The organism is Providencia sp. PROV061 (genome assembly GCF_011045655.1).
In the GTDB taxonomy this organism is placed as follows: Bacteria; Pseudomonadota; Gammaproteobacteria; order Enterobacterales; family Enterobacteriaceae; genus Providencia; species Providencia hangzhouensis.
The window spans coordinates 4210019-4267689 of sequence record NZ_CP042861.1; the positions used below are offsets into that span (position 1 = coordinate 4210019).

Annotated in this window: 56 protein-coding genes, 1 tRNA gene and 2 pseudogenes (2 of these 59 running past the window's edge); 33 read left to right on the forward strand and 26 right to left on the reverse strand. The window is 40.1% G+C overall.

The window, feature by feature from the left end:
- The 3 genes and pseudogenes from FVA72_RS21595 to FVA72_RS19435 all read left to right on the forward strand — a co-directional run.
- A pseudogene (locus tag FVA72_RS21595) lies at positions 1–110 on the forward strand (nuclease) (its annotated part extends 34 nt beyond the left edge of the window); the annotation flags it as partial.
- Positions 111–520: 410 nt separating this feature from the next.
- Entirely contained in the window at positions 521–1402 is an 882-nt protein-coding gene (locus FVA72_RS19430) for a hypothetical protein (RefSeq protein ID WP_094961539.1), read from the forward strand.
- Positions 1395–1796 (forward strand): DUF1240 domain-containing protein, encoded by a 402-nt coding sequence (locus FVA72_RS19435; RefSeq protein ID WP_110591089.1) that lies wholly within the window; start codon positions 1395–1397, stop codon positions 1794–1796. The genes FVA72_RS19430 and FVA72_RS19435 overlap by 8 nt, the downstream gene beginning before the upstream one ends.
- 25 nt (positions 1797–1821) lie before the next feature.
- Here FVA72_RS19435 and FVA72_RS19440 read toward each other — a convergent pair whose 3' ends face one another.
- The 5 genes from FVA72_RS19440 to FVA72_RS19460 form a co-directional block, all read right to left on the reverse strand.
- Positions 1822–2301, reverse strand: a complete 480-nt coding sequence (locus FVA72_RS19440) for an Hcp family type VI secretion system effector (RefSeq protein WP_110591088.1) — start codon at positions 2299–2301, stop codon at positions 1822–1824.
- A gap of 148 nt (positions 2302–2449) precedes the next feature.
- A complete protein-coding gene (locus FVA72_RS22150; RefSeq protein ID WP_242452166.1) occupies positions 2450–2632 on the reverse strand; it encodes a hypothetical protein in 183 nt (60 codons plus the stop codon).
- Positions 2633–2916: 284 nt separating this feature from the next.
- Positions 2917–3579 carry a hypothetical protein gene (locus tag FVA72_RS19450; RefSeq protein ID WP_036894099.1) on the reverse strand — a complete coding sequence of 221 codons (663 nt, stop codon included), beginning with the start codon at positions 3577–3579 and terminating at the stop codon, positions 2917–2919.
- A 30-nt stretch (positions 3580–3609) separates the two neighbouring features.
- On the reverse strand, positions 3610–3873 hold the full coding sequence (locus tag FVA72_RS19455; protein WP_036894097.1) for a DUF1883 domain-containing protein: 264 nt from the start codon (positions 3871–3873) through the stop codon (positions 3610–3612).
- Between the two features lie 145 nt (positions 3874–4018).
- Positions 4019–4189, reverse strand: coding sequence for a hypothetical protein (locus FVA72_RS19460; RefSeq protein ID WP_165119770.1), 171 nt, complete (start codon positions 4187–4189; stop codon positions 4019–4021).
- A gap of 265 nt (positions 4190–4454) precedes the next feature.
- Here FVA72_RS19460 and FVA72_RS19465 point away from each other — a divergent pair, with 265 nt between their 5' ends.
- Positions 4455–5345: a WYL domain-containing protein gene (locus FVA72_RS19465; RefSeq protein ID WP_137019297.1), complete on the forward strand. Its 891-nt coding sequence runs from the start codon at positions 4455–4457 to the stop codon at positions 5343–5345.
- 55 nt (positions 5346–5400) lie between these two features.
- On the opposite strand, the gene FVA72_RS19470 is transcribed toward FVA72_RS19465, so the two are convergent.
- From FVA72_RS19470 to FVA72_RS19495, 6 genes are all read right to left on the reverse strand, one after another.
- Positions 5401–6228 (reverse strand): DUF932 domain-containing protein, encoded by an 828-nt coding sequence (locus FVA72_RS19470; RefSeq protein WP_137019299.1) that lies wholly within the window; start codon positions 6226–6228, stop codon positions 5401–5403.
- 60 nt (positions 6229–6288) lie between these two features.
- On the reverse strand, positions 6289–6735 hold the full coding sequence (locus FVA72_RS19475) for an antirestriction protein (RefSeq protein WP_243154725.1): 447 nt from the start codon (positions 6733–6735) through the stop codon (positions 6289–6291).
- 169 nt (positions 6736–6904) lie between these two features.
- A complete protein-coding gene (locus FVA72_RS19480; protein WP_137019301.1) occupies positions 6905–7246 on the reverse strand; it encodes a hypothetical protein in 342 nt (113 codons plus the stop codon).
- 158 nt (positions 7247–7404) lie between these two features.
- The gene (locus FVA72_RS19485) at positions 7405–7869 is read right to left on the reverse strand and encodes a hypothetical protein (RefSeq protein ID WP_137019303.1); all 465 of its coding nucleotides are present in this window, start codon (positions 7867–7869) and stop codon (positions 7405–7407) included.
- Positions 7870–8172: 303 nt separating this feature from the next.
- The gene (locus tag FVA72_RS19490) at positions 8173–9060 is read right to left on the reverse strand and encodes a GTPase family protein (RefSeq protein WP_137019305.1); all 888 of its coding nucleotides are present in this window, start codon (positions 9058–9060) and stop codon (positions 8173–8175) included.
- A gap of 131 nt (positions 9061–9191) precedes the next feature.
- A complete protein-coding gene (locus FVA72_RS19495; protein ID WP_137019307.1) occupies positions 9192–10163 on the reverse strand; it encodes a hypothetical protein in 972 nt (323 codons plus the stop codon).
- Positions 10164–10836: 673 nt separating this feature from the next.
- Here FVA72_RS19495 and FVA72_RS19500 point away from each other — a divergent pair.
- The 10 genes from FVA72_RS19500 (at position 10837) to FVA72_RS19545 (ending at position 25701) form a co-directional block, all read left to right on the forward strand.
- Positions 10837–11412 carry an inovirus-type Gp2 protein gene (locus FVA72_RS19500; protein WP_137019309.1) on the forward strand — a complete coding sequence of 192 codons (576 nt, stop codon included), beginning with the start codon at positions 10837–10839 and terminating at the stop codon, positions 11410–11412.
- A 187-nt stretch (positions 11413–11599) separates the two neighbouring features.
- Positions 11600–11836, forward strand: coding sequence for a helix-turn-helix transcriptional regulator (locus FVA72_RS19505; protein WP_137019311.1), 237 nt, complete (start codon positions 11600–11602; stop codon positions 11834–11836).
- 650 nt (positions 11837–12486) lie between these two features.
- Entirely contained in the window at positions 12487–13404 is a 918-nt protein-coding gene (locus tag FVA72_RS19510) for a restriction endonuclease (RefSeq protein ID WP_137019313.1), read from the forward strand.
- 430 nt (positions 13405–13834) lie between these two features.
- Positions 13835–14050 carry a helix-turn-helix domain-containing protein gene (locus tag FVA72_RS19515; protein ID WP_137019315.1) on the forward strand — a complete coding sequence of 72 codons (216 nt, stop codon included), beginning with the start codon at positions 13835–13837 and terminating at the stop codon, positions 14048–14050.
- A 21-nt stretch (positions 14051–14071) separates the two neighbouring features.
- Positions 14072–17593, forward strand: coding sequence for a type I restriction-modification system endonuclease (hsdR, locus tag FVA72_RS19520; RefSeq protein ID WP_137019317.1), 3522 nt, complete (start codon positions 14072–14074; stop codon positions 17591–17593).
- A gap of 36 nt (positions 17594–17629) precedes the next feature.
- Entirely contained in the window at positions 17630–19270 is a 1641-nt protein-coding gene (locus FVA72_RS19525; protein WP_137019319.1) for an N-6 DNA methylase, read from the forward strand.
- Positions 19270–20607, forward strand: a complete 1338-nt coding sequence (locus FVA72_RS19530) for a restriction endonuclease subunit S (RefSeq protein ID WP_137019321.1) — start codon at positions 19270–19272, stop codon at positions 20605–20607. The genes FVA72_RS19525 and FVA72_RS19530 overlap by 1 nt, the downstream gene beginning before the upstream one ends.
- Positions 20607–22322 carry an AAA family ATPase gene (locus FVA72_RS19535; RefSeq protein WP_137019323.1) on the forward strand — a complete coding sequence of 572 codons (1716 nt, stop codon included), beginning with the start codon at positions 20607–20609 and terminating at the stop codon, positions 22320–22322. The genes FVA72_RS19530 and FVA72_RS19535 overlap by 1 nt, the downstream gene beginning before the upstream one ends.
- Positions 22322–23446: a hypothetical protein gene (locus FVA72_RS19540; RefSeq protein WP_137019325.1), complete on the forward strand. Its 1125-nt coding sequence runs from the start codon at positions 22322–22324 to the stop codon at positions 23444–23446. Before FVA72_RS19535 ends, FVA72_RS19540 begins: the two co-directional genes overlap by 1 nt.
- 236 nt (positions 23447–23682) lie before the next feature.
- Complete coding sequence (locus tag FVA72_RS19545) at positions 23683–25701, forward strand: ATP-binding protein (RefSeq protein ID WP_137019336.1); 2019 nt, start codon at positions 23683–23685, stop codon at positions 25699–25701.
- 181 nt (positions 25702–25882) lie between these two features.
- Here the strand turns inward: FVA72_RS19545 and FVA72_RS21770 are convergent.
- From FVA72_RS21770 to FVA72_RS19555, 3 genes and pseudogenes are all read right to left on the reverse strand, one after another.
- A pseudogene (locus FVA72_RS21770) lies at positions 25883–26043 on the reverse strand (integrase); the annotation flags it as partial.
- 81 nt (positions 26044–26124) lie between these two features.
- Positions 26125–27390: a tyrosine-type recombinase/integrase gene (locus FVA72_RS19550; protein ID WP_137019339.1), complete on the reverse strand. Its 1266-nt coding sequence runs from the start codon at positions 27388–27390 to the stop codon at positions 26125–26127.
- 315 nt (positions 27391–27705) lie between these two features.
- Positions 27706–27790, reverse strand: a tRNA-Leu gene (locus tag FVA72_RS19555).
- Between the two features lie 413 nt (positions 27791–28203).
- Here FVA72_RS19555 and ampH point away from each other — a divergent pair.
- Entirely contained in the window at positions 28204–29427 is a 1224-nt protein-coding gene (gene ampH / locus FVA72_RS19560) for a D-alanyl-D-alanine-carboxypeptidase/endopeptidase AmpH (RefSeq protein WP_110591073.1), read from the forward strand.
- 203 nt (positions 29428–29630) lie between these two features.
- Positions 29631–30074 carry a hypothetical protein gene (locus FVA72_RS19565; protein WP_110591072.1) on the forward strand — a complete coding sequence of 148 codons (444 nt, stop codon included), beginning with the start codon at positions 29631–29633 and terminating at the stop codon, positions 30072–30074.
- 718 nt (positions 30075–30792) lie between these two features.
- Here the strand turns inward: FVA72_RS19565 and lptG are convergent.
- Both lptG and lptF read right to left on the reverse strand, forming a co-directional pair.
- Complete coding sequence (gene lptG / locus FVA72_RS19570) at positions 30793–31869, reverse strand: LPS export ABC transporter permease LptG (protein WP_004264322.1); 1077 nt, start codon at positions 31867–31869, stop codon at positions 30793–30795.
- The gene (gene lptF, locus FVA72_RS19575) at positions 31869–32966 is read right to left on the reverse strand and encodes an LPS export ABC transporter permease LptF (protein ID WP_036958756.1); all 1098 of its coding nucleotides are present in this window, start codon (positions 32964–32966) and stop codon (positions 31869–31871) included. The genes lptG and lptF overlap by 1 nt, the downstream gene beginning before the upstream one ends.
- A 339-nt stretch (positions 32967–33305) precedes the next feature.
- Between lptF and pepA the strand changes: the two genes are divergently transcribed.
- The 4 genes from pepA to FVA72_RS19595 all read left to right on the forward strand — a co-directional run bounded on the left by pepA (position 33306) and on the right by FVA72_RS19595 (position 39085).
- The gene (gene pepA, locus FVA72_RS19580; RefSeq protein WP_004264329.1) at positions 33306–34817 is read left to right on the forward strand and encodes a leucyl aminopeptidase; all 1512 of its coding nucleotides are present in this window, start codon (positions 33306–33308) and stop codon (positions 34815–34817) included.
- 257 nt (positions 34818–35074) lie between these two features.
- On the forward strand, positions 35075–35524 hold the full coding sequence (locus FVA72_RS19585) for a DNA polymerase III subunit chi (RefSeq protein WP_094961630.1): 450 nt from the start codon (positions 35075–35077) through the stop codon (positions 35522–35524).
- Between the two features lie 37 nt (positions 35525–35561).
- A complete protein-coding gene (locus tag FVA72_RS19590) occupies positions 35562–38432 on the forward strand; it encodes a valine--tRNA ligase (RefSeq protein WP_172974385.1) in 2871 nt (956 codons plus the stop codon).
- Positions 38433–38590: 158 nt separating this feature from the next.
- On the forward strand, positions 38591–39085 hold the full coding sequence (locus FVA72_RS19595) for a GNAT family N-acetyltransferase (protein ID WP_004264338.1): 495 nt from the start codon (positions 38591–38593) through the stop codon (positions 39083–39085).
- 68 nt (positions 39086–39153) lie between these two features.
- Here the strand turns inward: FVA72_RS19595 and rraB are convergent, their stop codons facing one another.
- On the reverse strand, positions 39154–39567 hold the full coding sequence (gene rraB / locus FVA72_RS19600; protein ID WP_004907524.1) for a ribonuclease E inhibitor RraB: 414 nt from the start codon (positions 39565–39567) through the stop codon (positions 39154–39156).
- Between the two features lie 169 nt (positions 39568–39736).
- Between rraB and argF the strand changes: the two genes are divergently transcribed.
- Positions 39737–40762, forward strand: coding sequence for an ornithine carbamoyltransferase (argF, locus tag FVA72_RS19605; protein WP_094961633.1), 1026 nt, complete (start codon positions 39737–39739; stop codon positions 40760–40762).
- A gap of 118 nt (positions 40763–40880) precedes the next feature.
- On the opposite strand, the gene FVA72_RS19610 is transcribed toward argF, so the two are convergent.
- From FVA72_RS19610 to phnW, 4 genes are all read right to left on the reverse strand, one after another.
- Positions 40881–41033 (reverse strand): hypothetical protein, encoded by a 153-nt coding sequence (locus FVA72_RS19610; RefSeq protein WP_153673787.1) that lies wholly within the window; start codon positions 41031–41033, stop codon positions 40881–40883.
- Between the two features lie 94 nt (positions 41034–41127).
- Positions 41128–41667 carry a hypothetical protein gene (locus FVA72_RS19615; protein ID WP_110591069.1) on the reverse strand — a complete coding sequence of 180 codons (540 nt, stop codon included), beginning with the start codon at positions 41665–41667 and terminating at the stop codon, positions 41128–41130.
- 151 nt (positions 41668–41818) lie between these two features.
- A complete protein-coding gene (gene phnX, locus FVA72_RS19620) occupies positions 41819–42628 on the reverse strand; it encodes a phosphonoacetaldehyde hydrolase (RefSeq protein WP_110591068.1) in 810 nt (269 codons plus the stop codon).
- Between the two features lie 9 nt (positions 42629–42637).
- The gene (gene phnW, locus FVA72_RS19625; RefSeq protein WP_110591067.1) at positions 42638–43741 is read right to left on the reverse strand and encodes a 2-aminoethylphosphonate--pyruvate transaminase; all 1104 of its coding nucleotides are present in this window, start codon (positions 43739–43741) and stop codon (positions 42638–42640) included.
- Positions 43742–43880: 139 nt separating this feature from the next.
- On the opposite strand from phnW, the gene phnR reads away from it, so the two are divergent.
- The 5 genes from phnR to phnV all read left to right on the forward strand — a co-directional run bounded on the left by phnR (position 43881) and on the right by phnV (position 48519).
- Positions 43881–44600 carry a phosphonate utilization transcriptional regulator PhnR gene (gene phnR / locus FVA72_RS19630; RefSeq protein ID WP_004905839.1) on the forward strand — a complete coding sequence of 240 codons (720 nt, stop codon included), beginning with the start codon at positions 43881–43883 and terminating at the stop codon, positions 44598–44600.
- 127 nt (positions 44601–44727) lie between these two features.
- A complete protein-coding gene (locus tag FVA72_RS19635) occupies positions 44728–45741 on the forward strand; it encodes a 2-aminoethylphosphonate ABC transporter substrate-binding protein (RefSeq protein ID WP_110591066.1) in 1014 nt (337 codons plus the stop codon).
- Between the two features lie 6 nt (positions 45742–45747).
- Positions 45748–46857, forward strand: a complete 1110-nt coding sequence (gene phnT, locus FVA72_RS19640; RefSeq protein ID WP_110591065.1) for a 2-aminoethylphosphonate ABC transport system ATP-binding subunit PhnT — start codon at positions 45748–45750, stop codon at positions 46855–46857.
- Between the two features lies 1 nt (position 46858).
- Positions 46859–47719: a 2-aminoethylphosphonate ABC transporter permease subunit gene (gene phnU, locus FVA72_RS19645; protein ID WP_004905842.1), complete on the forward strand. Its 861-nt coding sequence runs from the start codon at positions 46859–46861 to the stop codon at positions 47717–47719.
- 2 nt (positions 47720–47721) lie between these two features.
- Positions 47722–48519, forward strand: a complete 798-nt coding sequence (gene phnV / locus FVA72_RS19650) for a 2-aminoethylphosphonate ABC transport system, membrane component PhnV (protein ID WP_094961639.1) — start codon at positions 47722–47724, stop codon at positions 48517–48519.
- A gap of 61 nt (positions 48520–48580) precedes the next feature.
- Here the strand turns inward: phnV and FVA72_RS19655 are convergent, their stop codons facing one another.
- Complete coding sequence (locus tag FVA72_RS19655) at positions 48581–48937, reverse strand: hypothetical protein (protein WP_036958764.1); 357 nt, start codon at positions 48935–48937, stop codon at positions 48581–48583.
- A gap of 443 nt (positions 48938–49380) precedes the next feature.
- Between FVA72_RS19655 and pyrB the strand changes: the two genes are divergently transcribed.
- The 5 genes from pyrB (at position 49381) to nrdG (ending at position 54351) form a co-directional block, all read left to right on the forward strand.
- Positions 49381–50316: an aspartate carbamoyltransferase gene (gene pyrB, locus FVA72_RS19660; protein WP_004907510.1), complete on the forward strand. Its 936-nt coding sequence runs from the start codon at positions 49381–49383 to the stop codon at positions 50314–50316.
- 12 nt (positions 50317–50328) lie between these two features.
- Positions 50329–50793: an aspartate carbamoyltransferase regulatory subunit gene (gene pyrI / locus FVA72_RS22155; RefSeq protein WP_004905852.1), complete on the forward strand. Its 465-nt coding sequence runs from the start codon at positions 50329–50331 to the stop codon at positions 50791–50793.
- Between the two features lie 162 nt (positions 50794–50955).
- A complete protein-coding gene (gene ridA, locus FVA72_RS19670) occupies positions 50956–51342 on the forward strand; it encodes a 2-iminobutanoate/2-iminopropanoate deaminase (RefSeq protein ID WP_004907508.1) in 387 nt (128 codons plus the stop codon).
- Positions 51343–51743: 401 nt separating this feature from the next.
- Entirely contained in the window at positions 51744–53882 is a 2139-nt protein-coding gene (gene nrdD / locus FVA72_RS19675; protein ID WP_110591064.1) for an anaerobic ribonucleoside-triphosphate reductase, read from the forward strand.
- Between the two features lie 4 nt (positions 53883–53886).
- Positions 53887–54351 carry an anaerobic ribonucleoside-triphosphate reductase-activating protein gene (gene nrdG, locus FVA72_RS19680; protein WP_110591063.1) on the forward strand — a complete coding sequence of 155 codons (465 nt, stop codon included), beginning with the start codon at positions 53887–53889 and terminating at the stop codon, positions 54349–54351.
- A gap of 2 nt (positions 54352–54353) precedes the next feature.
- Here nrdG and FVA72_RS19685 read toward each other — a convergent pair whose 3' ends face one another.
- Together FVA72_RS19685 and bhsA are read right to left on the reverse strand one after the other, a co-directional pair.
- Positions 54354–54785, reverse strand: coding sequence for a YhbP family protein (locus tag FVA72_RS19685; protein WP_110592553.1), 432 nt, complete (start codon positions 54783–54785; stop codon positions 54354–54356).
- 319 nt (positions 54786–55104) lie between these two features.
- Positions 55105–55356: a multiple stress resistance protein BhsA gene (bhsA, locus tag FVA72_RS19690; protein WP_110591062.1), complete on the reverse strand. Its 252-nt coding sequence runs from the start codon at positions 55354–55356 to the stop codon at positions 55105–55107.
- A 270-nt stretch (positions 55357–55626) separates the two neighbouring features.
- Here bhsA and FVA72_RS19695 point away from each other — a divergent pair, with 270 nt between their 5' ends.
- A complete protein-coding gene (locus FVA72_RS19695) occupies positions 55627–55965 on the forward strand; it encodes a GIY-YIG nuclease family protein (RefSeq protein ID WP_004905864.1) in 339 nt (112 codons plus the stop codon).
- Here the strand turns inward: FVA72_RS19695 and FVA72_RS19700 are convergent.
- Positions 55938–56441, reverse strand: a complete 504-nt coding sequence (locus tag FVA72_RS19700; protein WP_004905865.1) for a GNAT family N-acetyltransferase — start codon at positions 56439–56441, stop codon at positions 55938–55940. The genes FVA72_RS19695 and FVA72_RS19700 overlap by 28 nt on opposite strands.
- A complete protein-coding gene (ubiT, locus tag FVA72_RS19705; RefSeq protein ID WP_004905868.1) occupies positions 56435–56959 on the reverse strand; it encodes a ubiquinone anaerobic biosynthesis accessory factor UbiT in 525 nt (174 codons plus the stop codon). The genes FVA72_RS19700 and ubiT overlap by 7 nt, the downstream gene beginning before the upstream one ends.
- A gap of 514 nt (positions 56960–57473) precedes the next feature.
- Here ubiT and ubiU point away from each other — a divergent pair.
- On the forward strand, positions 57474–57671 hold the start of the coding sequence (gene ubiU, locus FVA72_RS19710; protein WP_094961644.1) for a ubiquinone anaerobic biosynthesis protein UbiU. The gene runs 798 nt beyond the window's last position; the window shows 198 of its 996 coding nt (coding positions 1–198); its start codon is at positions 57474–57476; its stop codon lies off the right edge, out of view.

A 57671-nucleotide genomic window follows, 5' to 3' on the forward strand; every position in this document is an offset into this window, starting at 1 on the left:
ATAATCCCCAACCGCTAACGACTAGCAAACTTGCCAGCGAACAACTACTGGAAAAAATGATTTTAAACGTCCCAGCCATTCTCTCTGACCAATGGATAATTGAGAACACGTCAAAATTAGAAGTTGCTTTAAGACAGCCTCTTGTAGAACTTTCTATTCAACTCAAACAAAGTGGCTTAATTACAAGAGGGTGAAGAAGAGTAAATCTTAGGTGATAAGGATTTAGACAATTTAGGTTTTGTTAGTTTATGGGGAAACTAGGGGAATTCACATTTCCCTAATATCGTCCCTGATTTGGCGATCAAATTAACTATCCCTCTGCAATAAGCCAATGAAAAATGAAGGCAACCTATTGAATATCATAGATTATAGTCCTATTACCTCAGTAGTGTAATCAGGGCTTTTCATGTGTCAGACTGGGTTATCTATTAGGATCCATAATCTCATTTATATTTTCATTGAATACTATCAACACTTCTCATAAACTTAACCTAAGCTAAATTTTAGAAAGGGAATTAACATGGCGTATAAATATGATCCCGTATCAAAAACACTCATTGATGCGGACGCGAAATTTAGCTTCGAAGAGGTACCTAACTATGATGAGCTTTATTATCAAGCTAATCTAATAAAGATTAAAGGTATTCTTAACAATGAAAAAGACGATGATAATGTTGCTGCAGTAGCTACAATTGAAGAAGCAGATTATATTTTAAAGAATATGTCCACCCCGACGCCTTTCAAAGACCCTAAAGAGGCTTTATTTGGTATTGGTGATTTTATTTCTAATTACTCATCAAATATCTATGAGGCTCATCGTGTTACTAGAATTATCAATGAATTTAGAAATATTAATATCCAAGCAACTGAATATGTTGGCCCAAACGGTAATGTTTATATTCGCCTATCTGGGCATGCTGGAGTTAGAGCTTACTTAAATGGGACTCGGTATTTAATCAACAATCCTCGCATTCTATACATGGGTGTAGGAACCCAAGGTATGAATAACATATCCGTTGGTGCAACTCGATTCGCAATCGTTTTTTCAGCAGCTTACAGAGTAGTAGAATTAATATTCAAAAGTGAATATTCACTAGTGGATTTTTTTGTGAACATCACCATGGATATGGCAAAATTAGCTATTAGCACACAGATAAGTACTGCCATTGTAGGAGGTTTAACAACCGCAGGATTAATTACAGGAGGAAGCGTTATTGTCATATCCGTGGGGATATTTTTACTAGGAGCAGCAATCGCTTATGCTCTGTATAAATTAGATGATGAATTCCAAATTAGTGAGAGTATTATTAAAGCCTTAAAAACTCACAGGCCAAGAAAACCTGAAACACCTTATCACCCAGACCAATTTTTCTCACAGTGGGGGAGGTTCAGTCGTGGTTAAAATAAACCCATTTAAATTGTATTTAATTGCAGCGTTTCTTTTATTTTTAGCTTTATTTTGTTTCTATAACTCTATCATTTATTATAAAAATTATTTCATGATGAAAGATAGAATTTTATTTTCATTTCAAACTGGTCTACTTTGTTTTGCAGCACCTTTTATTATTTATTTTTCATACCTATCTTTTACATGTGGATATACAAAAAAACCACAAAAAATGAATAATAAATTAGCCAGTTTGTTTGCCGGAATCGGGGTAGTGGGTATCATATTTAGCTTTTTCTTTTCTGCCTATGTCAGCATTGATTTAGCATCGAAAGGCTACTACACGTGCTATAAATCATCTATTTTTGCACCAAATGAATATGTTATATCAAAAGAGATGTGTAAGTAATATTCATCTCTTTTGATACTAAAAACTACTTAACCATCTCACTATTGATACTATAGCTTGATGTATTCGCCATTAAATGACTTCTTGATATAGATTCGTATTTCATTTGAACCCGTTGATATGGCATGGATTCATTATCTTTTATTGAATCAGGAAATATGTCGGAAATCTCAATCAAGGAAACACCAGTAAGTTTGATTTCGTAGTATTTTTCAAGTTGCCCCGCTTGACTGGTGCGGTAAAACATAAATTTTGCTTCTAGCACTTCGTTACTATCCAAAGCCACCGAAAGTAAAGGAGATGATTTATCAATCGGCTTAGTAAATACGACGGGTTTATATGAAGCATTCTGCTCGCGAAAAGAACCGCTATTTAGGCCTATTACTTGAATTTCGTCTTCATGGCCTATCTGATAGCGATTACCGATTGAATCCTGAGATGAGCACCCTGCCGAAATCAAACCTTGGCTTTTACCTTTTAACACTAAATACGTCGGATATGCCATACTCTCTCCTGTAATCGTTGGCCTTTAACTATTCATTGTTCATATTACCTGAATTTAGGTTAAGTACACCAATTTAATTCACGTTTAAAGGCTGAATCAAGAATGGTAAGAGTGAAAACCTACAGCCCTTTGTAGGGCTTGGCATATGTCAGGCAGGGTTATCTAAGAGCAGAGACATTTTGTGGCTGTACGCGTTGCTGGAGGCAGGGAAAGCCATAAAATCTAGCTCTAAAGGCTCATCTACCGCGATTAAACAGCCTAAGATAAAGCTCTCCGCTATCGCCATGCGTTTGGGCTTTAAAACCTCTATTTGCTTAACGTTGAGTGGCATTGAGGGGGCACCTATAACAATCGAATTGAAGTGCCCCTTATTTGGCCCCTTTTGGGGATGGACATCAAGAGACGTTATAAGATGCCACTGGATAAAGTTGTCATTGATTTTTTTAGATATTTTTTATTTTATGGATGATTTGAGACGTTAGCATACGTCAAGATAGTGCGAAGGCCGGACTCGCTTTTAATAGCCAACACATTGTTTTTAAGCAATATAATTTTATGTGAAAATTATTGTATACTTAAATATATACTCACAGAGTATACTCATAAAAAAGCTATTTAATAGTCACTGACTTTATCTAAGCCCTTAATCCCATCAATTATATCATTAATTAATGACTCATTTGCTAATAGGTGTTTACTTCCAAACTTAACATATAGTTCATCGAATAATGATTTGAATTCATTAAGAATACATTTCGGTAATTTACTTTTCATACTTTTCATGTTTATTAGTCTAAGTATTGATTCAGAATTTATTGATAAAAGCTTTAAATATCCTGCTATTAGTTTTTTTGAAAAAACAGGAGTTTGATCTTGTGCAGATACCGAAATTATAAAAGTACGAAGGCTCCATACTAGTTTTTTGTTTGCTTCATTAAAAACAGTCAGCTCTTCATATAGATTAAGTATTTTAAAGGCAAGCATCAGGGAAGTATCCATTTCTTCCCTGTAGCTATCTTTATACTTAAACCTTGAGTATATCTTATTAAGGGTTTCTTCACCAAATATTGGTATTGACTCCTTTACCAAGTGTAAAGCAAACAAATCCCCTGAAAGCATTTTTTCATTTAGTACTTTTTCTGGGTATAAGAACAAGCTGACATTAGCATGATTAACTGATTTTATGATACTGCCCTCATAAATTCCTATCATGTCTATATCTGAATCAAACTCTCTCTCATTCCTAGCTGTACTACCAAATATCGCTAATGCTTTCATGCTTTCTTAAGAAATTTCTAGTTTTTTACTTTAATACACTCTAACGCTTGATCTCACAGACCCTGAGCGTCCCCCTAAATCAATAGCCAAATGCCAACTACCACTAAATGGAACATCTAGCCTTGTTAATGATGAAGTAACATACCCCCCATAATAACGATGTTGACGGCCAGACTTATAGCTATGGAAATTATTAGCATCCATTAATTTAACATTAGCCGCATTACCTGAAAGACTAATTTCGACAACTTGCCCTGCATTTAAAGATCTTAAATTATAATATTGATATTGCATTATATGCTCTTTTTTAAAAGGGCTGTTGACTTGCCTCTATAAAATTGAGATCATAGGCAACAGCCTATTAAGGTTACGCACTTAAACGGTCAAGAAAAAGTGCTAAAAACAAATAAAGCGGATCATTGCTACTAACAATTCCGCTCTATTTTTCCTTTCTGACACCTTTGAATGGTGTACCATCTGATTTTACATCCATAAAACGACCTGTGTTTGCATCCCGTTTAACCCATGTACCTGTCACAGGGTTCAATACCTGAGAACGTTCACGAACCATTCCAATACGACGATTATCATTTGGTGGATTTGTAGCCATTATAGACTCCTCTTGTAATCCTACTAGAAGAAAACCATTTCCTTCTTTTCAATTTAAATCTAACCTGTCAATCTTAAGATGTCAACAATATTAGAAAATAAAAAAATTAATTAACCTACCGCACAACATCCGGAATGATTATCAAAATGATAGCAATATTGAGTTTTAATGGTTGCTTTATAGGGGTTAAGGTTAAAATGATAAATGTTCTTTTAAAAAATTTATGCTAAAATTAGGTATGTTTTTATACCTATAAGGTTATCCCATGTCACTAAACTCATTTATTGATATTTTAAAAAATGACCAAGCCTTAGCTATTAGATTAGCATTTATAGATTTCAAAATTTTTTATACTGGTGCATTGTCAAGAACAGATATTACAAGTGAATTTGATATCTCTGAAATAACTGCAACTAGAATAATATCTAAATATAAAGAATTAAGAGAGAAAAATCTCTATTATGATAATAAAAGCAAAAAGTTTGAATTAAATGAATTAGAGTATCAATCTCTTGTTGATTTTAGCTCTGAAGATGCACTAAAGATGCTATCAGAAGGTTTTGATAAAAATAAGTTCGTTAGAAGTCGAAATATTATACGATATGAAAATATAGACTTCATTCAGTCTCCTTTAGAAAAAAACAAGGTAGCCATAATAACAAGAGCTATATTTAATAAAAATAAAATTAAAATTAAATATAACTCAACAACTAGTAATAATAAAGAAAATCGAATTTTATCACCTCTAGTCATTTTATTTGATGGTAGAAATTGGATATTCAGGGCTTACCATGAGGATTCTGACACGGAAATAAAATATAAAAACTTTAATTTTTCTCGTATAATCGAGGCAGAAAAAACCAATGAATCAATAGATTATAATCAAACCTTAGATTATGATGATTTGTGGAACATGAATCTCCCTATTGAGTTAGAAATTAACCCTAACCTTAAAAAACAAAAAAAAGATGAAATAAAAAGAGATTTCGGTATTAATAGTTTAGATAATAAAGTACTAATGACTTCGAGAGCAGCATTTGTCTGGATAATATTAAATCAATGGTTGGTTTGTTATGAAAAGGATATAGAGTCTGACAATCATTATAATTTCATTTTAAAAAACACAGACATGTTAAAGTCTTACAAAGCTATCTAATATAATAAAAAACAGAGGAATATATTTAGGTATATTCCTCGATAAAATATTATATTTAATTAATTGAAAAACACTCATACATCTTTTCAGTCATTATCCACAATGCCTTATTCAATTTAATACCCCCATCAATACCATTCACCGAACGAGTACGAGCGCGTTTACCTTTTGCATTTCTACCTGATAATCCTCCCTTGATTAAATTCTCCTGTAAACGTTGGTATACCGTCCAAAGGTCATCTTTCTTATCTTCCCAGCGACGAGGCTGTAATACTTGTTCCTCGGTAATGGGTTGATATTCTTCACCAAAGCGATACGTCAAAGCTGCTTGTGCCAAGGCTTGCTGTGCTGGTGGAGATAACATGAGAGATTGCATTTGTTCACGCTTTTCAGCCACTGAATCAAAGGTTTCCAATACTTCATAAGCCCCTTCAATCACCTTGCCTACCACATCGCCTTTATGTGGTACACGCACTTCACCAAAGGTATCACCGCAAACTAAACCATTTTGACACACCGCTCTAAATAATCCCGGCAACATTTGATAGCTGCTTGAGCCATCATGGCTGTTAAGTAAGATAATTTCAGGCACTTGGATTCCTGTGATTTGATCATGTCGCCTGAGCCGTAGCATGTGCTTAGTATGCTCTCGACGACTGGTATCACGTACCCGCGTCTGACAAGCAAAGAACGGATAAAAACCTTCTTTTTGAAGGCTATCGAGTAAGGTAATGGTTGGGATGTAAGTATATCGGTCACTTCTGGATTCGTGTTTTTCTTCTGAGAAAACACTCGGTACAGTACGAAATAATTCTTCTGTAGTTAACGGGCGGTCGCGACGAATGCTATTCGCCGCACCAAAGCGGGAAGCTAAACGAGTCATAATGAATTTCCTTGAATATAAATAAGATAGGTAAAACTGAAAGAATGAATTAAGAGAGAGTTAATCGATAAGATGGAAAATAGCTGAGCTTTCAGTGTGTTGAATAGCGTAGTCACGAAGTTGGTAGAAACGCTCAACTAGCAGCTCACTTTCCGTTCTAAACGACCACTGGCTATACAGCATCAAGCAAACAGCCACTCCAGCTGCCTCAGGGCTTAGAATCTCTTCATTGCCATTGTGCATATTGAACAGTGTGAGTTTTTCAGAGCCCAAATCAGGATAAATAAATGCGCCACCGTTGGGTAAAGTGCAGTACTCCCAATAGCCGCCCGTATATTCATCACAGAACTGGCCCATGATAGTGAAAATCACTACTTCAAACGTGGCGAAGCCTTTCACTGTACCAAAGTGGCTTTGCCAGAAATTTGGTCTAGCTGAAAGCGGCACGACATTAGCGAGAATAAATGAGTTTGGTTCTAGCGCAGAAGCAGAATAAGAGGAAGACATATGATTTCTCCTGTTAATAAATTAATAACGGGTAATAAAAATGATGAGTGAAAAGGACTACAAACCACCTGTTTGACTACCGATACCTAAGAAGTGTCATGACGACAGTAAACAAAAAGGCCTGCTGATAAGCAGCAGGCCTTTAGTGGTAAGAATTGACATGATCACATTAGGGATTGAAATCAAATGTCCAAACGCCTTGGTTGGTATCCACGGCGACTTCGATGACATTGCACGGTATTCCCGGGCTTTTACCCGTAAATAGACGTGTGTAGGTATTACCAAAATTCAGCCTAATGGGCTTCCAAGGACGGTATTCCGCATCCTTACAATTGCCGCGATTAACTAAGATTTTTTTGATGACCACGCTATCAACGTTTGAGGTGATATAGATTTTACTGTATGAACGCCCGGCATTACTGGGCCCTTCACTGAGTCGAATAGGAGCTTTTTCTGCATAGGCGAAACACGTCATCAGCCCCAGCGAAAGTGCAAAAATGAGTTTTTTCATAATGAGTATCCTTATGATGGAATGAGCATAAAAATCACGGATATGTCGGACTTGATCTCGAATAAGGGGGCATCCCCCACTCGATTAATGCTGTCACGGTTTTTACTATCCCGTGGCTTCAGTGAGTTAGGTCTCTTATCGTTGAGTCCAAAGGGCACTTAGAGGATAAATTGAGTCCAGCAACCGTTATTCCCGATTTCAGGGATAACGCTTGCTGCCCCCTTTAAGGTAAAGGTCACGGGCTGGCCGCCGTCAGCAGAGACGGTGACCTGTTTTTCATGACGTAAATTATCCCACGCGACTTCGACGTGACTTGAGCCGACTCGGCTTGAACTGTCACTGATTTGATATATCTCCTTTCCGTCAAATTTCATTTCCAAATACTGCCCGGAATCCATGCTAGTCTGATGACCATTCATATCGGTAAAAATAATCCTAATAGGCTTATCGCCTTTATCTTCACAAGACAGATAAAGCTGAGACTGGCCCTGCCCCAGAATGACAAACTCGGTCACGCCTTGTGTTTTGTTACTCATCCAAGTGTGTTGGTTACCAAAAGCGTGAGTAAATGTCGGTGTTAAAGCCGAAATAAAAAATGCAGAAATAATGAGTTTTGTTTTCATGATATTTTCCAATTAGCTATTTTTCCTATTCAGATATAGGACCGTAAGAACTCATTAATGCGAACAAAGAGTGAGCTCTAAATAAGAGACTGATGGTTTTCCATTCTTAATAACGTGACAAACCCTGCGACTTATCGCATTGATTTTTATAATTAAATTTAATTCATTGATACCTCTGAGAGATTGTATAGCCATCATTTCCGTATGGATAATGAAAAAAACCGATCGGTTCGATCGACAAATTCGATCATGACAACGTAAAATCATTTATCTATAGGTTAGTATTTCAGGGATGCAATTGAATTAATTGAAGAAAAATGACCAAACAGAGCGCGCTGCTTGAGCGATATGATGCGTTGTTGATTTGAGAGCATGTCGAGCGACTTGGGGAAGTGGAGCGAAATCAATCACGCGCTCAATGATATCTACGACCGTATCACCGAAAGAGCTACGTGCATGATTGATAACCGTTGTGGTCTGATAGGCATTTTGTAGATGTGGGATTAAGGGACTACGTGCCTGCTTTGGGAGACGAGTAATAATCGCCTCCACCAATTGGGGGAGATGATATCGGCCTTTAACAGATATCGGAATGATGGAATCTGCAGAGATATGCATTTGTTTGGCGATAGCATGTCGTTTCAATGTGATATGAGCTTGCTGCTGTTTTGAAGGTTGTGCGGATGCCCAGTGCCACTGCTCTACAGGCTCTATCTTATCAACTTGATTCAAAATCCAAGTAATAGCCGGTAGCTGTCCGTTATACTCCGTGAATACTGTTTGATAAAACTGTTCTTCAATAGAAAATGCGCGATCATCGGCTTTCAAAACCCAAAACACCATATCGAGTTTAGGTATCCACTTACGATAGAGTTCACGATATTCCTCATCACGCGCTTGGCTTTCTCCGACACCGGGTAAATCAACTAGCGTTAGTGTGTGCCGTCCAAAGCGTAACTTGACCTGTTGGGGCTGCCGAGTACAAGCGACAACAGCATTGACAACACAAACTTGACTGCGAAATAAGGCATTACACAGACTGGATTTCCCGACACCAGTCTTGCCCATGATACCAATCACAGGCTGATAGGTAACAAGCTGATTGAGCTCTTTTAATAAGGTTTGACGCAGTGAACGAGGGTAGCGTCGGAGATGACGACGAATAAGGGCATTGCCCGATAATTTTTTCATATTAACCTCAAAATAAATCAGCCACCCAAATGGGTGGCTGATGGTTTATTGAGATATCAAGGATGAGATATCACTAAAATGATATATATCTGAAAAAATTTTAAACTTGCTATTGAATATATCTAGAAAGACTATTCTTTTTTATCATACATATATTCTATCAACGCATTGACGACATCCTTTTTAGACATTACGTTAAATCGTTTTTTAAGTTCATCCAGCTTAGGAATATTTTCTTTTTTGATATCAAAATGCACATCAACATAGCCTTCTTTATTTTTTCTATTTTTCCAAGAAGAGAGTGCACTCGCCATTTTCATTTTTAAGTTTTCAGCAGCAAAAACACCTATATCTGATGATAAGTATAGGTAGTCAAAAAAAGCGATTAAAACTGCTTTTTTATTAACATTATATTTTTCACCTAGGCGAAATATAAATTCTGCGCTCTCATTACTCACAGCAACAACTAACGTATTCATACCTAAGCGTTGCAAGTAGTTATAACAATAATTTATTTCACCTACATCATTCATACCCATAAGCCAGCTGAAAACTGAATTTTCGTCTAAGCCCATGCACCTTTCATAATATTTTTTTAATTTTTTTTCATTCTCATGCCTTCCACTTCGCTGACTTCTTGGCTCAGTGAATTTATCAAACCAAGCAATGATAGAGTAATAAATAGAGCCAGATTGAAGATTAAGTTTGTTATTTTCTTCTATACCGATTAAATCATCAGGTCTAGTATCCTTAATTAATAAGGTTAATAATACTAAAAAACATGCTCGCTCATCACTTTTCAACCATTCAAATTCACTTTCTCGAATGCCGTGATTATGATAATTATTTAACATTCTATCAATGAATTTATTTATATCACCATCATGATATGTAAATTTATTTATCGAGTTTTCTATTTGTTTTTTTATATTACTAATATCATTGTAATTCAAATCTGAAATATAAGCTCGCCAATTTCTATAACTCTGTAAGCGATGAATATAATAAATTAATTCCCTTTTATTACTATTCAATAAGACATCATACTCAGAACGTGTCTTCTTACTGAATTCCGTTGAGTAATCATTATAATTAAAAGCCATCTCTCCTCCAGTAAATCACGCCGTGATAATGACAAGATGCTACCATTAAAACCTCATGATTTATACTTGTTTTTCACATAAAATTTCCATGATTTATTCATGACTAATTTTGATAAAAACAAGATAAATTCCAGGTACTCAATCACAAAAGATGCTTTTTATGGAAGAAAACAATTCTAATGTAGTACCTACTTGTCATCAAGGAGCGCTTAGTCAAAGTCTGAACATTCAAAGCACTCAAATCCTAGACAAGTTAACCCATGCTTTCCCTCTCCATTTTTTAGTTAAAATATTTCATTAAGGTTAATTAGTATTATTTAATAAAGAAGGTTATTTAATATTATAAAGATCATAATTGATTAATCCACTCCCCAAAATAGTATTGAGTTCAATCTGGCTATTCATTCTCAGTCATTACTATGAATAACTGTAGTTAGATTCATGAAAGGTGAGTCGAGTATCCACTCTTCCATATCAATGGGATTAAAATAAGCCAGAAGAAATATTTGAATCAGTACCTACTGATTTTTAAGTTTTCACTGATTAAATGAAATTTCTTAGCAATTCATGATTGATGATAATTTCCCGCGTAGAACCATAATGATTTATTTCATTCAAAATTTAAAACATACCGTTATCCCATGAGAAACATTAATCACTGAGGATAACCATTATGAAAAGCACAATTAATTTTAATCACAAACCAGACTATTTATTACAACATGATTTATTTAATCATCAAGATGACCTATTTGAATATTATTCAAAACTCCTTATGTTGCGTATCGACTTTGCTTATCGTAAAAACAGTGAATCATTTAAATATGCCGATATTCATCAAATCACTTCGGATATGACATTGTTAATTGAACAAGTAAAAGATATTTCTAGCATTGTAGGTTTTGCATGGGTATTAGAATATGGAGAGCAACATCGTTTGCATATTCACGCAGCATTTTACATTAATGGTCAACGTCATCAGAAGGTATGGCGTTTCTGGGAAGATATTCGCGATATATGGGAAGAAGTTACTGAAGGTGAAGGTTATGCACACCACTGTGAACCAAAACCATATTATCCAGTTCCTGGTGAGCGTGTTATTGAATATTCCGACGAGGATGGACGTAGTGGTATGAAATATATATTAAGTTATTTAGGCAAAGATAGTCAGCGTACAGAACGCCGTATTTATCAGATCAGTGATATTCCGACCGCAAGACAAATTGGACGAAAACGAAATAAAAAATAGGCAAGTGAAAAATGACATCATAATGTATTACCCCCTGACTCAGGGGGTAATTTTCATATATGGGCAAAAGTAAATCTTTCACGCTAAATCAAAAATAACGCCAGCCAGTTATTGTTTGAAGGATTCCCGTCACACCTATTATCCCTTTTCGAATCCTTCTCCTTTTCAATTATCGGAGAAACAAACAATGACTATTCAAACAACTGACATCCCACTACTGAACGACCAATTCATTGACATGAAATTTATCACTAAACTAACGGGGTTAACGGATAAGTGGTTTTATAAGCTGATCCAAGATGGTGAGTTTCCTAAGCCTATCAAACTAGGCCGTAGCTCACGTTGGTTACGGAGTGAAATTGAGCAATGGTTACAGAATCGTATTGCTGAATCTAGAGGCCCCAACCCCTACCTTGCATCTTAAGACACTAGCGCTACTAACAGTAAACTATCCACCTCCTCCAGTTAATGTCCACCATGACTCATCCACAATCCCTATACCATCCCTGATGCGATTCAGTGCGTTTTAGGTGCCGTATGCACTAAACGTACTGCCTGCACTACCCGAGGGCATTCTAATTTATAAGGTGGGTCTGCCACACTGTACAAAACACAGACAGAGTCATGGTTTACCCATTTAGAGCCTCAAACAGCAGAACACTGTCCACTGCTCATCAGCAAGCTCAAGAGCTTACGAGGCAAGGAACGGCTGAATACACACATTCAGTCAGTTTCACCAATTTTAAAGGTCATGGACTGGTTTTGTGTGCAATGTCGTGACTACTTTACAAATAACAGTCTCAACCACGCTATAACTCAACACGAATCATTGTTCTTTTGCTAATTTTCTCATATCCTCTAATTATTAAGCTCAGCAATAAGAGTCGTTATAATTAATACGCTAAAATAAACAATTTACTTTTTGTTTTAATTAATAATTTTATTTATGTCTTACAGAAAAAACATCTTATAGACGTACTAACCAGAACAAGTTGACAGGTTTTTAAACTAAAAGCTTATGATGCTTCAAATATGACAACCTTAATGTATGAATTCATAGTTAAAAGGTGATAAATGATACCTAACTACCAAACCTTTATGCGCCCGTTTTTAGAAATTGTAGGTGCTGCTGGTGGAAAAGAAGTTAAACTTCGCGATGTCATCAATCAATTATCTGATAAATTTCAACTCACTGATGCTGAACGGGAAGAACGTCTACCTAGTGGTAAACAAACTGTTTTAGATAATCGTATAGGTTGGGCTAGAACTTATTTGACTAAAGCTGGATTACTTGAAGTTACACGCCGTGCACATTTTGTCTTAACGGAAAGAGGACAATTGGCAGTTAACGACCCTAACATTATCGTAGATAATAATTACCTAAAACAGTTCGATGAGTTCATTGCATTTAAAGGTCAAGATAATGGGCGAGCAAAATTAACTCAATCTGATGATAAAAATATTGAAGAAATAACTCCAGATGAAGTTCTCCGTAAGGCTTACATACAAATCAATGACACTCTAGCATCAGAAATTCTTACTCGTACTCGTAAAGTTAGTCCTGCCTTTTTTGAACAACTACTTATTGATTTATTACTTGCTATGGGATATGGCGGCACCAATGAAGGAATGGCTCATACTCTAGGCAAAAGTGGTGATAACGGTGTTGATGGAGTCATTAGTCAAGATCCATTAGGTGTAGATCAAGTCTATATACAAGCTAAGCGTTACGCTGAAGGAAATAATGTCAGTTCAGGAGATATCCGTGATTTCTTCGGTTCCCTTAACCTCAAGAAAGCACAGAAAGGCATATTTGTCACTACATCTGACTTCACTCAATCAGCAATACAAACTGCAAAAAACTTAGGCATGCGTATCGTCCTTATCAATGGGCAAGAATTAGCGAAATTGATGCTTCGCTATAATATCGGCAGTCGTGACGAACAAATCCTGTACTTGAAACGTATCGATGAGGAATTTTTTGAAGGATAAAATGTGATGGTAAATTTTAGTAATTTTGAATTTTTAAGAAAACACCAAGAATGGCTATTCAAATTAGCATAATGTCATAACCTACTACATACCCTCTGATGCGAGAGAGTATGCAACTTGGGCAACACTTGTTTACCAACAAACTGACGTTGCTCTGTTGGTAATGATTGAAAAAAAATTTTCCGTTGGATAATTGGCAGATAAATGATGAGCTGAGGGAGTGAAAAAATAATAGATGAAATGTGTTGTTTGGGTAATAAGAAAATTTATCTATCCTCCCTCCTTGAATATTCTCTTTAGTCCAAATAATTAAAAATGAGAGTTTAAGCTAAAAAATATAATTTAAAATTACAAATTACCACGTTAATTAGCAATTTGTGATATACTTATACTCTTCCTATATTTGAACTATTCAGCAAGAGCCGCAACCATGATCCGCTGCCACCTAGCCCGCATGATGGGTGAACATAAGCTACGCATTGCAGATGTCGCCAGAGAGACGGGGCTTAGTCGCGCTACAGTAACATTACTCTATAAAGAGACTGCTCAAAAAGTGGATCTGGAAGCACTTGATAAATTGTGTCAACTATTCGACTGCCAATTGAGTGACCTGTTAGAACGAATCCCAAATGACACTGGCCAATAAGTAAAGTGGAGTTTCTGTATTATGATTTTCCCCAATCAAACCAGCAACTTTGAATTCCTTGCTGAACATGATCCATTATTTGTCGAGCTAGCCCGCTCTGCAGAACAAACATTTTCTAGTGACCCTAACACAACACTCATTAAACTTCGTCAGCTGGGAGAAGCACTAGCTCAACATATTGCAGCTTTGGCTGGAATACCTTTCGATGCACAAACTACACAAGCCGACCTACTCTATAAAATACATCGTGAGCTGAAACTAGAACCTGTTGTAAGGGAACTATTTCATACTCTGCGCATAGAAGGTAATAAGGCTACTCACCAGTTCAAGACTCAGCACCGGGAAGCTATTAATGGCTTAATCATCGCTCGCAAACTAGCTATCTGGTTTCATCAGTCTTTTGGTAAAATGGGAACCCAATTCAAACCTGGCCCGTTCCATCCCCCAATAGATCCCAGCGAACAGCTACGTAATTTACAAAATGAAATCACACGCCTCAAAAATGAATTACAACAAGCCAACATCGACCTTGGTTCAAGCCAACAGCTTAACGAGCTCATCGCTCAAGAAAAAAATGAGTATGAAGCTCTTGCTCACGCAATGGATGCAGAATCACGTGAATTAGCACAGCAAGCGGCAGATCATGAACAAGCTCTGAATCAACAACGACAAGACTATGAAACAAAAATCAAGGCACTTCTCGCTCAATTAGCAAGCCAAGATCAAAAAGTCCAGGCCTCACAACGACAACAGCTCAACCGTAATGCATATGCTGCAACTCAACATATTGTCTTAGATGAATCCTTAACTCGGATTCTTATTGACCAGCAATTAACAGAAGCTGGCTGGGAAGCTGATAGCGAAGCTCTTACCTTTCAAAAAGGTACTCGTCCTGAAAAAGGAAAAAACATTGCCATAGCCGAATGGCCAACCAATCATAAGAACGAAAAAGGTCGAGCTGACTACGTGCTATTTTCAGGTCTCACACCAATCGCAATAGTGGAAGCGAAAAAAGAAAATACTAATGTCGCAGGGAAAATCTCTCAAGCCGAACGCTACAGTAAAGGCTTTAACATAACAGCCCCTATGCAAGGCGCATGGGAACTAGCTGGAGAAACTATTGCTTGGCCAGATGAGAGTGATAGCCACTATATAGTTCCATTTGTATACTCCTGTAATGGACGTCCCTATGTACCGCAGTTAGCCGAGCAATCAGGTACATGGTTTCGAGATGTACGCGATTCCGCTAATACTAAGCGCGCATTACCAGGTTTCCATACACCAGAAGGCCTCATTGACCAGCTTAAACGTAGTAAAGATGCCGCTCAGCAAAAACTTAAGACAGAGCCATTTGGTTATCTTAAACTACGTGATTATCAACAAAAAGCCATTATCGCAGTGGAAAATACATTAGCTAAAGAAATACGTAGTGCATTATTGGCTATGGCAACCGGAACAGGTAAAACACGAACTATCATTGGCTTAATGTATCGTTTTCTAAAAACTGAACGATTCAAGCGTATTTTATTTTTAGTTGATCGCACAGCTCTTGGGCAACAAGCGATTGATGCCTTTAACGAAGCACCGTTAGAACAAAACCATACATTATCAAAAATTTATAATATTGCTGAGCTTAGTGATATGGCAACAGAAGCCGAAACTCGTATTCAGGTTGCGACAGTACAAGCCATGGTTCATCGTATTTTTATAAGCGATACTCCACCACCAGTTGATCTATTTGATTGCATCATTATCGATGAAGCTCATAGGGGTTATACTCTAGACCAAGAGATGACTGATGGTGAGCTATCCACGCGTGATACCAGCCAATATCTTTCCAGCTATCGCCGAGTACTGGAATATTTTGACGCAGTCAAAATAGCCTTAACAGCCACACCCGCAAAACATACTAGCGAGATTTTTGGTAAGCCCGTTTACACTTACTCCTACCGTGAAGCTGTCGCAGATGACTGGCTGATTGACCACGAACCTCCAATCCGCTATGAAACACTACTCACCCAGAATGGTATTACTTTTGCCAAAGGTGAAAAAGTCAGTGCAATCAATACTCAAACGGGTGAAGTACAGTGTGCGGAACTGGATGATGAACTCAATTTCGAGGTAGATGCTTTCAACCGGCGAGTGATTAACGAAAACTTTAATCGAGTTATCTGTGAGCAATTGGTTCAAGAGCTTGACCCATTTGGTGATGAGAAAACCCTCATTTTCTGTGCTACAGACCTACACGCTGACATGGTTAAGCGCTTACTGGATGATGAATTCAAAGCGCTGTACAACGGTGAATATAATCAAGCTGCGGTAGCTAAAATCACAGGTCAAAGTGATCAAGTAGACAAACTAATTCGACAATATAAAAATGAACGTTACCCAAATATTGCCATTACTGTCGACCTACTCACTACCGGAATTGACGTACCTAAAATCAGTAACTTGGTGTTTATGCGTCGCGTTAAATCACGAATTTTGTACGAGCAAATGATTGGTCGTGCTACGCGCCGCTGTGATGATATTGGGAAAACTGTATTTCGTATCTACGATCCTGTTGATATATACGCAGCTCTCGCTGACGTCAATACAATGAAACCATTAGTAAAAGATCCTAACATCACACTGGAACAATTGGTTGATGAAATTACCACCCCAGAACTATTGGAACAAGCTTTGATTGCCCCAGGAGATACGCCAGAGCAAAGCCATGCAGATGTTGTTCTTAGTCAACTCAGCCAAAAAGTCATGCGTGTTTTACGTAAAGCAGAGAAAAAAGCGGAAAATAAACCAACGTTAAGACAAAAACTGAACGAGCTACAAGATTTGTGGGGGGTAGAGCCTAAAAATCTACATAAGCACTTACAGGAGCTAGGACCTAAACAAGCAGCAATCTTCATCACTCAACACAGTGGCCTGCTAAACCAATTGGCTGAAGTTAATCATTTACTGGGTAGCGAACGCCAACCTTTGATTTCTGAACACTTTGATGAGCTTCGTGAACGAACACAAAGCTATGGTGTACACCAAAAACCTGAAGACTATTTGGATAGCTTTACTCAATTTATTAAAGAACAGCTCAACCAAAGTGCCGCTCTTTCTGTCATTATCAATAAACCTAGAGATCTTACCCGTGAGCAATTGAAGGAAGTAAAATTATTATTGGATAGTGCGGGTTATTCAGAAGCCAAATTGCAAAGTGCCGTACGTAATCAAACTAACCAAGACATTGCCGCCAGTATTATTGGTCATATCCGCCGAGCTGTCCTAAGGGAACCACTAATCCCCTTTAACCAACGAGTAGCGCAAGCAATGCAACGTATTTATCAAAGCCATAGTTGGAGCCCTGCACAGCGTAAATGGCTCGATCGTTTAGCAAAACAACTAGTACACGAAGTTATCATTGACCATGAGTTCGTGAACAATCGTTTTTCTGAGCAAGGTGGTGCTAAGCAATTTGACAAGATACTCGGTAATCAACTTAATACCGTATTAAATGAGCTCAGTGATGCCATTTGGCCACAGAAAATAGCCTAAGCTCAATAGACATAAAAATTTAATGAAGAGACAATTATGACCAACAACGACATCGTTCAAAAACTCTGGAATCTTTGTGACGTACTGCGTGACGATGGAATCAACTACAGTGATTATGTAACCGAATTGGTACTTTTACTATTTGTTAAAATGGTGCACGAAAATACAGAAGCAGGGACATTAAAAAAACATCCGTTACCAGAGGGATGCCGTTGGACCGATATCAATGCTAAGTCAGGTATTAACCTACTCAATGACTATAAAGCTATGCTATTAGCTTTATCTACAGGTAAGCGTACAGAAGCCGATCCAAACGAGCCAGGTAAAACCATTGAAGTTCAGGTTCACGAAGACCCACTAATTAGTGCTATTTATGCCGATGCACAAACACGCTTGCGTGAACCTCGTCACTTAGAGCAAATGATCAAAACTCTCGACCAAATCGACTGGTTCAGCGCGCAGAAAGACGGCCTAGGTGATTTGTATGAAGGACTTTTAGAGAAGAACGCGAGTGAAACTAAATCGGGTGCTGGCCAGTATTTTACACCTCGTGCATTGATCAACAGCATGGTGCGTTGTATCAAACCTCAAGTTGGAGAAATAATACAAGACCCAGCGGCAGGTACAGCTGGATTCTTGGTTGCGGCAGATCTCTACATGCGTGAACAAACCGATGACTATATGGATTTAAGCGCGAAAGACGCCGATTTTCAAAAAAACAAAGCCTTTGTCGGTGTCGAATTGGTCCCCAACACCCGACGTTTAGCCTTAATGAACTGCTTACTCCATAGCATGGAAGGAGATAACGAAGGCGTAGTTCACTTAGGGAATTCCTTAGGTGAGGCAGGTAAGTCATTAAAACAAGCTGATGTTATTTTAGCAAACCCACCTTTTGGTACCAGTAAAGGCGGTGAAGCATCTAATACCCGCGATGACCTCACTTATAAAACCAGCAATAAGCAATTAGCGTTTTTGCAGCACATCTATCGTAACCTTAAACCTGGTGGTCGCGCTGCAGTGGTATTGCCTGATAACGTTTTGTTTGAAGCAGGTGTGGGCACAGATGTACGCCGTGATTTAATGAATAAATGTAATTTACATACCATACTGCGCTTACCTACAGGTATATTTTACGCTCAAGGTGTTAAAACCAACGTTCTGTTTTTCACTAAAGGCTCAGCTAAAAACAAATATCAAGAAGAAAATTGCACTGAGAATGTCTGGGTCTACGATCTACGAACTAATATGCCTAGCTTTGGTAAACGTACTCCGTTTGGTAATTCGGATATTGGCTTTACATCAAAAGAATTTGGCACAGACCCACACCTAGGCGCGTTTGAAAAAGTGTTCGGTGACAACTCAGACGGTACCAGTAAACGAACTGAAGGTGAATATAGCTTCAATGCCCAAGAGATTGACGTCGATAAAGAAACTATAGCAGAAAACCAAGGTGTCGATGACCGTCTAGCCTATTCACGTTGGCGCTGTTTTAGCCGCGAGTGGATTTCCAAAACTAAAGATGATTCACTGGATATTAGCTGGCTAAAAGATAAAAACAGTGTGGATGCAGAGGACTTGCCTGAACCAAGTATATTAGCACAAAAAACGAAAGAAGAATTGGAAGCCGCACTATGTGAGCTGGAAGGGCTATTGGCTGCGTTGGGAGGAATTGAGTAATGGCAAAAATTTTTCCAAATGATTGGGTTTCCACAAAATTAGAAATAGTCGTTGAAATTCTTGATGCTATGCGAATCCCTGTCAATAACAATGAGCGTCAGTCTAGAATAGAAGGAAAACTTGCTAGTGAGCTTTTCCCATATTATGGTGCTACTGGTGAAGTAGGGAAAATTGATGGGTATCTTTTTAATGAAGAATTAGTTGCACTCGGTGAAGATGGTGTTCCATTTTTCGACCATTTAAAAACTAAAGCATATTTGCTGACAGGGAAAACCTGGGTAAATAATCACGCCCACGTTTTAAAAGGTTGGCCAAATGGCTTAAACAACAAATTACTTCTCCACTACTTAAACCAATTTGACTATCAAGGTTATGTCAATGGAGGAACCCGGCTAAAGCTTACTCAGGCTAATATGCGAACAATACCAGTTCCACTTCCCCCTCTAGCTGAACAAAAAAGTATCGTTGATAAACTCAATACCCTCTTAACCAAGGTAGAACAAACCAAAACTCGTCTCGAACGTATTTCTGAGCTTTTGAATACTTTTCGCCAATCTGTTCTATCCGCAGCAGTGAGTGGGAAATTAGTTTCAGTAGACAATCCCATTACAGTTACAGTTGGAGAAATAGCCACTGATATACGGTATGGAACCTCTAAAAAATGTGACTACAATGGCGGGCAAACCCCTGTTATAAGAATTCCAAACATTAGTGACAGAAAACTAAATACCTCAGATCTAAAGTATGCTGATTTTACAGAAAAAGAGCTGAAAACTTTAGCTCTAAAAGCTGGAGATATACTAGTAATTAGATCGAATGGAAGCCTTGATTTAGTAGCAAAACCCGCATTAGTTGAGCAAAAATATGAAGGTTTTTTATATGCTGGCTATCTAATTCGAATCCGGTGCAATGAGAACAAAATATTACCCAGTTTCCTTTTGAATATAATGAGCTCGAGAGTGGTAAGAGATGTCATAGAAATTGGTTCAAGATCTACGAGTGGTGTAAATAATATAAATTCTAAGGAACTTGCCGCACTCAAGTTTATTTTGCCTTCAATCGAAGAGCAAACCGAAATCGTTCAGTACGTTGAAAAGCTTTTTGACTTTGCTGACAGTATAGAGCAAAAAACCAATGTAGCACTGAATCGTGTGAATAACCTTACTCAATCTATTCTTGCCAAAGCATTCCGTGGCGAACTTACTGCTGACTGGCGTGCTGCTAACCCAGATTTAATTAGTGGTGAAAATAGTGCTGAATCCTTGTTAGAAAAGATTAAAGCTGAACGTAAGTCACTGAAACAAGAGAAAAAAGCACGAGAAAGGAAAAATATCTGATGCATTTATTGTCACTAGCCTTAAGAGGACAATATAAGGGATTGAAGAATCAAACTTTTAATTTTGATTCCACCGAAGGAAATATCATTGCCTTTATTGGTTTGAATGGTTCTGGCAAATCTCAGCTATTAGAATTGATTGCTGAAACCTTTGGCTATTTGGAACGTTTTTTACGAAGTGACTTTAAATGTCGTAATTGGTTCTCTAATTTATCAATTGAGCTTCGCTATAACAACCAAGTTTATGATTCGGAAACCCAAACAAATACTTACTCAATCAGTATCGAGCAAAATGGTACTGTGACTATCTATAGTAATGGTGTTTGGTTAGATCTAACGTCTTCTGAAAATGAAAATATAGAAGAACAGATTTTACCTAGCCAGATAATTGGCTATTCATCTGGTTTAAATGAAAACCTACAGCGCGCTTTCATGAAGAACTCGATTCAATATCTGGACGTGATGAATATAAAACGAGCCTGGGAGCAAAGATTACTAGTCATCAATAAAACGAAAAATGAAAAAGGTAAACACCTAACAGAAGCAGATATTGAGTTGATTGACCAACAATACAAGAACGTTTATAGCTATTACCAAGTTCGCTACCCAGCCCTGTTTCCAGCTTTACCCGAATTATCATCACCATCTGATAACATTAATATCGGCTTAAGAGCAACGGCATTACCACGCCTTAAATATTTTGATCAAGACACAACTTCATTAATGTTAGCAAGTATGGGAATGATGTCAGACGAAGAGCAGAAATCCATATGGCAAGGAAAGCAGCGTTTCAATAAGATTCATTCAGTTACGCTTCGTTATGACTTGCGTAAATTTACATATGATGCAAGTGCCCTGTTGGATATGGCAAAATTAATCAATTGTTTAAGTAAAATTCATTCTTCTTCATTTAAAGCATTACCGAGATTAGACAAAACTTCAGAGGAGTTCTTTAACCAATTTGAATTGGACTATTTAGCGGGTGAAATCATGATAGATTTTAGCTGTCATAGTGTGCAAAACATTCTTGAGAGTAGTTTCTTCACTCCGCAAATATTGTTTGAAAAACTCTATCGATTACAACTTTTAGCAGCGCAATATTGGCAAGGTGAGACCAAACATCACCTCAGACAAGATAACTTCAGTGGTACAGTAAGAAGACCACAAAAATGGAAATCACCTATTCATATTCTATCTCTTAAGCTAACGGATGGACAACAGTGTATTGAATTTGATGACTTGTCTGATGGTGAAGCACAATTAATTCAAATTTTATCTATGGCCTCGATATATAAAGATAGCAGAGCTCTATTTTTACTTGATGAACCTGAAACACACTTAAACCCATCCTGGAGAACCTATTTCCATTCATTTGTTGAAAGTGCGATAGGTGTTGATAATGAAAAAAACCAGTTATTTATTTCAACACACTCCCCCTTTATGATTTCATCATTAAAACGAAATAATGTTTATCAGTTTCGTCGAAACGATAACTGCTTAATAGACATGAGAGTAGTCCAAAATGAAACTTACGGCGCATCATTTGATGTATTGATTAAAGATTTATTTGAGCTACGCTCGCTTATATCGCAAGGTGTCATAGACGAAATTCGTAAGCAGTTAAAACAAGGTGATGAACACGCCAAGAATTGGATTGAACAACACCTTGGATTGTCACCAGAAAAAGCCTACTTAATAAGGAAGTTAAGCCAGTAATGTTATTTCGATTAGCAGACAATACTCCGCGATTTGAGGTTTTTAGGCTACTAAATGCAGAACTTCTATATTTTTTAGAGCAAGCTGTAAGCACAAATACGTTTAATAGAACATTGTTTACTACTAGTCACGTAGGACAAGCTTGCTGGGATAACGCAAAAGAAAATGATTCTAGAGCCAAGAATGATTTAACTAGAGATAAATTTGAAAAATTTTTCAATACATTAAATGAAGCAGGCCAGAGTATCAAACAGCGATTATTTGAAATAATGAGGGACAATCAGGATTTACAGACATTTTTTAATACCCCTCAAAGGCGTATACTTAATTTTTTACCTGAACCATGTTTCAAAGCCCTAAAATCGTTGAGCACTCATTTATATTGCTCAACCAAAGATTTGACTTCTATTGTTGAAGCAGCTGAAGACACGAATATCACAGCGCATTTCAATGAATACAGGCAACAAACTATTAATGGCAATATATGCAAGGCTTGTGGTATGAAAGAGTTGGCTTCATTCAGAGCTTGTGTGCCAGATGGTGATCAGTGGCGCGCAGATTACGACCATCAGTTATGCAAGTCAAAGTATCCTATTTTTGCTGTACATCCTGATAATCTCATTCCGCTATGTGATGTTTGCAATCAAGACGCTAAAAAAGCAAAAGACCTATTTGAAGATTCGAATAAAACTGGTCGTATAGCATTCTATCCATACAATGAGGAAGCTAAAGATTTTATTAGAATTCAAATCAATAACCTGTCAGATCCTGAACCTACAATTCAAGTTCAGTGGAATGTGCAAGACACAACGTTACTAAACAAGCTAAATACATGGGATGATATCTACGAAATTTGTAGCCGAGTTGAAGGAAAATTTCGCTCGCTGGAAGCTATCCTTGAAGATGAAATAACTCCAAGAGACCCCACTCATCTTACAAGGAGAATAATAGAAGAAGCCGCCCCTAAAAGTGCAGATACTCTAAAGCGCAAAGAATGGGCATTTTGGTACCAACAACTTTTTTTTGCATTACAGCAAATAGATATATCTCCATTTGTTGCAAAATTGGATTTTATTCAGCAACAAGCTGCTGATGGAGGGGAGTATATCCTTGAGCAAATTTAAGATTGCAATGTTTCTTTAAATAATTTGTGCATTTATAATTACTATACATAACAGTCCAATCAGCACCATTAATCACAGTAAAATACAGCTACAATGAGAAACAATAATCTAATTAATAATATTATATTCACTGTATTTGTTGATTAGAACAATACTAAGTCATATAAGTGGAATATTGCTCACTTACAGGTACACAAATTTTTCAGCAATAGCGATTAAAAGGGAGTGGCTAAGCAGTGAGTTTACAAACAAATTTAAAAGGCCGTTTACGAAACACTTCGCTGCCCAAAAATCACGGTTTAATGCCTGTATTCGAGGCTGTGGTAAACTCCATCCATTCAATTGAAGAGATGAATAATCTTCCTGATGGAAAGATCACTCTCCGCATTAATCGAGCCACGCAAGTTAACTTGGATTTAGATATAAAGTCTCAGCCGCCAATTATCGGATTCACCATAATTGATAATGGCTGTGGTTTTAATGAAATCAACGTTAAGTCATTTAAAACTCTAGATTCCGACCATAAAATTGACAAGGGATGCCGAGGTGTTGGTCGTCTGATGTGGTTAAAGGCATTTGATTTAGTTGAAATAGAAAGCCACTTTTTCGATATTGACAGCAAACTTAAAAAACGCATATTTCGCTTCAATGATAAATCAGGAATTCATGGTGAAAAACTTGTTGAGGCCACATCTCAACAACCAGGTACGATTATTAAACTGATTAATTTTGATGAAAACCTTCGCAAGCATGTTCCTTCAAGAGGTCTGTCTATAGCTAACCAATTATTGGAACATGTACTCTGGTACTTTGTGCGGCAAGGAAGCGCTCCTAAGATTCTTTTAGAGGATTTGGGCGAGATTTTTGACCTTGATAATTTACTCGAAGAACATATGCATGCCAGCGCATTTATCGAAACTATTACAATTCGGGACCATCCGTTTGACTTAACTCATATCAAATTCCGTGCCTCTGTTAATAAAAAACATCAGTTAGCACTCTGTGCTGCTAATCGACTTGTTAAGGAAGAATCTATACAAGGCAAACTTCCTGGTCTCTACGCAAAAATATCTGACTCTTCCGGTGAGTTCACCTATACCTGCTATGTATCTTCCGAATATCTAAATCAACATGTGCGAAGTGAACGAACTTCGTTTGATATTACTGAAGATGTTGAAGACATGCTCAATGAAGTAACTTTCAAAGATATTCGGGAAGCAATATTGGCTCGAACCAAGGAGTACCTTCAAGACGTTCTAACAAAAAATGTATCCGCAGGAAAAGTTAGAGTGGATGATTTCATCGACAACCATGCACCACGCTATCGCCCTATTGCGAATTATGTTCCAGAAGATTTACTGATCGTTGACCCTGAGAAGTCAGATAAAGAACTAGAGTTGCATTTACATGCTCAGTGGTATGAAGTAGAGCGCCAACTGGTGAGCGAAGGCCACGATATCATGCAGCCCCAGAATAAAGAACATGTAGAAGAATATAAGGAGCGACTAAGCGAGTACCTACGCAGAGCTGGGGACCTTAAAAAGTCAGATCTTGCCAATTATGTTTCTCACCGCAAGGTGATTATTGACCTTCTACAAAAATCTATTGAGCGGCTAGAAGACGGAAAATATGCCCGTGAAGATATGATCCATGAACTTATCATGCCTATGCGCAAAGATTCCGGCGAGATTTTCCTTGATTCCTGCAACCTTTGGTTAATTGACGAACGTTTGGCATTTCATAACTATTTAGCTTCGGATAAAACGCTCAACTCGATGCCTATCACTGGCAATAGTTCTACAAAGGAACCTGATTTACTCAGCATGAAAGTATTTGACAACCCACTTCTTGTTAATGACCAAAACAGCTTCCCACTTGCCTCCATTACCGTTGTCGAAATCAAACGGCCAATGCGAAATGATATGCGAGAAGGTGAAGATAAAGATCCTATTGATCAAGCACTCAGTTATTTAGAGCGTATACGTGAAGGGAAGGTAACGACAAAGAATGGCCGCCCAATTCCAGGTAATAATGACATACCTGGCTATTGTTACGTTCTTTGTGACCTCACTGAATCTATGCACCGACGCTGTCGTCGGGGCAATTTGCGGATCACATCTGATGGGATGGGCTATTTCGGTTATAACGAACCTTCCCACGCTTATATCGAAGTGATTAGTTTTGATCAATTGGTGAAAGCTGCAGGAGAGCGTAACCGTGCATTCTTTGACAAACTTGGATTACCATCTGCTTAGGGAGTCCGCTTCACTAATTTTCGATATAAATTGCATGAAATCGCGAATATAACCCATCTTACAAAGCCATCTATACGCATTTACGTACGAATGGCTATTTTAGTTACTTAAAATTCACACTAACCACATTATCCAAGCTCCCCTCCAACTCATCCATGTAATCCGCATACCGCTGCATCATTTATTTGTGTCCATCCACATACTGAACATGGTTATACATGCCACGGTTCGCGTTTTTATCGATATGTGCCAGCTGGGTTTCAACCCATGCTAAATTAAAACCTTTCTCACGATAGTCCCCATCTCGTGGCGAAGACCGTGTCCTGTTAGCCCTCCTTCATACCTAAGCAATTAAATCGCTTTCTTGGCTAACCAGCTTTTGATGAATATCTAGCAAGGTATGCAAAACTGTATCTGCAACCCTCACACTATCTCATTGCCTAATTTCGCAAAACTAAACGGCGAAATTTCCCTCTCCCTATTCGCATCCAGATAATCAGCCCACCACTGCACCATCAGCCTCCGTTCCTCAATATGTTCAGCTCTATGAATATAAGCAGCCCTCACTGAGTTGCGTTCTTGGTGGCTCATTTGCCTTTCTACTGCATCCTTCGACCATAGCCCTGACTCAATCAACGAGCTACACGCCATCGTTCTGAAGCCATGCCCACATACTTCTGTCTTAGTGTCATAGCCCATCACTCGTAATGCGTTGTTTACCGTATTTTCACTCATCGGTTTTCTAGGGTTGTGATCGCCGATAAATATCAATTCATGGTTACCGCTGAATTGATAGATCTGTTTTAAAATCTCAATGGCTTGTCGGCTTAAAGGGACTAAGTGAGGAGTACGCATTTTTGATCCACGATGGGAGTGCTTAACCCCTTCTATCGCTTCGCGTTCAGCAGGGATCGTCCACATGGCATTTTCAAAATCGATTTCATCCCAGCGAGCGAAACGAAGCTCGCTGGAACGAATGAAAACTAGCAAGGTAAGTTTGACTGCAAGTTTAGTTAAAGGTCTTCCTTTATAATCATCAATACGTTGTAAGAACTCAGGTAAGCGTTTAAGTTCTAATGCAGCTCTGTGGACTCGTTTACCTGTGGCAACAGCACCTGCCATATCTTGCGCGGGGTTATAATCAATTAAACCACTTTGTACTGCGTAACGCATAATACCAGTCACACGCTGTTGTAAACGTGCTGCAACTTCAAGACGTCCAGACATCTCTACGGCTTTAATCGGTTCGAGTAGATCACGAGTTTTCAGTTCAGCAATATTACGTTTACCAATAGCAGCAAAGATATTGTCTTCAAGGCTTTTAAGTACTCGATGACTATGACTCTCTGACCACTTCTTATTCGTTGCGTGCCAATCACAAGCTACCTTCTCAAAGGTATTAAATTCCTTTTGCTGTTCTTCCTTTAATTCTTTCTTGAGTTCACGTGGGTCTATGCCTAAAGCAACTTGCTTTCTGGCAGCATCCCTTCTTTCTCTTGCATCTGCTAAAGAGATTTCAGGGTATACGCCAAAGGCCATTAAATGTTGTTTGCCGCCAAAGCGAAAACGGAAGCGCCAATATTTAGAGCCATTGGGGTGAATATAAAGAAACAAGCCATCACTGTCTGTCAGTGTATAAGCTTTCTCTTCAGGTTTAGCTGCACGAACTTTTGTATCGGTTAATGCCATATTCTTTGTCCTCTTCACCCCAGAGTGAGTATATAAACAAGATATCTCAGATTACTGTTGATGATTTCGAGTTACACAAACAACTAAGTGTCTACGCCACAGGCTGCGCCTGCATTGCTTTAGCATTGGTAATTCGAGATATAATGAGTATACAAATATTATCGAAGCGAAGATATACTCAGATGTATACTCACTCGGAGGTTGATGTGGGTTGAGTTAAGTTGACATGCATTGACTGAAAACGCGGGGAGGCCTTGCAAACACTGGATTTCAGATACAAAAAAAGACGTCGGTTGACGTCTCTTGATGTTCTTATGGTGCCGAAGGCCGGACTCGAACCGGCACACCCGAAGGCGGTTGATTTTGAATCAACTGCGTCTACCAATTCCGCCACTCCGGCACGAAGTGATGTGTTTCTTGGAAAACGCTGCCATTATACTTGCCTTGTGCCTACTGGCAACACTTATTCGTGAAGATACGGTTTGTTCGATTAAAAAAAAAGCATATTCCTTAGATCTTATAAAATCACAAGGAAAGCTTCTTTTGTTTATATATCTATTAATGAGTATGTTAACTTCTCCCAAATTATTTTTCTTATCACGAGGCTCTGTGACTGGCGGCAGGTCATTATTTTTGTTAGTTTATCTGCAATCTAATGTCAATATTTAAGGTTTAATCATGGGTTTTGTTGGGTGGATAGCAACAGGTATCTTTATTGGCATCTTAATTGGTGTGGTAATGAAGATTTTCGCGAAGAAAAAATAATATGGCTGAAAGGCCATTTGCAAACAATCATATCGGCTGGCTTCCAACATGAAGAAATCATTTCTAAAAATTCTGTCTGTATCTGCATTATCCTTAGTGTTAATGGCATGTTCAAGTAAGACAGAAAAAGCACCAAAGTTTTTGCAAAGTAATGATATTGAATCCTCTGACTGGCAAGTTTTTGAGGGAGATAGAAGGACTTACGAGCGCGTCGCTAAGATTGTCGATTTATACGCTAATCGCATTTTTAATGAAAGCAATGCACGGGGCATGGCAATCATTGTTATCGATAATAATCAGGCGTTATCACGCTATTATGGTGAAACCGCACCTGGCAATGGTAAAAAACCCGGTCCAAATTCATTAATTCGCATTGCATCAATTACCAAATTAATGACAAGCGAAATATTAATTAAGCTCGAACAGGATAAGAAGCTGTTAATTACTGATCCGTTACAGCAGTATGCCTACCACGGCGTTAATGTGCCTGATAATGCCAGCGGGCAGCCTATTCGCTTATATCATTTAGCGAGCCATACCAGTGGATTACCTCGAGAACAACCCGGCGGAAAATGGGGCCGCCCTGTTTTTATTTGGCCAACTCAAGATAACCGTTGGACATGGCTAAAAACAGGTAAGTTAGATGCTACACCAGGCACAGAAGCTTCTTATTCCAACTTAGCATATGACTTATTGGCTGATGCGATGGTTAAAGCTTCGGGAGTCTCTTATCCCCAATTATTTAACCACTATGTGGCATCTCCCGCCAAAATGACGAATACCACTTATACCCCTAACAATGCGCAGTGCGCACGGTTAATGGAAGGAACAAAACCAAGCCCTTGCCATAACACACTCGCGGCAGCAGGAAGTGGTGGCGTGTATTCTACCCCTGCAGATATGCAAAAATGGATGCAGCAATTTTTATCGACAGACAGTAACTTAAGAAAAGTCACCGCTGCCCGTGAACAAGGCATCTATTTTCCACGTGAAAAGCTTTTGGAAATTAAAGGGATGGATGTTGCAGGGCATGCTGATGGACTCGGCCTTGGGTGGGTGTATATGAAGCCTAAAAACGGCACTCCGGGAATTTATCAAAAAACTGGCGGTGGCGGTGGGTTTAATACCTATATGGCGATGATCCCACAGCAAAATATTGGGGTATTTGTGGTGATGACCCGCAAAGATAACAGTAAATTCAGTAAATTAACAATTGGAGTTAACGAACTGGTCGCTTCACTGTCTGCTAACCATGCGTATGGGAAGCATTGAAGGAGTACCGCCGAAGCGTTACAAGCAATGGCGAGTTACACCCCAACCTTAAAACGTGGATTTACCCGCGTTATTACATTAATTGCGACAACAGCCTGAGATATTCAGGCTGTTTTTGATAATTTTCTTAGCCTTTTTTATAATCAATTTTATTAGGTTCTCGATAATATTTTAGTAATGTCACTTACTTATAAGAGTCCATAATGAGAACCAAGAACTCCTCAACAATACTGAACTATCATTCCGAACCACAACGTAAAATTAGCCCAATCGAGTTTAATAACATTCTGAATGATATTAAAAACCACTGTATTAACAGCCCAAAAGAGTTAAAAGCAAGATCGATAACTATCTCAATCCCCAAAAGCTATTCTGATGATCTTGAAATGCTAGCGATTAAAGCCTGTCGACAAGAAGAGCGGCGTATTTATCGAGAAGAATGTTCTGCTGCTTTCAAATTCAAAACACATAATGGGATGAAACGAGGCATTTTTTCTTTAGCTCAACAACTGGCTAATAAAAGCGGTGAAAATATTTTAGCGATGGATCCCCAGCCTCACGCAGCCCTCCCCAAAAGAAAATTATTTCGGCCACAACCGCCATTTATCGCCTTTATCAGCGCACTCGGTTATACACTTTTTAGCTAACAGTAAAAAACGCTGAGTTATAAACGCCAAAATAGTTAGCGAAACCATGTCGTTACCTGATAAATATAATAGCTTGGCCCTTCAAGCTATTATTTCACCCTCAATGTCGCTTTATACAATGTCTTTACCTGTGGAAAAGCTAGGATTATTTTCTCTCTCATTTCGTTAAAATAGGAATCAGATGAAAATAGCTATATTTCTGCCCCGCCAATTACTTGGCGCTAGTATGATTAGAAGGGGAAACTTTTCAAATTTTTCCTCAGAACTGCTTAAAATTAGCGGTCATGCATTAGTTCATCCTACTCCCCAGAAATCCATTCAGATAGAAAACGACCTTAACCAACAGAAATATCTTAAACTGGGAAACAATCAAAAATAGTTAGAAAAAACCGCTGAATATAAACAGTTAGTCGATAATTCTCGCCGAAAAAAACGCCACAATGCCTACTCACTTAATCAATCATACGCCGCCAACGGCGGGATATTTTCTTACGCCCAACAATTAGCTAACAAAAGCCGTTGCAATGTCATTGGTGTTAAAGGTGAGTATATCCCTGCATCAGAGGGAAACAAGCTGCAATATATTATGTTTCGCCCTCAAAACAAACTGTTAGGGATTATTAGTCACTTAGGTAATGTCCTGCTAAGTCAGCGATGCTAAAAAGAAAAAGGGCTGTGAACCCCGAAGACTCACAGCCCTTTATTTGCCTATAAACGGTTATTTTCGTTTAACTAACAATGTGATACTTACTATCAGGAATAGGACGCTTGGCAATGCTGCTGCAATAATCGGTGGCACCGAATACACTAAGCTCCAATTACCGAACCCTTGGTTAAGTACGTAAAAGAGGAATCCCCCCACAATACCTGAAATAACACGAACGCCCATAGGAACGGTACGTAACGGCCCAAAAATAAATGAAACTGCCATTAGCATCATGACTGCCGCAGAAAGTGGTGCGAGGATTTTTTTCCACATGCTCAGCTCATAAACCGCAGCCACTTGGCCACTTTCTTTTAAATACGAGACATATTGATACAGGCCGCGGATTGATAGCGAATCAGCATTCAGTGAAACTATTCCTAGTTTTTCCGGGGTTAGGTTGGTCTTCCAATCCACCGTCAATCGCTGTGAACCTGTGATTTTTTTCTCGCTACTTAGAATTGACTCATCCACTTGAGATAACACCCAAAGCTGATTTGTCGAGTCGTACTCACCATTCGCAGCAAACATCACCGACTTCAATTTACGTTGGTCATCAAAACGATAAATCGACACATCTTGAATCGATGTCGCATTATTAATCCGCTGAATATGAATAAAATCATTGGCATCTTTTGCCCACATACCTTCATCTGTCACAACTAATGAGTTACCCACGATTTTTTCTGCGCGATAATTTCTTGCCCACTGTTCTCCCGCAGGTGCGATCCACTCACCAATAAACATTGCGACAATGACCAATGGAACTGCTGTTTTCATCACCGATAATGCGATTTGTAAGCGGGTAAAACCGGAAGCTTGCATGACGACTAGCTCACTACGTGAAGCCAGTGCCCCTAACCCCATGAGTGCTCCCAACAAGGCTGCCATTGGAAAGAAGATATCAATATCTTTTGGGACAGTTAATAAAGTGAATACACCTGCGCTCAATGCCGTATAGTCGCCATCACCCACTTTGCGAAGCTGCTCGACAAATTTAATGATCCCTGCCAGTGAAACGAGCAGAAATAGCGTCACTAAAATCGAATTTAAAATGGTCCGACCGATATACCTATCTAAAACACCAAACATCAGGCAACCCCTTTACTCAATTTAAGACGCATACGTCGCATTGGGACGGTATTCCACGCATTTAGGACTATCGCTAATATCAAATACCCCACATTCACCGCCCACATAGTATACCTTGGGTCAAGGTCACCCTTATCGGCACTATTACGCAATGTACTTTGTAATAAAAAGAAAATGAGGTATAGCAGCATCGCTGGAAGCATACTTAATACCCGTCCTTGACGTGGATTAACCTCGCTTAATGGCACGACCATCAAGGCCATAACGACAACGGAGAATACAATCGTTAAACGCCAATGGAACTCCGCGTTCACTTCAGGAGTATTTTCAGACCACAGTTGTAGCATATTTTTTTGCTCGACTCGGTCACTACGCGTTTCTGCGGTTTGGTGGTCAACAATAGCTTGGTAATTAACAAAGTCAGTTATTCGAAAATCTCGCAATAACGCGGTTCCTTCATAGCGAGTACCTTCGTTTAAAACAACGACTTGTCGGCCATCGGGGTCTTCTTTCATATAACCGCTATCAGCCACTACAACTGAAGGCCGTTGTTCATTTGCAGCGCGTAGCTGTGCAAGAAATACGTTCTTGAAGTTGCTACCTTTTACATCACCAATGTACAGAACATAATTGCCGTCTTTAGTGGTTTTAAATTGCCCTTCCACCATCGCAGCTAGCCCAGGGTTCGCTTTCGCATCAGCCAATACTTGCTCTTGATATTGCGATGACCACGGCAACATCCACGTGATATTAGCCACCGCAACCATTGCGGTAATGACCGCTAGGACTAACGCGGCTTTTACTAAAACACTTTTACCTAAACCGCAGGCATGCATTACCGTGATTTCACTTTCAGTGTAAAGTTTACTGTAGGTCATCAAAAGCCCAAGGAATAGGCTCAAAGGTAAGATAAGCTGCGCCATTTCAGGCACACCTAACCCCAGTAAAGGAAGTACTAAGTTTGAGGGAATGTTGCCCTGAACCGCAGCGCCAAGAATATCTATCGACTTCTGGCTAAAAAAGATTAGCATCAATACAAAAAGTATGGCTAACTGACTTTTCAGGGTTTCCCGTACCAAATATCTAATAATGATCACGCTTATTACGCCTGTGAAAACTTGTCTTTTGGGAAGAAAATGGCTAAGTTCGTTCGATGTCTGCCATTTACTAACATATACTCTAGTTTATTGTATGGCTACAATGATATAAAAGCATTCTCTATACTGGTTGAAATATCAGAACATGCTTAATATTCGAGAAACCAGATATACTCGCCATACTTCATGGTGTATCGCAATTAACAGCATACAACGTGAGCTATTTCGCGTATAGATGGTTAGTTTAACATAAAGAGTTCATTCTCTATGAGGTAGATCATGCGAAACGCTAATTTTAGCGGGAGCATCGGCCTTTGTCTTTAAGATTCAGGAGAACGCATGGAGTTTAGTGTAAAAAGTGGTAGCCCGGAAAAACAACGCAGCGCTTGTATTGTTGTCGGAGTCTTTGAACCACGCCGTCTGTCCCCAATTGCTGAACAACTGGACAAAATCAGTGACGGATATATCAGCGCCCTGCTGCGCCGCGGCGAACTTGAGGGTAAAGTAGGGCAATCCCTGCTACTCCATCATGTACCCAACGTTCTGTCTGAACGCATTCTACTTATCGGTTGCGGTAAAGAACGCGAATTAGATGAGCGCCAATTTAAACAAATTATTCAGAAAACAATCAGCACATTGAATGAAACTGGCTCAATGGAAGCCGTCTGCTTCTTAACTGAATTACACGTTAAAGGCCGCAATAATTACTGGAAAGTGCGCCAAGCCGTCGAAACAGCCAAAGAATCACTGTATGTGTTTGATCAACTGAAAAGTAATAAAACAGAACATCGTCGTCCACTGCGTAAACTGGTTTTCAATGTGCCAACTCGCCGTGAATTGACCAGTGGTGAACGTGCTATTTCCCATGGTTTAGCGATTGCTTCAGGTGTTAAAGCGGCAAAAGATTTAAGTAATATGCCACCAAATATCTGTAACGCAGGTTATTTAGCGTCTCAAGCACGTCAATTAGCTGACATTTCAGACAGCAAACTGACCACACGAGTGATCGGCGAAGAGCAGATGAAAGAGTTAGGAATGAACGCCTATCTCGCGGTGGGTCAAGGTTCACAAAATGAATCGCTGATGTCCATCATGGAATATAAAGGCAATCCAGATCCAGACTGCAAACCTATCGTACTCGTAGGTAAAGGGTTAACCTTTGACTCTGGCGGTATTTCAATCAAACCATCCGAAGGCATGGATGAAATGAAATACGATATGTGCGGCGCGGCTTCTGTTTACGGTGTAATGCGCTTTATCACTGAATTGCAGTTGCCAATTAATGTCATTGGGGTATTAGCAGGCTGTGAAAACATGCCTGGTGGGCGTGCTTATCGTCCGGGTGATATTCTTACTACCATGTCTGGGCAAACAGTTGAAGTCCTCAATACTGATGCCGAAGGCCGTTTAGTTCTGTGTGATGCACTCACCTATGTTGAGCGTTTTGAACCTGAGCTAGTTATTGATATCGCGACCTTAACAGGGGCTTGTGTCATTGCATTAGGCAGTCACTACACTGGGTTGATGTCAAACCACAACCCATTGGCTCATGAGTTATTAAACGCGTCAGAGCAAGCGGGTGACCGTGCATGGCGTCTACCACTAGCTGATGAGTATTTTGACCAAATCACGCCTAATTTTGCTGATTTAGCCAATACGGGTGGCCGTCCTGCTGGTGCTATCACCGCGGGTTGTTTCTTGTCTCGCTTTGCGACGAAATATAACTGGGCACACCTTGATATCGCAGGGACTGCTTGGCGTTCAGGTGCAGCAAAAGGCGCTACTGGTCGCCCTGTTTCCATGCTAGCGCAGTTCTTATTGAACCGTGCAGGCCTTAATGGTGATGAGTAATCCCATTTAGCGCTTTAGCTGTACATCACTTGTAAAAATATCCCGATGAGCATTTATGCGACTCGGGATATTATTTTTGGTTTTTTGATACACCAAGAAAGCCATTTTGAGGCAGCTATAAAAAAGGTTATAATTCAACATAGACATAATTCTGCGCTTGGTCACCAAAAACGCGTAGCCCACATCCCATACAAAAGTATGTGACTAAGGCGAAAGTGCGTAGCCAACACCCCTACAAATTGAAGTATGACGGGTATATGAAAAAAGGTACATTTTACCAACTAAAACAGGCATCACCACATCCTGAACTTGAAGCCCATGAATGGCTAGCTTGTGAGCTTGCCGCACAAATGTGGCGCAGTGGAAAGCGTGTTTTAGTTGCTTGCGAAACACAGCAACAAGCTGAAAAGATTGATGAGGCCTTGTGGCAACGCGATCCACACCAGTTTGTCCCGCATAATTTGGCGGGTGAAGGGCCGCGTTATGGTGCACCGATTGAAATTTGTTGGCCTGCTAAACGGGGAAATACCCCACGTGATATCCTGATTAATTTACAAAATCAGTTCGCAGATTTTGCCACGGCTTTCCATGAAGTGGTAGACTTCGTACCTATTGATGAAACTTTAAAACAGTTGGCGCGTGAGCGGTATAAAACTTACCGTAGCGTCGGCTTCAATTTGACTATGGCGGCGCCGCCAACTTACTGAATACAAAAAGATAATGGAAAAGAAACCAGATAGCCCAATGAATGAGCCTTCGCTCGATAAAACGTATAACCCCGCAGAAATTGAGCAATCTCTATATGCTCACTGGGAGAAAAGCGGTTATTTTAAACCTAATGGGGATACCACCCAAGACAGCTTCTGTGTTGTCATTCCACCACCGAATGTCACTGGTAGCCTGCACATGGGGCACGCCTTCCAACAAACCATCATGGATACGATGATCCGCTATCAACGTATGCAAGGTAAAAATACCTTATGGCAAACGGGAACTGACCATGCAGGTATCGCAACTCAGATGGTTGTTGAGCGTAAAATTGCAGCAGAAGAAGGTAAAAACCGTCACGACTACGGCCGCGATGCGTTCATTGACAAAATCTGGGAGTGGAAAGCGGAATCCGGCGGTACAATTTCACAGCAAATGCGCCGTTTAGGCGATTCTGTTGATTGGGATCGCGAGCGTTTTACTATGGATGAAGGCTTATCTAAAGCCGTTAAAGAAGCGTTCGTTCGCCTTTATAAAGAAAACTTGATTTATCGTGGTAAGCGCTTAGTTAACTGGGACCCAAAACTGCACACGGCAATTTCTGACTTAGAAGTTGAAAACCGTGAAATCAAAGGGTCTATGTGGCACCTGCGTTATCCATTGGCTGATGGCGCAAAAACGGCTGAAGGCAAAGACTATTTAGTGGTCGCAACTACCCGTCCTGAGACCATGTTAGGAGATACCGGTGTCGCCGTTAACCCTGAAGATCCACGTTATAAAGATTTAATTGGTAAAGAAATTATTTTGCCAATCGTTAACCGCCGTATTCCAATTGTTGGTGATGAACACGCTGACATGGAAAAAGGTACTGGCTGTGTGAAAATCACTCCAGCTCATGACTTTAATGACTATGAAGTCGGTAAACGCCATCAGTTAACAATGATTAACATGATGGACTTAGACGGCAACGTTCGTAACGAAGCGGAAATTTTCGATACCAACGGTAACCCATCTACCGCTTATAGCTGCGAAATCCCAGAAGCTTACCGTGGAATGGAACGTTTTGCAGCGCGTAAAGCTATCGTCGCAGAATTCGAACAACTTGGCCTGCTGGTTGAAGTGAAACCTCATGACCTGACGGTGCCTTACGGTGACCGTGGTGGTGTGGTTATTGAGCCTATGCTAACCGACCAATGGTACGTGCGTACCGAGCCTTTGGCTCGTGATGCCATTAAAGCCGTTGAAGATGGCCGTATTCAGTTCGTTCCTCGTCAGTACGAAAACATGTATTTCTCTTGGATGCGTGATATTCAAGACTGGTGTATTTCTCGCCAACTGTGGTGGGGCCACCGCATTCCTGCATGGTATGACGAAAAAGGCAATGTCTACGTGGGTCGCGATGAAGACGAAGTTCGTCGTGAAAATAATTTAGGTGCGGATATTGCTCTGCGCCAAGACGACGACGTACTGGATACGTGGTTCTCTTCCGGTCTGTGGACATTCTCTACTCTCGGCTGGCCTGAAAATACCGACGCACTGAAAACATTCCATCCAACAGATGTATTAGTCAGTGGCTTCGATATTATTTTCTTCTGGATTGCCCGTATGATCATGATGACCATGCATTTCATCAAAGATGAAAACGGCGAGCCACAAGTGCCATTCAAAACCGTTTATATGACAGGCCTGATCCGTGATGAAGAAGGCCAAAAAATGTCGAAATCCAAAGGGAACGTTATCGACCCATTAGATATGATTGACGGTATCTCTTTGGAAGATTTACTTGAAAAACGTACTGGCAACATGATGCAGCCACAATTGGCTGAAAAAATTGCTAAACGTACTCGTAAAGAATATCCAGAAGGGATCGAAGCACACGGTACTGACGCCCTGCGCTTTACTTTAGCAGCACTGGCTTCAACAGGCCGTGATATCAACTGGGATATGAAACGCCTGTCCGGCTATCGCAACTTCTGTAATAAATTATGGAATGCGAGCCGTTTCGTTCTGATGAATACTGAAGGCCAAGATTGTGGTCAAAACGGCGGCGAAATGAGCTTCTCACTAGCTGACCGCTGGATCATGGCGCAATTCAATCAAACAGTGAAAGCTTACCGTGAAGCGTTAGATACTCACCGTTACGATATCGCAGCGGGTATTTTGTATGATTTCACATGGAATGAATTCTGTGACTGGTACTTAGAGCTGTCTAAACCTGCTGTTCATAAAGGTAACGAAGCACAAGTACGTGCGGCTCGCTTCACCTTAATTGAGGTATTAGAAGGCTTACTGCGCCTTGCTCACCCAATCATTCCATTTATCACTGAAACCATCTGGCAGCGCGTCAAAGTGGTTAAAGGTATTGATGCCGATACCATTATGTTGCAAGCGTTCCCTGAGTTCGATGCGGCTAAAGTGGATGAACTTGCGCTGAGCGACCTTGAGTGGATCAAAGAAGCCATTATTGCTGTACGTAATATTCGTGCAGAAATGAACATCTCCCCAGGTAAGCCACTGGATGTGATGCTGCGTGGCGCTTCTGCTGATGCAAAACGTCGCGTTGAAGAAAACCAAAGCTTTATCAAATCAATGGCACGTTTAGAAAGCATCCGCGTACTGGCTGATGGTGAAGAAGCACCGGTTTCCGTCACTAAACTCGTTGGCGGTGCAGAGCTGCTGATCCCAATGGCTGGCTTAGTCGATAAAGACGCAGAACTGGCTCGTTTAGATAAAGAGCTGGAAAAAGTGGTGAAAGAAATCGAAACCATTGAAAGCAAGTTAGCTAACGAAGGTTTTGTGAGCCGTGCGCCTGCTGCCGTTGTTGAAAAAGAACGTGAACGCTTAACTGCCAATATTGAAGCAAAAGCTAAAATTGAAGCGCAAAAAGTGACCATCGCCTCTTTATAATTATTAATTAGCTAATCATTTTTAAGCCCTTATCGATTCGTTGATAAGGGCTTTTTATTCGAGTATCATCAAATGACTGCGTTCGCAGTTCTCAGATTGAAGTTCCCTTCTGGTTCTCTCTACACTGAGTTGTACACAATAATAATCAAGAGTTTCACATGACAACACAAAACTACAAAATTCGTCCTATCGAACAACAAGATAACGCAGGTATTGCCGCAGTGATCCGCGAAGTTTCTGCTGAGCATGGCTTAACCGCAGACAAAGGCTTTGCCGTTGCTGACCCTATTTTAGATACCTTATTTGAGGTTTATAGCAAACCGCGCAGTGCTTACTGGGTGGTGGAAATGGATGGCGAAATTGTTGGCGGTGGCGGTGTTTCACAAGTCGCGGGAGGCGATAACGATACGGCAGAATTACAGAAAATGTATTTATCTTCCGTGTTACGCGGCAAAGGCCTAGCAAAGCAAATCGTACTGATGTCACTAGAGTTTGCTAAAGCGCAAGGCTACACCCGTTGCTATTTAGAAACGACCAAAGAACTTCAAGCAGCTATTAAGTTATATGAAAAATTAGGGTTTGAATTTATTGATGAACCGTTAGGAAATACGGGTCATAGTGACTGTGAAATTCGTATGTTAAAGGCATTATAATTCTACGCTAAACGAAAAAGGATAGTTTTTAGCTATCCTTTTAAGTAATTATATGATGCGACTAATAATTAATGCACGCGATCTTCAGGGTCTATATCATCACCATCTTCGTCGTCATACTCTGCATCTGGGTCTTCAAAATACGTGCCCCAACCATCATAGTTGATGCCCATTTTTTCAGCCAACTTCATTAATTGCTCAACCTGTGCGTCAATCAGCTCTGCATTTAAAGCACTTTCACTGATTACATCGCAACACATCAGGGTTTCACCCGTTTCAATTTCGAGCTCTTCTGCATCCGTGACTTCATAGCCTAGTTTAAAAGCTTCAACGGCTGCTTTCTCTAACAGAGCAAAGTTGTCCGCAGAGAAGTGATGCTCAATCGCATACAATGCATCAGGATCGCTACCATCTTCCAGTAATTCCTCGATGATCAAGCGAGTTTCTTCGTACTGCGCATCGAGTTCAGCTTTATCTACCATATCCACACCCCTTTTGTTTCTTTGTCGCTCATCTTTCTTTGCGCCATTCTCCCACACGGTTGACAGTGAAACCATATATTTAAAGATAATTTCTTTTACATTGGGGGTTGATTTTGAATTTTTATGAATATAAATTGAATATTAATTCAAATCAAAAAGGCTACCAATTATGAATCCCCTATATAATAAACCTTTTTTAAGGTTACTTGATTTTACTTCTAGCGAAATTCATTCACTTTTAAAACTCTCTTCTTGGTTAAAATCAGAAAAAAAAGCGGGCACAGAGCAGCCCCTCCTTTCAGGGAAAAACTTTGCCCTTATTTTTGAGAAAGACTCAACACGGACACGCTGTGCATTTGAAGTTGGAGCATTTGACCAAGGTGCTAGAGTCACTTATTTAGGGCCTTCTGGTAGCCAAATCGGCCATAAAGAAACCATGAAAGACACCGCTAGAGTGTTGGGTCGGATGTATGACGGTATCCAGTACCGTGGATTCGCCCAAAACACGGTAGAACTCTTAGCCGCGCATTCGGGAGTGCCTGTATGGAATGGATTAACTAACGAATTCCATCCCACACAGTTATTAGCCGATCTGCTGACCATTCAAGAGCACCGACCAAATACGCCATTCTCAGAAATTAAATTTGCCTATTTAGGCGATGCGCGTAACAACATGGGCAACTCGATGTTAGAAGCCGCTGCTCTCACAGGTTTAGATTTACGCCTTGTTGCGCCAAAAAGTTGCTGGCCGGAGGAAGACTTAGTGAACACTTGCCAAGCACTAGCTCAAAAAACGGGTGCGAAAATCACGCTCACGGAAGATGTCGCCGAAGGCGTTAAAGATGCTGATTTTATCTATACCGATGTGTGGGTATCGATGGGAGAAGCCAAAGAAGTATGGGCACAGCGCATTAATTTATTAAAACCATACCAAGTGAATATGAATGTGATTAAGCTCACTGGCAACCCAAATGTGAAGTTCCTACATTGTTTGCCTGCCTTTCATAATGAAGACACCACATTGGGCGCACAATTAGCTAAAGAATTCAATATGTTTGGTGGCTTAGAAGTCACGGAAGAAGTCTTTGAATCGCCTTATAGCATTGTCTTTGACCAAGCAGAAAACCGTTTACATACTATCAAAGCGGTGATGGTGGCGACATTAGCGCCAGAATTGCCTGCTAATATATTTTAATTATGCTGCTCTGTAGACATCAATTTAAGCAAAGGATGTCTACAGAAAAGTTTGACGAGTTAGAAGTGGCTATCAGGGATAGATCAGGTGCTACAACAAAATTACATTGTAAAAATCTTTATTTTTGAAGTGTTGATATCACTTTCTTTTTTTGACCAGTAACTTCAGGGGCTGTTGTTCTAAACCGGTCAGACATTAATACTTTAGCATTCGCTAACATAATATCGCGCATTTCTTGAGGCGATAATCTTTCAACCTTATTATTCCCCATAAATCACCCCGTATCATTAATGTTCCCAAGCTGTATTGTATCAAATTCCACAATAATTTTACAGCATGGTGAAAAATAGACTATTTTAATAGCACTATTGATTCGACAGTAATTCCGTAAGTAACGATAGCTGAATTAATTGCAAAGCGTCACTGGTTGCAAACATAACATTTTCATCCCTTAATAATTTGAAACCAAACTTTTGATAATGTGAGATCAAGCCTTCATCAGGTTCAATAATATAAACGGCTTTACTATCTGGATATTGAGTAAGGAAAAAAGTTACCGCAATAATAACTAAAGTAGTTAAACGCCCATTTAGAGGGTGCTCAGGGAGGTCTCGTACAAAAGACTCAATCAAAAAAATATGTAAGTCACCACGCTTAGTCGCGTAAACACCAAGTACTGCACCATCAATTTCAGAACCTTTCTCTAATCTGAACCCCATATGAAAGCTGTCTTCACTGAGAAAATGTCCAAATTTGCTAAGCCAATTTAACACAGACCGTTTATCTCTCACTAAGGACTCAAAGTCATCTTCTGATAGCGTACTTACTTGTAAATCTAAGAGAGCTTCATCAACAAACTCCTGTAAAAAATCGACTGTTTTATGTAGATTAGACTCCGAAGACACATGCGACTCCCTATATTGTTATCCGTTATACTCTGCTCCTCATACCTCACCTGCAAAAATATTTTGGCCTACTTTGCTGAAAATTTATATCAAATAAAAGTAGGCCATTCAGATAGAAAAAAGTGATTAATAAAGAAATAATATATACTAATTAGGATCTTTCACCATTAGCCAATCGGCTATTAATTATTTCAATAACTGATGGCAAATCAGCTAAAGTATCAATCACATAATGAGCGCCAGCAGCATATAGTTTCTCTGTGGCTTGTTGTTTCAACGCGTTAACTTCATCAATTGGCATCCCTTGATATTCATCCCATGTTTTACCAAATTCATTACCCGAAACCGCTAACCCAACGCTCCACATTCCCGCATTGCGCCCTTCTTCAATTCCGGGAACGGCATCATCCACTTTGATACAAGCGGATACGGAACCAACACCTAGCTCAATGACGTTCTGTAATGCCATCCAAGGTCCCGGACGCCCACCAGCAAGTAGATCATCACTTGCTATCCAGTAGTCGGGTTGGTAGCCCAATGCCTTTGCTGCTGGAACTAACTTTTCCATCACGGCACGAGGGTAACCTGAACAAGAGCCAATTTTAATATTTTGGTTGCGTAATGTAGCGATTGTGTCGCCAACTCCGGTGATTGGCGCAGCAAAATCGACAACTTTAGCAATTTGCAATGGCATAAAGGCCGCGTAGATTTTATCGATATCCTCACTACTCATTGAGCGGCCAAACTTTGCGTTCCATAAAGCGTCTACTTCAGGCAATTTACCCAGTGCTTCAATATGTTGCCATTTTCCTAGTCCCATAGGAATGCGCGCTTGAGCCAATGTAATATTTATATCAAACACAGATTTAAATGCTTCGATGAAAATCTGAGTAGGGGCAAAAGAACCAAAATCTACAGTGGTACCCGCCCAATCAAGAATAACGGCTTCAATACGGTCCATTTCTTTTCCTTATTTTTCCCAGTAAATGGCTTTTTTTATTGCTACCAACAATGCATCAATGTCTTTTTCATAAACTTCACCAATATTTCCAATACGGAAACAATCACTTTGCGAGACCTTGCCCGGATAAATAACAAAACCCTGAGATTTTAAACTCTGATAAAATTGCTTAAATTGGTAATCAGATGAATTTGGTGAGTAAAATGCGGTGATAATTGGCGAATGAAGGCTATCTTCTAACAACGTGGTAAAACCTAATTTACGCATACCGGACACCAACTTGTATTGATTCCCTTGATAACGTTGAAAGCGAGCGGCTACGCCACCTTCTTTAGCTAACTCCTTGAGTGCTTGGGCAAATGCTAATACAGTATGAGTTGGAGAAGTAAATCGCCATTTACCTTGGAAATCTTCCATACAGCGCCACTGTGCGTATAAATCTAGCGATAATGAACGAGAGCGCCCCTTACAACGTTCAAGCGCCTCGGTACGGGCGATAACAAAAGCAAACCCCGGAACCCCTTGAATACATTTATTCGCAGAACTAATTAAAAAATCAATGTTAAGCTCAGCAACATCCATAGGGACCCCACCAAAACTGCTCATTGCATCCACGATATAGCGTTTTTGATACTGCTTCGCTAATTTCGCGACTTTTTCTATCGGGTTTAAAATCCCTGTCGTAGTTTCACAGTGCACCATCGCAATATGAGTGATTTGGCTATCTTGTTGCAATAACTGTTCAATCTGTTGCACATCTGGCAACGATACTTCACCGCAATCATAAACATAATGAGCCACAGCCAAGCGCTGGGCCATTTCGGCCATTCGAGCGCCATAAGCGCCATTACTGATAATCAAAACTTTCTCTTTATCACCGATTGCACTACCTAAAACCGCTTCAACCGCATAGCTTCCACTTCCTTGAAGCAGTACCGAAGAATACCCTGCTTTGGCCGTTGCCAGTGCCACTAATTGTTGACGAATATTTTGTACAACGCCTAAATTATAATCATCATCCCATGTACAGCTATCAAACAGCATGGCTTCTTTCACCGTTTTAGACGTCGTAAGCGGCCCCGGTGTTAATAGCAAATAATTATTGTTTGTCATTCAATTTACCTATTGGTCTATACCAGATTTCCATTATAATGGTCGTAGGCTGCTCAAAAGGTCAAAGGAAAAGTGCTCGTGAAACAAAAAATTCATATAACTATGTATAATATGACTGAAACAATGACAGGAAATAACCATGAAATTATCAGCGGATGAAGCCCCGCAATATCTGCTTATCAAAGCCCAATTACAGGAAAAGATTCAAAATGGCTCGCTAAAATGTGGTGATAAACTCCCCTCGGAACGCGAACTTTGTGCCATTTTCAATACCACTCGTGTCACTATTCGCGAAAGTTTGGCACAGCTAGAATCCAGTGGGGCAATTTACCGGTCTGAACGTCGTGGTTGGTTTGTCACACCTGAGCGCCTTTGGTTAGACCCAACCCAAAATACTAATTTCCATAAACTTTGCCTCGAACAAGGTCGCCAACCGAAGACAGTTTTACTGGATGGAAAAGTTATTACCGTTCCTCTCGAAGCTATGGAGCCGTTAAAACTTCAATCATTTGAACAAATTTATTTACTCACCCGCCTACGTTTTGCTGATGACAGGCCCGTTTGTTACTGTGAGAACCATTGTTTACCTGCTCGCGTTCCTGAACTGCTACGCCACGACCTCAACGGCAGTTTAACGGAAGTGTACGAAGCTCATTTCAATTTAATCTATACCAGTATGCATTTGTCTTTCTACCCAACGGCAATGCCTGCCCAAGCAGCACAAGCACTGGGGGTTACGGTTGGCCGTCCAGCCTTATTGTTGCAACGCTTAAACTATGACCAACATGGGCGAATTTTAGATTATGATGTTGAATACTGGCGCCACGATAGCTTGCGCATCGAAGTCGATACTTTGTGATTATTTCTAATTATAGAAAATAATTTTAGCTATTTAGCTGCATTTCATCTTTCTGTCATATAAACCCGTTAGCGTAAAAAACATCTGGTATATACCAGAATACATTTTACCTTAACAGGAGATAACCATGAAAAGCACCTACTTAGCTGGTCTATTAATGGCAACCCTTTGCTCTACCTCTGTTTTTGCCGCTGATGTTGTGACTGTTTACTCCGCTGATGGCCTGCACGATGGCAACAACAGTTGGTATAAAAATCAGTTCGAGGCATTTACCAAACAAACAGGCATTAAAGTACAATATGTCGAAAGTGGTTCAGGGGCGATAGTTGAAAGGCTCGCTAAAGAACGCACCAATCCACAAGCCGATGTGCTTATTACCGTTCCGCCTTTTATCCAACGTGCTGCAAAAAACCAGTTATTAGCTGAATTTACGCCAGAAAATGCAGCAAGTATTCCTAATTCAAATCACTTTTACACGCCGTTGGTCAATAATTACCTGACCTTTATCTATAATGCTAAGCTGCTTAAGTCTCCTCCTGAAAATTGGGACTCCCTACTCGATTCTCGCTTTAAAAATAAACTGCAATATTCAACACCGGGACAAGCTGGGGATGGTACTGCAGTGATGTTACAAGTTTTCCACAGTTTTAATGGCAAAGACGCAGGGTTTGATTATCTCGGTAAGTTGCAGGCTAATAACGTTGGCCCATCCGCCTCGACAGGTAAGCTTACCGCCCTCGTGAATAAAGGGGAGCTCTATGTCGCTAATGGCGACTTACAAATGAATTTATCCCAAATGGTACGTAACCCTAATGTCCAAATTTTCTGGCCAAAAGATGCCAATGGGGAACGTAGTACACTGGTTTTACCTTATGTTGTCGGCTTAGTTAACAACGGCCCTGAAACCGAAAACGGTAAAAAACTCATTAATTTCCTGCTGGATAAACCATCACAAAGCCGTGTTAGTGAGCTTTCATGGGGTATGCCTGTTCGTTCAGATATCACACCATCTGATAAGCAATACCAGAGCGCTGTCCAAATGTTAGAAGGTGTGAAAACTTGGCAGCCTAATTGGGATGAAGTTGAAGTTTCCCTATCCGATGATATTTCCCGTTGGCAAAAAGTCACTGATGGTGAGTAACTTGTGATGTTGATGAAACGAAAAGCCACTACTGCAATGCAGCAAACCGAGCACTCAGGGATCACATTAGAGTCTTTACGTGTCTCATATCATAATAATGTCGTGCTAAAACCTTTAGATTTAACCATCGACTCTGGGGAAATATTGGTGTTGATTGGCCCGTCTGGTTCAGGAAAAACCACGGTATTACGAGCCATTGCGGGGTTTGCTCAACCTGATAGCGGGCGCATCTTATTAGGTGATATGGATATCACCCACCTTCCCCCATACCAACGCGGACTCGGTATGGTTGTACAAAATTATGCGCTATTTCCCCATATGAAAGTGGAAGAGAATGTCGCATTTGGCTTACGAGCTCAGAAACAACCTAAAGCACTCATTAACGAGCGAGTCGTTGAAGCCCTTAAAATCGTCGGAATGACGGATTACGCAACCCGCTACCCTCACCAACTTTCAGGGGGGCAGCAACAGCGAGTTGCGATTGCTAGAGCGATAGCCGTAAGGCCTCGTGTTCTGTTACTCGACGAACCGCTTTCCGCACTAGATGCGCAAATTCGTCATAATATGGTTGAAGAAATTGCCCGTTTACACCGCGAACTGCCCGATTTAACTATTCTTTATGTGACTCATGACCAAACTGAAGCTCTCGCACTTGGTGATAAAATTGGCATTATGAAAGATGGCTACTTAGTCGCACATGGTGAGAAAAATGCCTTATATCACCGCCCACCCAACCGTTTTGCTGCTGAGTTTTTAGGCCGAGCCAATATTCTAGCCGCTACTGCGCTTGGTTTTTCAACAAGCCCTGGAAAAGTGAATGTCAGTTGTGGTGGAACATTGTTGGAGGCTCATACATTAGGCATGCGAGCAGGCACTCACAAATGGGTGTGTATCCGCCCACAGCACATCACGCTAGTACCAAATTCCAATGCCACCAATCAATTACAGGCCACATTGACGTCTATTCGCTGGCAGGGGGATTTAACGCATTTAATTTGTGATGTTGCTGCTGAAACCGTGAGTGTTGCCATCACCCATTTGGCCTCACCGCCTAAAATAGGCGACAAACTCACTTTATGGTTTTCACCTGCGGATACCGTTTTAATTGAGGAATAACATGTCACATATTAGCGTGCCAAAAGGTTCATCAATAACGATAAAGCCCATTTATTGGATATTGCCGCCACTACTGGTGTTAGTTACGTTGTTTTTTTATCCCTTATTGTTGATAGCCCAACAAGCACTACAAAATGAGGCGGGTAGATGGGGGTTGGATGCATTTTGGCAACTTATTGAGTCAAAACGCTTTATTAATGGGTTATGGAATACACTCTACATTGCCATTTTGGCCACCTTAGGTTGCCTTGTGATAGGCAGTGTATTGTCACTGATCTTAGTGTTTATTCCTTTTCCGGGAAGCCGTTTTATCACGCAAGTGATTGATACTTTTATTGCTCTACCGACCTTTTTGATTACCCTCGCTTTTACCTTCATTTATGGTTCTGCAGGGCTACTCAATGGCACCTTGATGGCATTGTTTGATTTAGAATTCCCCCCCGTTGAGTTTCTTTATTCTATCCATGGGGTGATTTTGGCAGAAATTACCGTTTTTACCCCGTTAGTCATGCGTCCCCTTATGGCGGCACTGCGGCAAATCGACAAAAGCCAGTTAGAAGCGGCAAGTATTTTAGGCGCACACCCTGCACGGGTTATCGCGCAAGTTATTTTCCCTGCGGCGCTTCCCGCTTTATTAGCAGGGGGTAGCCTGTGCCTGCTGTTAACCACCAATGAATTTGGCATCGTACTGTTTATCGGGGCGAAAGGCGTCAATACCTTGCCGATGATGGTATACAGCAAGGCAATATTAGAGTCAGATTATACCGTGGCATGCATGATTGCCTTAATTAACATCTTGCTTTCACTCGGGTTATTTTTCCTATACAGAATGGCGACCACTCGCCTTGGGGTAAGGAATTAATTATGTTGATTTGGTCTAAAAAAGGACGAGCCACTGCCACTATCATTGCCATCAGCTTATTTGGTTTATTGTTTTTACTGCCTTTAGTGATGATTTTAATGTCGAGTTTCAGCCGCCAATGGAATGGCATTTTGCCTTCAGGCTTTACTTTTGAACACTTTGTGAATGCGTTTAGTGGGCCAGCTTGGGATGCCATTTTATCCAGCCTAGTGGTTGGTTTTAGTGCCAGTCTATTTGCGCTGTTTTGTGGGCTTTGGGCTGCGTTAGCACTAAGAAGACACAGTGGGAAAATACAAAAGTGGCTGAGTATTGCATTTTATCTCCCCAGCGCTATTCCTTCTGTTTCTATTGGGCTTGGGATCCTTGTGGCATTCAGCCAAGGCTATTTACAGATGAACGGCACTTTTTGGATTGTATTTAGTGCTCATTTTGTGTTGATTTCTGCTTTTACGTTTAGCAATGTTTCCACTGGGTTAACCCGTATTTCTCCCGATATTGAAAATGTTGCTTTTAGCTTAGGCGCTTCCCCTTGGTATCGTTTATGCCATGTCACCCTACCACTATTGATGCCATGGATGATTTCAGCATTAGCATTAAGCCTATCGCTGTCTTTAGGGGAACTTGGCGCCACGATGATGTTATATCCCCCGGGCTGGGCGACATTACCTGTTTCCATTTTCAGTTTAACCGATAGAGGCAATATTGCTGATGGTTCGGCACTAACGATTGTATTAGTTTCGATTACATTATTACTAATGATGAAATTAGAGAAAGTAGCAAAAAGGCTTGGGCAAAAATAAAAGTTATCACGCTAAATAGCCAAGTAACCTCTACCTACTGGGCTATTTAGCGGCCTGTATACTATTCCCACATATACTTATCTTTTTTTGTCCAGCCTTTGGATACCATACATTCCAAGTAATAATTATTACGGGTATCTTCATTGACATCAATCACATAGCTTTCCATAACTGGTGTTTGTTCTTTATAAGTTTTGTCTTTTCCACAATCATCATCTTTTTTGCATTTTTTTTCGACATAAGACATAACAGAGCGCTGCGCAACTTCATTTTTGATTGGGTACAAATGAAGGGCTTCAGGTTTACAAACTGCATTCGCCTCAGCTTGAGTGAATTTTGAGCCACCGGAAACAGGTACCCAAACAGATGAACAGCCAGAAAGAAGGAATGCCAATAGAATAAAAAGTCGTGATTTCATAATGATCATATTTAATTAAAAAGAAAAAATATCTTACTCGTACATAAAATGTGTGTAAATAAATGTACTGTATATTCAATCATGTGATTTAATTTTGGTTTAAAAAACACCAATGCTCAGCACATTCCCTATTGAGAGATACTATTTCTCCCATTTTTCAGTTAGTTCAAATATTCACCAAAACGCAAAAATAAAAAAAATATATTTTTCTTTATGCAAACGCTTGCGTCATGGAATGAGATGCGTATAATGCGCCACAATTTGCCGGGAGAAACCATGAACGCTGCTGCTCTATTTTTTACAGAGAATACCTCCACTGCACTGCCTTCTGGCGGTCTGGACAGCCTGTTTTTCCCCTTCTTATTTATAGAAAAGCCCCTCAATTGAGGGGCTTTTTTTTGGCCTATAGACCTAACATGTCTTGCTGACACAGGAGAACAACAATGCCGAATCCTTTATACCACCGCGATATCATCTCGATTAATGATTTAGACCGTTCAGACCTTGAATTAGTGCTTAATGTTGCGGCTTCATTAAAAAAACAGCCGCAACCTGAGTTTCTAAAACATAAAGTCATCGCAAGTTGTTTCTTTGAGGCCTCTACACGCACACGCTTGTCATTTGAAACGGCTATCCATCGTTTAGGCGCTTCCGTTGTTGGTTTCTCTGATAGCACCAACACATCCCTCGGTAAAAAAGGGGAGACATTAGCCGATACCATTTCTGTTATCAGCCAATATGTCGATGCTATTGTCATGCGCCATCCGCAAGAAGGTGCCGCTCGCCTCGCTAGCCAGTTTGCAGGCCACATTCCTGTCATTAATGCAGGCGATGGTTCAAACCAACATCCCACACAAACATTACTCGACTTGTTTACTATCCAAGAAACGCAAGGCCGTTTAGAGAACCTACAAATTGCCATGGTCGGTGACCTAAAATATGGCAGAACCGTGCATTCCTTAACCCAAGCACTGTCTAAATTTGAAGGCAATCACTTCTACTTTATTGCCCCTGAAGCGCTTTCAATGCCAAACCATATTCTGCACATTTTAGAAGAAAAAGGCGCAACCTACAGCCTGCATAATAATATTGATGAAGTGATGCCAGAACTCGACATTCTGTATATGACCCGTGTACAAAAAGAGCGCCTCGACCCCTCTGAATACGCGAATGTGAAAGCACAATTTATTTTAAGTGCGGCTGACCTGCATTGTGCAAAACCGAATTTAAAAGTCTTACACCCACTACCACGGGTTGATGAAATCGCAGTTGATGTGGATAGCACACCTTATGCTTACTATTTCCAACAAGCAGGAAATGGGATTTATGCAAGGCAGGCATTGTTATCTCTAGTTTTAAATAAAGAATTAGCTATCTGAGGAGGACATACCATGACACAAGATCATAAATTACAAGTTGAAGCAATCAGCCACGGTACCGTTATTGACCACATTCCTGCTCAAATTGGTTTCAAATTACTAAAGTTATTTAAACTAACAAAAACAGATGAACGCATCACAATTGGTTTAAATTTGCCATCAAGCAATCTAGGTAAAAAAGACATTATCAAAATCGAAAATACCTTTTTAACCCCAGAGCAAGCTAACCAATTAGCCATGTATGCCCCTGAAGCCACCGTTAACCGTATTGAAGATTACCAGGTGGTAGAAAAGCTTGAACTCACACTGCCTCAGTATATCGACAATGTGTTAATTTGCCCAAACAGCAACTGTATTAGCCATAATGAACCTGTATCAAGCAGTTTCCGTGTGAAAAAAATCGGCAAAGAAGTCGCACTGACGTGCAAATTCTGCGAAAAAGAGTTCGATAGAGACGCTGTGATCAATAACCAATAGGTTGTTTTTGCGTAGACTGCGGTGTTGTGTAGGTGCAATCCATGTTTATAATGGCGCCTAACACCCCATAAAGTTATACTCAAAGTCACACTAAGCCACAAACACCGCTGTGGCTTGCCATATGACGAGTATTTTTTCTTTACGTGATGAAACGGAGTAGTTATGTCATACGAAATCAATACAGAAAACGCACCAGCAGCGATCGGTCCTTACGTTCAAGGCGTAGATTTGGGTAGTATGGTTATCACATCAGGGCAAATCCCTGTTGACCCTAAAACGGGTGAAGTGCCTGAAGATATCGCAGCACAAACTCGCCAATCACTGGCTAACGTAAAAGCAATTTTAGAAAAAGCTGGCTTAAGTGCGGCTAATATCGTGAAAACAACGGTATTTGTAAAAGATTTAAATGACTTTGCGACAGTGAATGCAACCTACGAAGAATTTTTCAAACAACATAATGCACCATTCCCAGCGCGCTCTTGCGTTGAAGTTGCTCGTCTGCCAAAAGACGTGAAAATTGAAATCGAAGCAATCGCAGTACGTAAATAACGATTAATTCGAGCCAAACACCCCATGCTTTGGGTGGGGTGTCTTTCATTACTGCCTACCTCCGATACAGAATAAACTCCCCGCCACAGTAGTCATTTTCATGCTTTGCGAATAAAGAAAATCACATCTCTTTTTTTATTTAGCTCACTGAAATGAATACTGGCAACTGAAAAGATTTATTTCCTCTGCGCTTTTGATCTTCATACAAATTATTTTTTTCTTTGTTTTAAATCAAATATTGGCGATCTAAATAAAAGCAAAATCCCACATATTGTGCTTTAATTACACATAATGACACAACATATAGTATTTATTCACATTTTATCCACAGATTAGTCCCCGTGATAAACATGGCGAATAGCTGAAGTCGTATTGTGGATAACTTAACAAGGAGAATGCCCGTGGGAACGGTTGTTATAAAAAGAGATGGTTGTCAGGTCGGTTTTGACCTTCCACGAATTCAGGAAGCCGTTAAACGTGCAGCGGCTGCTGTGAATGTTAAGGATGACGATTATTGTCTTCAGGTTGCTTCTGTTGTCACAGAGCAACTTTGCAGCCGTGACCGAGTAGATATCGCTGAAATTCAAGATGCTGTCGAAAACCAATTGATGGCAGGGCCTTATAAAGACTTAGCCCGTGCTTATATTGAATATCGCCACGATAGAGACAGCGAACGCGAAAAACGCAGCCAATTGACACATGACATTCGTGGGCTAATCGAACAAAGTAACGTCTCTTTACTTAATGAAAACGCCAATAAAGACAGTAAAGTGATCCCGACACAGCGCGATTTACTCGCCGGTATTGTCGCTAAACACTATGCAAAACAACATATTTTGCCGAGAGATGTCGTTATCGCACACGAACGTGGTGAAATTCACTATCATGATCTCGACTATGCACCGTTCTTCCCGATGTTTAACTGTATGTTAATTGACCTTGAAGGCATGTTAACTAACGGGTTTAAAATGGGAAATGCAGAAATAGAGCCACCAAAGTCTATTTCAACCGCAACAGCTGTTACAGCACAAATTATTGCACAGGTTGCGAGCCATATTTATGGGGGCACAACCATTAACCGTATTGACGAAATTTTAGCGCCATATGTCGCTATCAGCTACGAAAAGCACCTAAAAGTCGCCAAAGAATGGGGAATAGCAGACGCAGAAAGTTATGCACACAGCCGCACCGATAAAGAGTGTTACGACGCCTTTCAATCCTTAGAGTATGAAGTCAATACGCTTCACACCGCAAATGGTCAAACCCCGTTTGTCACCTTTGGTTTTGGTCTCGGAACCTCTAAAGAAGCACGATTAATTCAGCAATCTATTCTGAAAAACCGCATTGCGGGCCTTGGCAAAAATCGTAAAACGGCGGTTTTCCCTAAGCTCGTATTCGCAATTAAAGATGGCCTAAACCATAAATTGGGTGACCCTAATTACGACATAAAACAACTCGCTTTAGAGTGTGCCAGTAAGCGCATGTACCCCGATATTCTTAACTATGACCGTGTCGTTGATGTTACTGGATCATTTAAAACGCCGATGGGCTGCCGCAGTTTCTTGGGTATCTATGAAGAAAATGGGCAACAAATTCACGATGGGCGCAACAATTTAGGCGTTATCAGCCTCAATTTGCCTCGTATTGCTATCGAAGCACAGGGCAGCGAAGATGCGTTTTGGGCATTACTGGATGAACGTTTAGCCATTGCCAAAAAAGCCTTAATGACTCGCATTGCCCGTTTAGAAACCGTCAAAGCACGTGTTGCGCCAATTTTATATATGGAAGGCGCTTGTGGAGTTCGCTTAAAAGCGGATGATAACGTCGCTGAGATATTCAAAAATGGTCGTGCATCTATTTCTTTAGGTTACATTGGGTTGCATGAAACCATCAATGCACTTTTTGGCACACAAACTCATGTCTATGATAATGAAAAATTGCGCGAAAAAGCTGTCGAGATTGTCAGCCACTTACGTCAAGCCACTGATGAGTGGAAAGCCCAAACAGGCTATGGTTTCAGTTTATACAGCACACCAAGTGAAAATTTGTGTGACCGTTTTTGCCGTCTCGATACCGCTGAATTTGGTGTGATACAAGGTGTTACCGACAAAGGCTACTACACAAACAGCTTCCACTTAGATGTTGAAAAACAAGTGAATCCTTACGATAAAATTGATTTTGAAGCGCCTTACCCTGCACTCGCGAATGGCGGTTTTATCTGTTATGGCGAATATCCAAACTTACAACATAATGTTAGAGCCTTAGAAGACGTGTGGGACTACAGCTATCAACATGTGCCTTATTATGGAACTAACACCCCCATTGATGAATGTTATGAATGCGGTTTCTCCGGTGAATTTTCCTGCACCAGCAAAGGTTTTACCTGCCCGGCTTGTGGTAATCATGATACTAACCGCGTTTCAGTTATCCGCCGTGTCTGTGGCTATTTAGGCAGCCCAGATGCAAGGCCATTTAATGCAGGAAAACAAGAGGAAGTCAAACGCCGTATTAAGCATTTAGGTAACGGCCAAATAGGTTAATGCCATGAATTATCACCAATATTATCCTGTTGATGTGGTTAATGGCCCCGGAACCCGCTGTACACTGTTTGTGGCAGGGTGTGTTCATCAATGCCGTGGTTGCTACAACCAAAGTACATGGCGAGTGGATTCAGGTGTGCCATTCACCCAAGAAATGGAAGACCAAATTATCCAAGACTTGCAAGATACTCGTATTCGTCGACAGGGATTATCCCTGTCGGGCGGAGACCCACTACACCCAGCCAATTTACCTGCGGTGCTCAAGTTGGTAAAACGCGTTAAAGCAGTTTGCCCAGATAAAGACATCTGGTTATGGACAGGATACACATTGGGTGATTTAACGCTTGAACAGCAAAAAGTGGTGAGTTTTGTCAATACCGTGATTGACGGTAAATTTGAGCAGAATTTACATGACCCGCGCTTAATTTGGCGCGGTAGCTCAAATCAGGTAATCCATAGGCTTCGTTAAATTTAGCATTCCCAATATAGCTTGGTGCCAAAACCTAATTTATTATCCACCATTTTGACATTCTGTAAGTGAAGCTGCCAAACTGGCAGTTTCGCTGCTATTGCCACAGGGAAGCGGCGGCAGTAGAAACCGCGAGCGAGTTGTGCTTCCTCACTTTCTAATATTTTAATTTCACCTGTAAATTGAATACCTTGTATTGTATTCACGGCTTTAGTTTGCGCCGATATTGTGCCAGCCACTTGCGGGTTAGCCACCATCAATTGCCCATGCTTGGAATTCGGGTCTGTCATTAAAATCAGACACATCGTTTTCGCATCAAATGCATAGTAACAACTGGCAGGCCAGATATCATTGTTGTGATGAGCAAAAAGGGAAAAAACGTGTTGGCGAGCAATATAGCGTTGGATGTGTTTTAAAGTTTGTTCAGGCGTCATAGCGGTTTCCATATAAACCCGTTCAGAACAAGCTTTCGGGTTACCCCTAAGCTTGCTTAAACTGTTCTGAACGTAGGCATAAAATTCGCTATTACTATAGCCTAACTAATTAAAAAATGGTTCTAATTAGTTTTATCACTCTAATTAACTTGGGTTTTTAGACCATCTAACCCAAGTCTTTACTCTAAATAATTCGAGTTGTAGCTAGGCGGCAAGTGAACGAGGTGCTAGGAGCATACATAAGTATGTGACTAGTGCGAATGAACGCGGCCAACAACGCTACGGCTCGAAGTATGACGAGTAAATATGACGAATAGAGTTACTTATAAATAGCTGCAGTACCATTCATGCTATTCTCACCGCCAGCAGAAATCACACGGAATGAAGTTGCGCCAGCTTCATCAGCTTTTTTGGCTAATTGTGCGGTCAGGTCATTTACACTCACAGCACCCGTTACTGAGACATAACCAGCTGCAGGCTGATTAGTATGTTGAACTTCTTCAGCCGCCATTGAACCAAATGAAACAGCACCTAAAGTTAAAGCAGCAGCTAATAATGTTGATTTTTTCATTGTATATACCTTCTTGTAAAATTGATTTTTAGTTGGGATTTTTACTGTCCCTCTGTGACATGGATCATATTATGCGCTTTATTTTGAAAAGAAAATTAGCTAATTTTGCTATAGTTATTCAAATAATTTGAATGCTAACTTAGGTTGAGGTTACAACTTTGTGACAGTTTTATATCATTTTTTATTTAAATTTTAATATGTTATAAATATCTTACTTAACGAATATATTCGTTGTTAACCTAATATTTTCTTCTTATAAATCAGCACAGAATGATAAAAACAACCCTAGAAAAAAAACAATCAAAACAAAGTGATTGGTATCTTTACTTAGTAAGAGAGAAAAATAACGCCTTGTATTGTGGTATCACCACCGATGTACAACGTCGTTTTGAGCAACATAAGGCAGGAACAGGGGCAAAAGCATTGAAAGGAAAAATGCCACTAGAACTGGTATTTTCTTGTTTTATTGGTTCTCGCTCAGCCGCGTCAAAAATAGAATATCAAGTTAAGCAACTGAATAAAAAGATAAAAGAAAGGCTGGTCATTGACCAGCCTGATGATTTAACTGACTACTTAGCTAACTATAAATTATTGAAGTGTGAAGAGTAAGTCACCAAACCTTGGTGTTCCCCGATTTCGCCATTTTCTAAGCCACAAACCAAAAAATGAGCCTGTTGTTCAGGCCATTGGCAGCTTACGCCGTGGCTTGAAGCCGGTTCAAAACCAAAACGCGAATAGTAGCGTTCATCTCCCAGTACAACGACAGCACCATAACCAAACTCATTAAGGCTATCTAACCCTTCGTAGACCAGTTTTTCTGCGATCCCTTGGCCTTGATGCGCTTTACTTACCGCTAATGGCGCAAGACCTACCCATTGTACGTCTTCGTCGTTAACATCAACGGGTGTGAAGCCAACATAGCCAATCACTTCACCATCATCATTTGTTGCCACAACCCCGAGAGTTAACAAACCATCCTCACGCAAATGTTGAACAAGGTTAGCTTCCGCTTCAGTTGGAAATGTTTCACGCAATAATTTATCAATACCCATTGCATCGACAGGGATTTCAACTCGAATTAGCATGAAGTTAACGCAGGCGATTTATGCTCTGCGTCCTCAGCTTCATGCACGGTTTTAATCACATCGGCTAATTGTAATAGAGCAAAACGCAGCGGTGCTGGCATGTTTTCGAGTTCGAAAGCATCCATTAAATTCTTCACATAAAGTCCGAGCTCAGTATCCCCTTCAATCACCAATCTACGTTGGAAAAAGAGCGTATCGGGGTCTTCTTTGCGCGCGGCGATCAGTACTAGATCATTCGCATTACCACTCACACTAACATCAGCCTCTGCATGCTGTTTTACAGACAATTGACCATCTTGCAAACTGATAAACCAGACTAACGCTAAGTCACGGACTTCAACTTTTAGCCATTTGTCTTCGAGAAAATCAAGTTCCCCTTCTTTTACTGATTCGCGAAATTGCCAACTTAGCAACTGCTCGAGAACCTGACGCTGTAATGCGAATGGGGTCACTTTTAAAGGCAGTTTCAAAAATGAAGGGCCTTTTGTGATGAGTTGAGAACGAATTTTACCTAACACAGTACTGACTCCCGTAGTAATTGTCTGCCCGTTTTCGTGTAACTACTTAACCGCAGTAGCAGCTCGAATTATTTAGGGTAACATATTGCATATTTAGATGATTAAATTTTCAACGCTAATAACCCCACTTATTGAAGTCATTAACCTAACATTTGACTCACGATAAGTTATCTTGCCAAAAAATGACATTATTGGTTTGATCCTATATCAATTTTTGCCCATCCCGCCAATATTTATTTCTCACTTCCCATTGATAAAAAACTATCTCTAATTACCGATACTATCCAATTAACGTTCAAAATTTAGTCAAAAATGATTTATTTTCCCTATTTAATAAACTTATTCTCTACTATTTGATACAGTTTCTTTATTACCCACCAGTCCCCTTATTTCCCTAACAACCTTAATTAACGAATACTGATATCCATTAACAATTTCTCTGCTCTAAATCAAAATCTATAACAGTTCTGTTGACTAGAATGGCAGCTATTAAATTTTATACAGGGATAGGACAATGGAATTACTCTGCCCAGCAGGGAATTTGCCCGCGTTAAAAGCGGCTGTCGATAACGGTGCTGATGCCGTTTATATTGGATTAAAAAATGATACCAATGCGCGCCATTTCGCAGGACTCAATTTTACTGAAAAAAAACTGCACGAAGCTGAGCGCTATATCCATAACCGTAAACGAAAATTACATATTGCGATTAAT

Bases quoted from the DNA above. Each gene is read 5' to 3' on its own strand.
- FVA72_RS19590 (WP_172974385.1), top strand. From the start codon at position 35,562: ATGAATGAGCCTTCGCTCGATAAAACGTATAACCCCGCAGAAATTGAG.
- FVA72_RS19655 (WP_036958764.1), bottom strand. From the start codon at position 48,937: ATGAAATCACGACTTTTTATTCTATTGGCATTCCTTCTTTCTGGCTGT.
- FVA72_RS19565 (WP_110591072.1), top strand. From the start codon at position 29,631: ATGAGAACCAAGAACTCCTCAACAATACTGAACTATCATTCCGAACCA.
- FVA72_RS19495 (WP_137019307.1), bottom strand. From the start codon at position 10,163: ATGGCTTTTAATTATAATGATTACTCAACGGAATTCAGTAAGAAGACA.
- FVA72_RS19525 (WP_137019319.1), top strand. From the start codon at position 17,630: ATGACCAACAACGACATCGTTCAAAAACTCTGGAATCTTTGTGACGTA.
- ampH (WP_110591073.1), top strand. From the start codon at position 28,204: ATGAAGAAATCATTTCTAAAAATTCTGTCTGTATCTGCATTATCCTTA.
- FVA72_RS19485 (WP_137019303.1), bottom strand. From the start codon at position 7,869: ATGAAAACAAAACTCATTATTTCTGCATTTTTTATTTCGGCTTTAACA.
- bhsA (WP_110591062.1), bottom strand. From the start codon at position 55,356: ATGAAAAAATCAACATTATTAGCTGCTGCTTTAACTTTAGGTGCTGTT.
- FVA72_RS19510 (WP_137019313.1), top strand. From the start codon at position 12,487: ATGATACCTAACTACCAAACCTTTATGCGCCCGTTTTTAGAAATTGTA.
- FVA72_RS19505 (WP_137019311.1), top strand. From the start codon at position 11,600: ATGACTATTCAAACAACTGACATCCCACTACTGAACGACCAATTCATT.
- phnU (WP_004905842.1), top strand. From the start codon at position 46,859: ATGTCACATATTAGCGTGCCAAAAGGTTCATCAATAACGATAAAGCCC.
- FVA72_RS19540 (WP_137019325.1), top strand. From the start codon at position 22,322: ATGTTATTTCGATTAGCAGACAATACTCCGCGATTTGAGGTTTTTAGG.
- lptG (WP_004264322.1), bottom strand. From the start codon at position 31,869: ATGTTTGGTGTTTTAGATAGGTATATCGGTCGGACCATTTTAAATTCG.
- hsdR (WP_137019317.1), top strand. From the start codon at position 14,072: ATGATTTTCCCCAATCAAACCAGCAACTTTGAATTCCTTGCTGAACAT.
- FVA72_RS22150 (WP_242452166.1), bottom strand. From the start codon at position 2,632: ATGCCACTCAACGTTAAGCAAATAGAGGTTTTAAAGCCCAAACGCATG.
- FVA72_RS19550 (WP_137019339.1), bottom strand. From the start codon at position 27,390: ATGGCATTAACCGATACAAAAGTTCGTGCAGCTAAACCTGAAGAGAAA.
- nrdG (WP_110591063.1), top strand. From the start codon at position 53,887: ATGAATTATCACCAATATTATCCTGTTGATGTGGTTAATGGCCCCGGA.
- pyrI (WP_004905852.1), top strand. From the start codon at position 50,329: ATGACACAAGATCATAAATTACAAGTTGAAGCAATCAGCCACGGTACC.
- FVA72_RS19480 (WP_137019301.1), bottom strand. From the start codon at position 7,246: ATGAAAAAACTCATTTTTGCACTTTCGCTGGGGCTGATGACGTGTTTC.
- FVA72_RS19685 (WP_110592553.1), bottom strand. From the start codon at position 54,785: ATGACGCCTGAACAAACTTTAAAACACATCCAACGCTATATTGCTCGC.
- FVA72_RS19530 (WP_137019321.1), top strand. From the start codon at position 19,270: ATGGCAAAAATTTTTCCAAATGATTGGGTTTCCACAAAATTAGAAATA.
- FVA72_RS19585 (WP_094961630.1), top strand. From the start codon at position 35,075: ATGAAAAAAGGTACATTTTACCAACTAAAACAGGCATCACCACATCCT.
- FVA72_RS19610 (WP_153673787.1), bottom strand. From the start codon at position 41,033: ATGGGGAATAATAAGGTTGAAAGATTATCGCCTCAAGAAATGCGCGAT.
- FVA72_RS19475 (WP_243154725.1), bottom strand. From the start codon at position 6,735: ATGTCTTCCTCTTATTCTGCTTCTGCGCTAGAACCAAACTCATTTATT.
- FVA72_RS19515 (WP_137019315.1), top strand. From the start codon at position 13,835: ATGATCCGCTGCCACCTAGCCCGCATGATGGGTGAACATAAGCTACGC.
- ridA (WP_004907508.1), top strand. From the start codon at position 50,956: ATGTCATACGAAATCAATACAGAAAACGCACCAGCAGCGATCGGTCCT.
- FVA72_RS19595 (WP_004264338.1), top strand. From the start codon at position 38,591: ATGACAACACAAAACTACAAAATTCGTCCTATCGAACAACAAGATAAC.
- phnT (WP_110591065.1), top strand. From the start codon at position 45,748: ATGTTGATGAAACGAAAAGCCACTACTGCAATGCAGCAAACCGAGCAC.
- rraB (WP_004907524.1), bottom strand. From the start codon at position 39,567: ATGGTAGATAAAGCTGAACTCGATGCGCAGTACGAAGAAACTCGCTTG.
- FVA72_RS19500 (WP_137019309.1), top strand. From the start codon at position 10,837: ATGAAAAGCACAATTAATTTTAATCACAAACCAGACTATTTATTACAA.
- phnV (WP_094961639.1), top strand. From the start codon at position 47,722: ATGTTGATTTGGTCTAAAAAAGGACGAGCCACTGCCACTATCATTGCC.
- FVA72_RS19465 (WP_137019297.1), top strand. From the start codon at position 4,455: ATGTCACTAAACTCATTTATTGATATTTTAAAAAATGACCAAGCCTTA.
- pyrB (WP_004907510.1), top strand. From the start codon at position 49,381: ATGCCGAATCCTTTATACCACCGCGATATCATCTCGATTAATGATTTA.
- FVA72_RS19430 (WP_094961539.1), top strand. From the start codon at position 521: ATGGCGTATAAATATGATCCCGTATCAAAAACACTCATTGATGCGGAC.
- FVA72_RS19535 (WP_137019323.1), top strand. From the start codon at position 20,607: ATGCATTTATTGTCACTAGCCTTAAGAGGACAATATAAGGGATTGAAG.
- FVA72_RS19490 (WP_137019305.1), bottom strand. From the start codon at position 9,060: ATGAAAAAATTATCGGGCAATGCCCTTATTCGTCGTCATCTCCGACGC.
- FVA72_RS19700 (WP_004905865.1), bottom strand. From the start codon at position 56,441: ATGCTAATTCGAGTTGAAATCCCTGTCGATGCAATGGGTATTGATAAA.
- argF (WP_094961633.1), top strand. From the start codon at position 39,737: ATGAATCCCCTATATAATAAACCTTTTTTAAGGTTACTTGATTTTACT.
- FVA72_RS19695 (WP_004905864.1), top strand. From the start codon at position 55,627: ATGATAAAAACAACCCTAGAAAAAAAACAATCAAAACAAAGTGATTGG.
- phnX (WP_110591068.1), bottom strand. From the start codon at position 42,628: ATGGACCGTATTGAAGCCGTTATTCTTGATTGGGCGGGTACCACTGTA.
- pepA (WP_004264329.1), top strand. From the start codon at position 33,306: ATGGAGTTTAGTGTAAAAAGTGGTAGCCCGGAAAAACAACGCAGCGCT.
- FVA72_RS19455 (WP_036894097.1), bottom strand. From the start codon at position 3,873: ATGCAATATCAATATTATAATTTAAGATCTTTAAATGCAGGGCAAGTT.
- FVA72_RS19440 (WP_110591088.1), bottom strand. From the start codon at position 2,301: ATGGCATATCCGACGTATTTAGTGTTAAAAGGTAAAAGCCAAGGTTTG.
- FVA72_RS19470 (WP_137019299.1), bottom strand. From the start codon at position 6,228: ATGACTCGTTTAGCTTCCCGCTTTGGTGCGGCGAATAGCATTCGTCGC.
- phnR (WP_004905839.1), top strand. From the start codon at position 43,881: ATGAAATTATCAGCGGATGAAGCCCCGCAATATCTGCTTATCAAAGCC.
- FVA72_RS19635 (WP_110591066.1), top strand. From the start codon at position 44,728: ATGAAAAGCACCTACTTAGCTGGTCTATTAATGGCAACCCTTTGCTCT.
- FVA72_RS19460 (WP_165119770.1), bottom strand. From the start codon at position 4,189: ATGGCTACAAATCCACCAAATGATAATCGTCGTATTGGAATGGTTCGT.
- FVA72_RS19450 (WP_036894099.1), bottom strand. From the start codon at position 3,579: ATGAAAGCATTAGCGATATTTGGTAGTACAGCTAGGAATGAGAGAGAG.
- phnW (WP_110591067.1), bottom strand. From the start codon at position 43,741: ATGACAAACAATAATTATTTGCTATTAACACCGGGGCCGCTTACGACG.